This is a genomic window from Pilosibacter sp. NGB245 (assembly GCF_057397225.1).
On record NZ_CM171584.1, the window covers coordinates 1,407,310 to 1,464,980 of the forward strand.

Annotated in this window: 49 protein-coding genes and 1 tRNA gene (2 of these 50 only partly in view); 41 read left to right on the plus strand and 9 right to left on the minus strand. The window is 49.3% G+C overall.

Translation table 11 applies throughout. From position 1 onward, the window contains the following. The 3 genes from ACXMYH_RS06435 to ACXMYH_RS06445 form a co-directional block, all read left to right on the plus strand. A protein-coding gene (locus ACXMYH_RS06435; protein ID WP_486555730.1) for a hemoblobin-interacting domain-containing protein crosses the window boundary here: on the plus strand, nt 1–1,735 show its end. 2,156 nt of this gene lie to the left of the window's left edge; the window shows 1,735 of its 3,891 coding nt (coding positions 2,157–3,891); its start codon lies off the left edge, out of view; the stop codon is at nt 1,733–1,735. Between the two features lie 132 nt (nt 1,736–1,867). Further along, the gene (locus ACXMYH_RS06440) at nt 1,868–2,221 is read left to right on the plus strand and encodes a helix-turn-helix domain-containing protein (protein ID WP_118655571.1); all 354 of its coding nucleotides are present in this window, start codon (nt 1,868–1,870) and stop codon (nt 2,219–2,221) included. Next, nucleotides 2,215–3,060, plus strand: coding sequence for an IS3 family transposase (locus ACXMYH_RS06445; RefSeq protein WP_118655573.1), 846 nt, complete (start codon nt 2,215–2,217; stop codon nt 3,058–3,060). Before ACXMYH_RS06440 ends, ACXMYH_RS06445 begins: the two co-directional genes overlap by 7 nt. Before the next feature lie 247 nt (nt 3,061–3,307). On the opposite strand, the gene ACXMYH_RS06450 is transcribed toward ACXMYH_RS06445, so the two are convergent. Continuing rightward, nucleotides 3,308–3,778 (minus strand): MarR family transcriptional regulator, encoded by a 471-nt coding sequence (locus ACXMYH_RS06450; protein ID WP_118531894.1) that lies wholly within the window; start codon nt 3,776–3,778, stop codon nt 3,308–3,310. A gap of 389 nt (nt 3,779–4,167) precedes the next feature. Here ACXMYH_RS06450 and ACXMYH_RS06455 point away from each other — a divergent pair, with 389 nt between their 5' ends. The 3 genes from ACXMYH_RS06455 to ACXMYH_RS06465 all read left to right on the plus strand — a co-directional run bounded on the left by ACXMYH_RS06455 (nt 4,168) and on the right by ACXMYH_RS06465 (nt 5,651). Continuing rightward, the gene (locus tag ACXMYH_RS06455; RefSeq protein WP_118320803.1) at nt 4,168–4,992 is read left to right on the plus strand and encodes an EFR1 family ferrodoxin; all 825 of its coding nucleotides are present in this window, start codon (nt 4,168–4,170) and stop codon (nt 4,990–4,992) included. Nucleotides 4,993–5,082: 90 nt separating this feature from the next. Beyond that, on the plus strand, nt 5,083–5,412 hold the full coding sequence (locus tag ACXMYH_RS06460) for a nucleotidyltransferase family protein (RefSeq protein ID WP_118531890.1): 330 nt from the start codon (nt 5,083–5,085) through the stop codon (nt 5,410–5,412). Beyond that, nucleotides 5,397–5,651 carry a HEPN domain-containing protein gene (locus tag ACXMYH_RS06465; RefSeq protein ID WP_486555731.1) on the plus strand — a complete coding sequence of 85 codons (255 nt, stop codon included), beginning with the start codon at nt 5,397–5,399 and terminating at the stop codon, nt 5,649–5,651. Before ACXMYH_RS06460 ends, ACXMYH_RS06465 begins: the two co-directional genes overlap by 16 nt. 547 nt (nt 5,652–6,198) lie before the next feature. Here ACXMYH_RS06465 and ACXMYH_RS06470 read toward each other — a convergent pair. Together ACXMYH_RS06470 and ACXMYH_RS06475 are read right to left on the minus strand one after the other, a co-directional pair. Beyond that, nucleotides 6,199–6,726 carry a hypothetical protein gene (locus tag ACXMYH_RS06470; RefSeq protein ID WP_486555732.1) on the minus strand — a complete coding sequence of 176 codons (528 nt, stop codon included), beginning with the start codon at nt 6,724–6,726 and terminating at the stop codon, nt 6,199–6,201. Nucleotides 6,727–6,858: 132 nt separating this feature from the next. Further along, a complete protein-coding gene (locus ACXMYH_RS06475; protein ID WP_118531883.1) occupies nt 6,859–7,608 on the minus strand; it encodes an ATP-binding protein in 750 nt (249 codons plus the stop codon). 368 nt (nt 7,609–7,976) lie between these two features. On the opposite strand from ACXMYH_RS06475, the gene ACXMYH_RS06480 reads away from it, so the two are divergent. From ACXMYH_RS06480 to ACXMYH_RS06540, 13 genes are all read left to right on the plus strand, one after another. Next, nucleotides 7,977–8,630, plus strand: coding sequence for a Crp/Fnr family transcriptional regulator (locus ACXMYH_RS06480; RefSeq protein WP_118531881.1), 654 nt, complete (start codon nt 7,977–7,979; stop codon nt 8,628–8,630). A gap of 162 nt (nt 8,631–8,792) precedes the next feature. Beyond that, nucleotides 8,793–9,509, plus strand: coding sequence for a peptidoglycan recognition protein family protein (locus ACXMYH_RS06485; RefSeq protein WP_405579813.1), 717 nt, complete (start codon nt 8,793–8,795; stop codon nt 9,507–9,509). 205 nt (nt 9,510–9,714) lie between these two features. Beyond that, nucleotides 9,715–11,382: a Na/Pi cotransporter family protein gene (locus ACXMYH_RS06490; protein WP_118531936.1), complete on the plus strand. Its 1,668-nt coding sequence runs from the start codon at nt 9,715–9,717 to the stop codon at nt 11,380–11,382. Between the two features lie 283 nt (nt 11,383–11,665). Then, nucleotides 11,666–12,388, plus strand: a complete 723-nt coding sequence (locus ACXMYH_RS06495; RefSeq protein ID WP_118320813.1) for a FadR/GntR family transcriptional regulator — start codon at nt 11,666–11,668, stop codon at nt 12,386–12,388. A 591-nt stretch (nt 12,389–12,979) separates the two neighbouring features. Next, nucleotides 12,980–14,335 (plus strand): GntP family permease, encoded by a 1,356-nt coding sequence (locus tag ACXMYH_RS06500; RefSeq protein WP_486555733.1) that lies wholly within the window; start codon nt 12,980–12,982, stop codon nt 14,333–14,335. A gap of 77 nt (nt 14,336–14,412) precedes the next feature. Further along, nucleotides 14,413–16,152 carry a dihydroxy-acid dehydratase gene (gene ilvD, locus ACXMYH_RS06505; protein WP_486555852.1) on the plus strand — a complete coding sequence of 580 codons (1,740 nt, stop codon included), beginning with the start codon at nt 14,413–14,415 and terminating at the stop codon, nt 16,150–16,152. 272 nt (nt 16,153–16,424) lie between these two features. Then, nucleotides 16,425–18,785, plus strand: coding sequence for an ATP-dependent helicase (locus ACXMYH_RS06510; RefSeq protein WP_486555734.1), 2,361 nt, complete (start codon nt 16,425–16,427; stop codon nt 18,783–18,785). Between the two features lie 641 nt (nt 18,786–19,426). Continuing rightward, complete coding sequence (locus tag ACXMYH_RS06515; protein WP_142411173.1) at nt 19,427–19,762, plus strand: DUF4366 domain-containing protein; 336 nt, start codon at nt 19,427–19,429, stop codon at nt 19,760–19,762. A 259-nt stretch (nt 19,763–20,021) separates the two neighbouring features. Further along, nucleotides 20,022–21,425 (plus strand): 23S rRNA (uracil(1939)-C(5))-methyltransferase RlmD, encoded by a 1,404-nt coding sequence (gene rlmD / locus ACXMYH_RS06520; protein ID WP_486555735.1) that lies wholly within the window; start codon nt 20,022–20,024, stop codon nt 21,423–21,425. Nucleotides 21,426–21,658: 233 nt separating this feature from the next. Then, nucleotides 21,659–22,915 carry a BMP family ABC transporter substrate-binding protein gene (locus ACXMYH_RS06525; RefSeq protein WP_486555736.1) on the plus strand — a complete coding sequence of 419 codons (1,257 nt, stop codon included), beginning with the start codon at nt 21,659–21,661 and terminating at the stop codon, nt 22,913–22,915. 207 nt (nt 22,916–23,122) lie between these two features. Beyond that, nucleotides 23,123–24,661, plus strand: coding sequence for an ABC transporter ATP-binding protein (locus tag ACXMYH_RS06530; protein ID WP_486555737.1), 1,539 nt, complete (start codon nt 23,123–23,125; stop codon nt 24,659–24,661). Then, nucleotides 24,654–25,742 carry an ABC transporter permease gene (locus ACXMYH_RS06535; protein WP_486555738.1) on the plus strand — a complete coding sequence of 363 codons (1,089 nt, stop codon included), beginning with the start codon at nt 24,654–24,656 and terminating at the stop codon, nt 25,740–25,742. The genes ACXMYH_RS06530 and ACXMYH_RS06535 overlap by 8 nt, the downstream gene beginning before the upstream one ends. After that, the gene (locus ACXMYH_RS06540; RefSeq protein ID WP_486555739.1) at nt 25,739–26,719 is read left to right on the plus strand and encodes an ABC transporter permease; all 981 of its coding nucleotides are present in this window, start codon (nt 25,739–25,741) and stop codon (nt 26,717–26,719) included. Before ACXMYH_RS06535 ends, ACXMYH_RS06540 begins: the two co-directional genes overlap by 4 nt. 193 nt (nt 26,720–26,912) lie before the next feature. Here ACXMYH_RS06540 and ACXMYH_RS06545 read toward each other — a convergent pair whose 3' ends face one another. Then, entirely contained in the window at nt 26,913–27,218 is a 306-nt protein-coding gene (locus tag ACXMYH_RS06545) for an alpha/beta hydrolase family protein (RefSeq protein ID WP_486555853.1), read from the minus strand. Here ACXMYH_RS06545 and ACXMYH_RS06550 point away from each other — a divergent pair. The 3 genes from ACXMYH_RS06550 (at nt 27,217) to ACXMYH_RS06560 (ending at nt 30,488) form a co-directional block, all read left to right on the plus strand. Further along, entirely contained in the window at nt 27,217–28,101 is an 885-nt protein-coding gene (locus ACXMYH_RS06550; protein WP_486555740.1) for a CpsB/CapC family capsule biosynthesis tyrosine phosphatase, read from the plus strand. The two genes, ACXMYH_RS06545 and ACXMYH_RS06550, sit on opposite strands and share 2 nt — an antisense overlap. A gap of 292 nt (nt 28,102–28,393) precedes the next feature. Further along, nucleotides 28,394–29,611 carry an ATP-binding protein gene (locus ACXMYH_RS06555; protein ID WP_486555741.1) on the plus strand — a complete coding sequence of 406 codons (1,218 nt, stop codon included), beginning with the start codon at nt 28,394–28,396 and terminating at the stop codon, nt 29,609–29,611. Nucleotides 29,612–29,693: 82 nt separating this feature from the next. Next, entirely contained in the window at nt 29,694–30,488 is a 795-nt protein-coding gene (locus ACXMYH_RS06560; RefSeq protein ID WP_486555742.1) for an SIR2 family NAD-dependent protein deacylase, read from the plus strand. Between the two features lie 117 nt (nt 30,489–30,605). On the opposite strand, the gene ACXMYH_RS06565 is transcribed toward ACXMYH_RS06560, so the two are convergent. Then, nucleotides 30,606–31,301, minus strand: a complete 696-nt coding sequence (locus ACXMYH_RS06565; RefSeq protein ID WP_486555743.1) for an aspartate/glutamate racemase family protein — start codon at nt 31,299–31,301, stop codon at nt 30,606–30,608. 257 nt (nt 31,302–31,558) lie between these two features. On the opposite strand from ACXMYH_RS06565, the gene ACXMYH_RS06570 reads away from it, so the two are divergent. After that, on the plus strand, nt 31,559–31,885 hold the full coding sequence (locus ACXMYH_RS06570; RefSeq protein WP_486555744.1) for a LysR family transcriptional regulator: 327 nt from the start codon (nt 31,559–31,561) through the stop codon (nt 31,883–31,885). A gap of 57 nt (nt 31,886–31,942) precedes the next feature. Next, nucleotides 31,943–32,713: a TraX family protein gene (locus ACXMYH_RS06575; RefSeq protein ID WP_486555745.1), complete on the plus strand. Its 771-nt coding sequence runs from the start codon at nt 31,943–31,945 to the stop codon at nt 32,711–32,713. A gap of 236 nt (nt 32,714–32,949) precedes the next feature. Here the strand turns inward: ACXMYH_RS06575 and ACXMYH_RS06580 are convergent, their stop codons facing one another. Continuing rightward, nucleotides 32,950–34,878 (minus strand): S9 family peptidase, encoded by a 1,929-nt coding sequence (locus ACXMYH_RS06580; protein WP_486555746.1) that lies wholly within the window; start codon nt 34,876–34,878, stop codon nt 32,950–32,952. A gap of 377 nt (nt 34,879–35,255) precedes the next feature. Between ACXMYH_RS06580 and ACXMYH_RS06585 the strand changes: the two genes are divergently transcribed. Together ACXMYH_RS06585 and ACXMYH_RS06590 are read left to right on the plus strand one after the other, a co-directional pair. Continuing rightward, the gene (locus ACXMYH_RS06585; protein WP_015554900.1) at nt 35,256–35,984 is read left to right on the plus strand and encodes a YebC/PmpR family DNA-binding transcriptional regulator; all 729 of its coding nucleotides are present in this window, start codon (nt 35,256–35,258) and stop codon (nt 35,982–35,984) included. Between the two features lie 126 nt (nt 35,985–36,110). Then, on the plus strand, nt 36,111–37,733 hold the full coding sequence (locus ACXMYH_RS06590) for a Na+/H+ antiporter NhaC family protein (RefSeq protein WP_486555747.1): 1,623 nt from the start codon (nt 36,111–36,113) through the stop codon (nt 37,731–37,733). Nucleotides 37,734–37,921: 188 nt separating this feature from the next. Here ACXMYH_RS06590 and ACXMYH_RS06595 read toward each other — a convergent pair whose 3' ends face one another. Both ACXMYH_RS06595 and ACXMYH_RS06600 read right to left on the minus strand, forming a co-directional pair. Beyond that, a complete protein-coding gene (locus ACXMYH_RS06595; protein ID WP_486554761.1) occupies nt 37,922–39,547 on the minus strand; it encodes an IS1182 family transposase in 1,626 nt (541 codons plus the stop codon). 104 nt (nt 39,548–39,651) lie between these two features. Then, nucleotides 39,652–39,725 (minus strand) — tRNA-Pro (locus ACXMYH_RS06600). Between the two features lie 132 nt (nt 39,726–39,857). Here ACXMYH_RS06600 and ACXMYH_RS06605 point away from each other — a divergent pair. The 14 genes from ACXMYH_RS06605 to ACXMYH_RS06670 all read left to right on the plus strand — a co-directional run bounded on the left by ACXMYH_RS06605 (nt 39,858) and on the right by ACXMYH_RS06670 (nt 54,858). Continuing rightward, the gene (locus ACXMYH_RS06605; RefSeq protein ID WP_118531855.1) at nt 39,858–40,232 is read left to right on the plus strand and encodes a DUF3783 domain-containing protein; all 375 of its coding nucleotides are present in this window, start codon (nt 39,858–39,860) and stop codon (nt 40,230–40,232) included. Between the two features lie 131 nt (nt 40,233–40,363). Beyond that, on the plus strand, nt 40,364–41,845 hold the full coding sequence (gene pap / locus ACXMYH_RS06610) for a polyphosphate:AMP phosphotransferase (protein WP_486555748.1): 1,482 nt from the start codon (nt 40,364–40,366) through the stop codon (nt 41,843–41,845). Next, nucleotides 41,842–43,074 carry a BaiN/RdsA family NAD(P)/FAD-dependent oxidoreductase gene (locus ACXMYH_RS06615; RefSeq protein WP_405580959.1) on the plus strand — a complete coding sequence of 411 codons (1,233 nt, stop codon included), beginning with the start codon at nt 41,842–41,844 and terminating at the stop codon, nt 43,072–43,074. The genes pap and ACXMYH_RS06615 overlap by 4 nt, the downstream gene beginning before the upstream one ends. 54 nt (nt 43,075–43,128) lie before the next feature. Then, nucleotides 43,129–43,800, plus strand: a complete 672-nt coding sequence (cmk, locus tag ACXMYH_RS06620; RefSeq protein WP_118297828.1) for a (d)CMP kinase — start codon at nt 43,129–43,131, stop codon at nt 43,798–43,800. A gap of 1 nt (nt 43,801) precedes the next feature. Continuing rightward, on the plus strand, nt 43,802–44,647 hold the full coding sequence (gene ispH / locus ACXMYH_RS06625) for a 4-hydroxy-3-methylbut-2-enyl diphosphate reductase (protein WP_329752050.1): 846 nt from the start codon (nt 43,802–43,804) through the stop codon (nt 44,645–44,647). Further along, nucleotides 44,635–45,714 (plus strand): 30S ribosomal protein S1, encoded by a 1,080-nt coding sequence (gene rpsA / locus ACXMYH_RS06630; protein ID WP_118297830.1) that lies wholly within the window; start codon nt 44,635–44,637, stop codon nt 45,712–45,714. Before ispH ends, rpsA begins: the two co-directional genes overlap by 13 nt. A 315-nt stretch (nt 45,715–46,029) precedes the next feature. Beyond that, on the plus strand, nt 46,030–46,764 hold the full coding sequence (locus ACXMYH_RS06635) for a hypothetical protein (protein WP_486555749.1): 735 nt from the start codon (nt 46,030–46,032) through the stop codon (nt 46,762–46,764). 55 nt (nt 46,765–46,819) lie between these two features. Next, on the plus strand, nt 46,820–47,026 hold the full coding sequence (locus tag ACXMYH_RS06640) for an alpha/beta-type small acid-soluble spore protein (protein WP_486555750.1): 207 nt from the start codon (nt 46,820–46,822) through the stop codon (nt 47,024–47,026). 152 nt (nt 47,027–47,178) lie between these two features. After that, complete coding sequence (locus tag ACXMYH_RS06645) at nt 47,179–48,273, plus strand: cobalt-precorrin 5A hydrolase (protein ID WP_486555751.1); 1,095 nt, start codon at nt 47,179–47,181, stop codon at nt 48,271–48,273. Between the two features lie 56 nt (nt 48,274–48,329). Continuing rightward, complete coding sequence (locus ACXMYH_RS06650) at nt 48,330–49,406, plus strand: bifunctional adenosylcobinamide kinase/adenosylcobinamide-phosphate guanylyltransferase (RefSeq protein WP_486555752.1); 1,077 nt, start codon at nt 48,330–48,332, stop codon at nt 49,404–49,406. After that, the gene (locus tag ACXMYH_RS06655) at nt 49,406–50,494 is read left to right on the plus strand and encodes a pyridoxal phosphate-dependent aminotransferase (RefSeq protein ID WP_118531843.1); all 1,089 of its coding nucleotides are present in this window, start codon (nt 49,406–49,408) and stop codon (nt 50,492–50,494) included. Before ACXMYH_RS06650 ends, ACXMYH_RS06655 begins: the two co-directional genes overlap by 1 nt. A 217-nt stretch (nt 50,495–50,711) precedes the next feature. Further along, complete coding sequence (gene guaB, locus ACXMYH_RS06660; protein ID WP_118531841.1) at nt 50,712–52,166, plus strand: IMP dehydrogenase; 1,455 nt, start codon at nt 50,712–50,714, stop codon at nt 52,164–52,166. Between the two features lie 102 nt (nt 52,167–52,268). After that, the gene (locus ACXMYH_RS06665; protein ID WP_117469873.1) at nt 52,269–53,180 is read left to right on the plus strand and encodes an AEC family transporter; all 912 of its coding nucleotides are present in this window, start codon (nt 52,269–52,271) and stop codon (nt 53,178–53,180) included. A 124-nt stretch (nt 53,181–53,304) separates the two neighbouring features. Then, nucleotides 53,305–54,858 (plus strand): ABC-F family ATP-binding cassette domain-containing protein, encoded by a 1,554-nt coding sequence (locus ACXMYH_RS06670; RefSeq protein WP_486555753.1) that lies wholly within the window; start codon nt 53,305–53,307, stop codon nt 54,856–54,858. Between the two features lie 120 nt (nt 54,859–54,978). Here ACXMYH_RS06670 and ACXMYH_RS06675 read toward each other — a convergent pair whose 3' ends face one another. Beyond that, nucleotides 54,979–56,397: a spore germination protein gene (locus tag ACXMYH_RS06675; RefSeq protein ID WP_486555754.1), complete on the minus strand. Its 1,419-nt coding sequence runs from the start codon at nt 56,395–56,397 to the stop codon at nt 54,979–54,981. Between the two features lie 797 nt (nt 56,398–57,194). On the opposite strand from ACXMYH_RS06675, the gene ACXMYH_RS06680 reads away from it, so the two are divergent. Next, nucleotides 57,195–57,671, plus strand: the start of a protein-coding gene (locus ACXMYH_RS06680) for an NAD(+) synthase (RefSeq protein ID WP_329752044.1). The gene runs 1,455 nt beyond the window's last position; 477 of the gene's 1,932 nt are visible here — the first part of the coding sequence; it begins with the start codon at nt 57,195–57,197; its stop codon lies beyond the right edge, outside the window.

The window sequence follows — 57,671 nt, forward strand, 5'->3', positions numbered from 1 at the left end:
TGCAAAATACCGTGATGCAGTTGAGAAAGCGAAAAATGAGAACGGGGAATATTTAAGCTTTGCAGACTATATTGCAGATGAGAGCGCAGCAGAAACCCTGAATCGCCCGTATGCGGTAAAATATGTGCTTGAAGATAATCGCCTCGGTGAGACGATGATGAGCGGATCCTATCTTGGAAAGACTGCACCAAAGCTTGTTCTGGTCGATGAGAATGGCGATCAGGTCAATGAAATTTCGGAAGGACAGGATGTCCGGATCATGTCGGATGATACCGCGTACTTAAAGAATGTTGTTGAAAACGGAAAAATCTATCTGAATGGCAATTCCTATCAGGCGGTTGATCAGGGGCTTTACAGACTGGAAGACAATATTCTTGTTCTTGACAGCTCACTCTTTGCAGTCGATAAAGACAATAAAGTGACCATCAAAGTTGACGGGTATGAGGATAAAGTATTCAATATTGCGATTGCAAAGGATCTCAAAGATGTAGCACTGGAAGCTGGCGGTGATTTCAAGACCGGAGCAGAAGTGACGATCACCAACACGGCGGATGAGACCGGTGATATCTGGAAGAATCTCCAGAGCATTGTGCTTACAAGACCGGACGGAACGAAAAAGACACTTTCTCCGGATGGACAGGAGAGCCTTTTCGAAAAGATCGGATATACGATCAATGGAGCAAGCCTGTTACTCGGAAAAGATCTCTTTAAAGAGGCTGGCGAGTACAGTGTGGAGATCTCGGCGCAGTATTATGGCGTGGAGACGGTTGAGTTTGAGATCACAAAGAAAGAGGAAGAAAAAGGAGACGATGATGGTCGGTTAAAAGAGGCTCCGACGGTAAGTGACACAGATTATTTCTTTGGCAGTTATACGATTGCAGTGGGAATGGGAAATGATGATTGGATGAAGGCAATCACAGGTGTCACAGTAAATGGAGAAACATACGAAAAAGGATATTATAGGGATAATACATACTCGTTGTCAACGACAGATGGAAAGATTTCTCTTGATAAAGCCGGATTCACAAAAAACGAGAATGTTGTTGTAATCAGTGCGGAAGGATATGAAGATCTGGAAGTAATTCTCGATCAGAAGGGAAATCTCGTAGAGAAAGCACCGGAGGAGTCAGAGGAAAAGCCTGCTCCACTTGTGGGTGACACAGACTATTTCTTTGGCAGCTATACGATTACAGTGGGAATGGGAAATGATGATTGGATGAAGGCAATCACAGGTGTCACGGTAAACGGAGAAGCATACGAAAAAGGATATTATAGAGATAATACATATTCTTTGGCCACGACAGACGGAAAGATTTCCCTTGATAAAGCTGGATTTATAGAAAATGAGAATGTTGTTGTAATCAGCGCAGAAGGATATGAAGATCTGGAAGTAGTACTGGATAAAAATGGCAAACAGGTCATCGAGAAAGCATCTACTATGGCAATCGAACTTCCGGAAATGATCGTGAATACAGAACCTATTGAGGAAGAGAAGCCGGCTGTTTCGGAAGAGATTTCCGGGAAAGACTCTGAACTTTCTGAAAAGGAAATTTCCGGTGATGAGACTAAGGAGGAAGACAGCGAAGAAAGCACCGAAGACGCAGAAGATATCGAAAACTCCGGAGATGCAGAAGAGGCGGAAACAGAAAACGAAACAGAAACAGCAGCAGAGTCTGAGCCGAACACAGAGGATGCAGCAGAAGAAAATGTACTGGAAGAGGCAGCAGAGCTGTAAAGAAAATACTCAGATACGGGTAGAAAAAAAGCCTGCTGGATGAAAAAAGAAAAGTCCTACGGAAGTAAGATTGAACTGCACCCCATTTGTTAGACAGTATGGTATACTATCTAACAAGTGGGGTGTTTTGTTATGCCAAAAGGAGTACCAAACAAACGATATACGCCGGAATTCAAAAAACTGGTGATTGAAACTATGCAGGAAGAGAAATTAAGTTACAGCGAAACCTGTCGTAGATTTGAGGTAAACAGCAGAGATCGAATCAAATCATGGGAGCGAATCTATCTGGAGGAAGGGCCGGAAGGCTTTGCCGTCGAACGGCGTGGCCGCAGCAGTAAGGGTCGTCCGCCAAAGCAGCTGCCGAAGCAGGTAGAAGAAGATCTGCTGGCCGAAGTGCAGCGACTGCGTGCGGAGAACGATTACCTAAAAAATTTGCAAGCCTTGGTTTTGGAAGACGAGCGACACCAGCACAAAAAACGCTGGTAGTTCAGAAGCTAAGGCAAAAACACGCACTCAGTATTCTGCTCTCAATCGCTCAACTGCCCCGTGCAACTTTCTACTATCATTTGAAGCAGATGCAGAAAGAAGACAAATATGCATCTGTTAAGGAAGAAATCACAACGATTTACCATGAAAACAGGGGTCGATACGGCTATCGCCGGATCACGGCAGAACTTCGCAAGCGTACATTCTCTGTGAACCACAAGACTGTCCAGCGGCTTATGAAAGAGTTGGGCTTAGTTTGCCGTGTCAGGATGAAGAAGTATCGCTCTTATAAGGGAGAAGTGGGCAAAATCGCACCAAATCTGCTAAATCGGGATTTCCATGCCGAAAAGCCGAATCAGAAATGGGTCACGGATGTGACGGAGTTCAGCCTGTTTGGAGAGAAGCTCTACCTGTCCCCGATTCTCGATCTGCACAGCAGCGATCTGGTCAGTTACACCATATCGGATCATCCTGTACTCAGCATGGTAACCACCATGCTGGACGAGGCGTTTGCAAAGATCCCGGCCGGAACACGCCTGATTCTCCACTCTGATCAGGGTTGGCAATATCAACACAAGCAGTACCAGCGGATGCTTCGCGAGAAGGGGATCCGACAGAGCATGAGCCGCAAGGGAAACTGTCTGGACAATGCTGTGATAGAAAATTTCTTCGGACTGCTCAAAAGTGAACTGTTATATCTGCAAGAATTTCAATCCATGGAACACTTCAAACAGGAACTGATCGAATATCTGGATTACTACAACAACCGCAGGATCAAGGCAAAGCTAAAGGGCTTGCCGCCTGCAATTCACAGACAGCAAGCCCTTTCGGCTGCTTGAACAATTTTTACTTCAAAATATTGTCTAACTTTTGGGGGTCACTTCAGATCCGGAGGACTTTTCTTTTTTATAACAAATGCCGGAGCATGTCATGATCCAAACAGATAAGACTTTTGATCTTTAACTGAGTCAGGGACATCCTTTGCTTCTGCTGCGTAAAGGAATAAGCAAATACTGAAGGCTGACTGCGAATATTCTTTGACAACAGGGACACAGATTTTCGCTTTACCAGAACAGGAGTGCAAATTTACTTCGCCTGATAATGCTTCCGTCTCCGCGCCTTCGTATACTCCTTCAGTACATGAAAACATGTCTCGATCTCCTCATCGGAACAGGTTTCGCGGAGATAGTCGAGCGTCTGTCCAAAGACATTCATATCGTATTCGGTGTGGGCGCTGTGAAGCTGGATCCCCTGTTCGGTGGCATGGTAGAGCTGCTTTTTGTTATTACCGGGTTCGGTCGTCCAGGAGATCAGACCTTTCTGTTCCATGCGTTTTAACATCTGGGAGATCGCCGGCTTGGTGCGGTCCCATTCGCGGGAGAGCTCGGTGACTGTTTTTCCCGGATGATCGATGATATATTTTAACATATGGACTTCCACGGAGGTGTATTTTGTCCCGGTCCCATAGTCGATCGGGAGATTGGAGGCCATGTAGAGCATGGAGGCCTGGTGGAGGATATCTGCCATCTCGGCAGTCCGGTTCGGTTTTTCGGTCATATTGTGTGTCTGTCCTTCATCTTAATTTGCGCATTACATCAATCTATGCTATCATTACTATATCAAAAAAGAATGCAAAATTCTATATGAAGTTTTACGACAGCTGTTGCTTTCGTTACTTTTTGCGGGTGGGAATTTTCAGAACTGAAAATTCCGTATAATACCGTTGTGGTCGCGAATTTTGCCGATTCGGAATGCGAAGCATTGGCAAAATCCCGTTGAAACGTATGGACAGCCAGAAGAACGTGGCTTCATTGGGATTGACAAATCATGCCATATGGATTAAGATACAAAAAGAAGTTAATAAGCTTAACAAAAATAGCAAACATATAAATTCCGGTCGGAGATACATTTGACCATACAACTTATGGATTGGAGGAACAGGGAATATGAAGATCACAAAAGTATGGGCGGTTTATTTCAGCCCGACAGGAAACGCGAAAAAGGTCGTCACAACGATGGCGAAGCGGGCGGCAGAGTGCCTGGGTGTGCCGATGGGAACGGTTGACTTTACACTTCCGGAAAACAGGGAAGGTGTTGTAAGTTTTGATAAGGAAGACCTTGCATTCTTCAGCACTCCGGTCTATGCGGGCCGTATCCCGAACAAGATGCTCCCGTATGTGCAGACTGCGTTTGAGGGAAACGGGGCGCTTGCGGTAGCGGTTTCTGTGTTCGGAAACAGAAATTTTGACAATGGTCTGATCGAGCTCCGGAATGAGCTTGAGGCACACGGCTTCCATACAGTTGCGGGAGCAGGAATTCCGACGGAACATGTTTTCAGCAGCAAGCTTGCAACGGGACGTCCGGATGCGGATGATCTTGTGAAGATCGCAGAGTTTGGTGAGAAGGTGGCAGAAAAGGTTTCTGGATTGACTGAGATCCCGGAAAAGATCGCGGTCCGCGGAGATGATCCGGTCGGGGCATATTATACACCACTTGGAACTGATGGAAAACCGGCGGTATTCTTAAAGGCAAAACCGAAGACGGACCCGGAGAAGTGCACGAAATGCGGAATCTGCGCGACTGTCTGTCCGATGGGATCGATCCCGAAGGACGCGCCGGATACCTGTACCGGAATCTGCATCAAGTGCCAGGCCTGCATCAAGGCATGTCCGACCGGAGCAAAATATTTTGATGATGCAGCATTCTTATCCCATGTGGAGATGTTGAAACAGAATTATACGAGACGCGCGGAGGCAGAGTGGTTTATCTGAGAAAAAAGGTGAAAATACATTCAAATTTTTATGAAGAGTATTTGCACTGCATATCAATATCGGATATACTATAAAAAAGGAGATGATTCGATGTTGACGGATAGGATGAAAGATGAACTGATTCAGGGATTACGTGATATTTTTGCGAATAACATTGAAGCAATTATCCTATATGGATCTGTTGCAAGGAATGAAAGCACGCCGGAAAGTGATATTGATATAGCGGTTATCGTGAAAAAAGGTATGGATATTGAAACGAAAGATCGGTTTATTTGCTGGGCTGCAGATATGGATCTGCGTTATGATCGCGTTTTTTCTATTGTTGATATTGAAAAAGAAAATCTGCAGAAATGGGGGAAAATCCTTCCGTTCTATCAAAATGTCCAGAAGGAGGGAATTGTTCTTTGGAAGGCAGCCTGAAGGAATTAGCCGGATACCGGATGGATCGTGCAAAGGAAATGCTGGTTGCAGCAAGAGAAAATCTTGAGATTGGACAGTACAAAACATCGTTGAACCGATCCTATTATGCGATTTTCCATGCGATGCGTGCGATGAATATTTTAAAAGGTTTTGATTCATCAAAGCATTCGGGAGTTATTGCTTTTTTAATAAGGAGTATCTTAAAGAAAATATTCTCGATAGGAATTTATCTATCGTAATAAAGAACAGTGCATTTTTAAGAGAAAAATCGGACTATGATGACTTTTATATTGCAAGTAAACAAGAAGCGGAGAAGCAATTGGAAGAAGCAGAACGATTTCTTGATGCAGTGGAAATAGCAATGAATAAAATGAAATAATTTCTGTATCATCTGCAGGGAGTGGACAAGTCACTCCCTGCTTTTTTCGTTTAACAGGAAATTTCGATGGAACTTCCTGTTAAACAAAAAGAAAACCTCTGCATATGAGAATGTTTCCCATCTATGCGGAATGATTGACAGAAAAACTGGAACTCGCGAAGCGTGTTTTCACTTGTTGAGATCGTGTCGAAAATCAAGATGAAGTCCGCCAGCCGGAGCGTGTTCCCGGGATTATCAGTGTGAGACCGGACACCTCCGATACAGCTGTTATGCCGCACTCCTTCCCGGAACTGGCAGCTTCATAAAAAGATTATAGGACGCATAGAGCAAAAATGCAAGATTATCGATGCATTGGACAGGAAATACTAAAAAATAAGATTCTCCAGCGTTACTGCGGCAAAATCCCGCTACAGTGCGCGGGAATGGAGTGACCGTGTACTGTAACTCTCCAGTTTTTCAAAGTACGGCGCAAACAGTTCCTTTTCGTACGCGTATCCTGCCATGAACACGCAGTCCATAAAGAGTCTTGTGATTTCCGGATCTTCCTGATCGGCAAGGATCCGTGTCCATTCCGTCCTGGCCTGTTTGCTGAGCTTTTTGAGGAGCCTGTTCCGCTCCTCAAAGAGACCGTCGTCGGTCCTGTTTAAGTCCTCCGGCAGGAAGTCCGCAGTCCGTCCGCAGGGAGACGGGCAGGCGGCACAGTCGGGGGCGATGATGGCTTTCTGCTCGTGTATCTGCGAGATGAGATCGTTCGCAGCGGAAGCGGAGAGTGTGTTTCCTGGCATTGCAGCGGCCAGGGAGGCGAAGAGGACCGGGGCAGTTCCTGCCGGGATCTCCTTTGCTTCTGTGGCGCGGGCAAGACCGATGAGGGCGCAGATGACTGCATCCTGTTCCGGGGTACGGCCGGGCGGAGTCTGTGAAGTTGATATTGACATAAGATGTTTCCTTTATAATGATTGTAATGTTACTGTACACGAGTAGGAATTTTCTGGACTGAAAATTCTGTACGCTACAGTTGCGGCAGCCGATTTTGCTGATTCAGGATGTGAAACATCGGCAAAATCCAGTTACTTCAGGATCCGTCCATCCGTCCCGATCGTGTAGACCTGCCACGGAATGAACTTTCCGCTCGCCATCAGGGCATTCTTTACAGCAGCTTCGATCCCGCCGCAGCACGGAACTTCCATGCGGACAACGGTCACACTCTGGATCTCGTTGTTTTTGATGATCTCGGTGAGCTTTTCTGAGTAGTCTACGGAATCAAGTTTCGGACATCCGATGAGTGTTACATGACCGTCGATGAAATCGTTGTGGAAATTTCCGTATGCGTAAGCAGTGCAGTCTGCGGCAACGAGGAGCTTCGCACCGTCAAAATACGGGGCGCGGACCGGGGCAAGCTTAATCTGGACCGGCCACTGGGAGAGTCTGCTCTCCATGGAGACCGGTGTGGAGTGCCCCGGGATCGCTGCACTGTGGGATGCCGCAGCGTGGGAGATCGTGCGGCTCATGGAACCCGGACATCCGGTAAATTCCGGCTTTGGGGCCGGGGCATCAGAAGGCGCCAGGGAAGCAGCCTTTCTCGCGGCCATATGTGCTAAGACAGCCTCATGGTCGTAAGCGGCAGCCTCACGTTCCTCAAAGCTGATCGCATCCGCCGGACAGGCCGGAAGACAGTTTCCAAGTCCATCACAGTAATCGTCGCGGATCAGCTTTGCTTTTCCGTCGATCATTGCGATCGCACCTTCCTGGCAGGCAGCCGCACATGCGCCGCAGCCGTTGCATTTCTTTTCATCAATTTTTACGATGGTTCTTTTCATAATGGTTTCCCCTTTCAGATTTTCGTATCATGCCGGAATGCGGACAAACATTCAGCCGCATTTCCGGTTATTATTCGTGGTATCGATTTGTGGTAACTTTGTGTCATGGATTGACTTTCGTGGGGTAAGTATACTACAATAACATAAAAATGTATGTTGTATTTCCAACGAAAACGTTTGAAGTGCGGAGATTTATGACGGAAAAATTTTGTTGCAAGTTCACTTGCATAAGAAATTTTTCCGCCATAAATCTCCATAGGGCGGACGCCCGAAGCTTCTTGTTTTCATGAAATGAAAACAAGAAGACCGCACGTGGCAAGAGAACCACACCTGACCAAAAGCTTGCCTCCACAAAAAAGGAGCTTCCCATGTTCACAAACGAAACAATCCCGGATTCCCCGCTCTTTGCAGGAATCCAGCCCGAAGAAAAGGAGAGCATCTTAAAGTGTCTCTCCGCAGTAGAAAAAAAATATGAAAAAGGCGACGCTGTCTTTCTCGCAGGGACCGAGATCCATTCGATGGGCTTTGTACTCTCGGGCAGTGTCGAGATCTCCAGAGATGATTTCTGGGGAAACCGTCAGGTCCTTGGACATGCGGGGAGCGGGGAACTCTTCGGTGAGGCCTATGCCTGCATGCCGGGGGAAGCTCTGATGGTGAACGTGGAGGCGGCGGAGAAAAGCCGGATCCTGTTCCTGAATGTCAGGAAGATCTTGAATGTCTGCACACCGGCCTGTTCCCACCACAATCGCCTGATCCACAATCTTCTATATATTATGGCGAAGAAAAATCTCATGCTGACGAGAAAGATCGATCACATGGGACAGCGGTCCATCCGGGAAAAGGTGATGGCGTATCTCTCCTTCGAATCGGAGAGACAGAAAAAGCAGACGTTTACGATCCCCTACAACCGTCAGCAGCTCGCCGATTACCTTGCGGTGGACCGAAGTGCCTTGTCTGCGGAACTTTCCAGGATGAAAAAGGACGGGCTGATCCGGTTTGAGAAGAACTGTTTTCAGTTATAGTATGATATCAGGGTCAAAAGGTCAGAAATCCGATGCAGACCGATCGGCAGGAGAAAAAGTCTGCCCGGCATTAGAAGAATAGACGAAAGGAAAAACTGTCCGGCCGGACAATGCCAGATCATGCGGGCATGAGAGTACCGACCGGTGACAGCCGCAAAAAACATGATGACAAACAGAGATGAGATCGAGGAGCGCAGACTCCGGCGGGAACAGAACCGGAGAAGACGAAGAAAACAGGAGCGGATCCGCCGTATGATCTTAGGGGGTCTGGCGGCCGTGGTCGTGATCGCCGTGATCACGACAGCGGTGCTCGTGACGAAGAAACTTACCGGGAGAAAACAGGTGAACCCGGCAGATGTAAAGGTGCCGGAGTATGTAAAAGTGGATCTTCTGACTCCGAATAAGTATTCCAGACCGCAGACTCCTCTGGAGAAAGTAAACGGGATCGTGGTCCATTACGTTGCGAATCCCTGCAGCACCGCGCTGGAGAACCGGAACTATTTTGAAGGTCTGAAAGATCAGACGGGTTCGAAGACGACATCAGCCAGCAGCCATTTTGTGATCGGACTTGAGGGAGAAGTGGTACAGTGTATTCCGCTCGATGAGGTCGCCTACGCCTCCAACAACAGGAACAGCGACACGATCTCCATCGAGTGCTGTCATCCGGACGAGACCGGAAAATTTTATGACAGTACATATCAGACGCTGGTGAATCTGTGCGCGTACCTCTGTGTTGAGTTTGATCTGAAGCCGGACGATATCATCCGTCATTATGATGTGACGGGCAAGATCTGTCCGAAGTATTTTGTGGACCATCCGGAAGAATGGGAAACATTTCACAAAGATGTAAAAAATGCGATCAGAATCCTGAAAAAATAATGGGACAATCACTAAAAATCCGAAATTCATTTTGAATTCTTTACCTAAAATTTACAAATATTATATTTAGAATTGAAAAAATACTGTGCTCTATGATATGATGGAGCACAGGGAGAAAATCCGTCGGAAGAAGTCGAAAACGGCGGCATTTTGCCCGCTGCTCGCGAAACTCCGGGCGGCGACAAAAGAGAATGGAGAAGACATTATGAATATCGGATATCTGGAAAGTATCTTCAGTTTCCTGGGCGGTCTCGGTATGTTCCTGTACGGCATGAGCATTATGGGCGACGGCATGCAGAAATCGGCCGGAAGTAAGCTGAACAAGTTCCTGAGAATGGTGACGGACAACCGGCTCCTTGCGGTCGGACTTGGCGCCCTGATCACCGCGATCCTGCACAGCAGCGGAGCGACAACTGTCATGGTCGTCGGCTTTGTAAATGCCGGGATCCTGAATCTGACCCAGGCGGTCGGCGTCATCATGGGCGCGAACATCGGTACGACGATCACCGCATGGATGGTTTCCTTAAACTCTCTCGGTGATGCGATGAAAGTGTTGCAGCCGTCCTTCTTTGCACCGCTTGTTGTTGCAATCGGTTCTTTCTGTCTGATGTTTTCAAAGAAGAAGAAAGAAAGTCTGGTCGGTGAGGTCTGTATCGGTGTCGGACTCCTGTTTGTGGGACTGACGTTTATGTCAAGTTCCGTCGCTCCGTACACGGATGCTCCGATCTTTGCGAAGGCATTTGCGGTTCTCGGAAGAAATCCGATCCTGGGAATCATGGTCGGAGCGCTTGTAACTGCGATCATCCAGAGCTCCACCGCCTCTGTCGGAATTCTTCAGACGCTGGCGGCAAGCGGAGTCGTGACAACGAACGCTGCGATCTATATCACACTCGGACAGAATATCGGTTCCTGTCTGACTGCGATCTTATCGAGTGCAGGCGCAAGCCGGAATGCGAAGCGCGCTTCGGTGATCCACCTGACGTTCAACAGTTTCGGTGCGATCGTCTTCGGGATCGGAATGTATGTGATCTCCATGATGCGCCCGGATATTGCTCAGGGAAGTATCAATGCGTTGCAGATCTCGATCTTCCACACGTTTTTCAACCTGACGAACACCCTGCTGCTATTCCCGTTTGCAAAACAGCTCGTTGCGTTCTCCGGTCTGATCGTGCGTGAGACAGAGGAGGACGAGAAGAAAGAGGAGAAAAAGGAAGACGAGCTTCCGGTTCTCGACGAACGTATCTTCAAGTCTCCGACATTTGCACTGGAAGTCGGCGTGATGGAAGTTGTTCATATGGGTAAGATGGCGCTTGCAAATTTAAAACTTGCAACGAGTGTTCTTGTCGAGGGAAAGTATGAACATCTGGATGAGGTCTTTAAGAATGAGACAGAGATCGATATTTTAAATAAGAAGCTGACCGAATATCTCATCAAGGTCAACAATCTCTCTTTAAACGAGAAGCAGAAGGTGCAGGTCAGCAATCTGTTTTACAGCATCAGCGACTTAGAGCGCGTTGGCGACCATGCGGAAAACCTCGCAGAGGCAGCTCAGTATCTGAAGGAACATCAGCTTGCTTTTTCTGAGACGGGTATCGAGGACCTTAAAGAAATCTCCGTAGCGGCCATCGGTGCGGTGGATCATGCAGTCGCAGCCAGAAATGATGGCAATATGGAAGATATCCGACAGGTCAGCAAGCTCGAGGACCGCGTGGATACTCTGGAAGAAGAGATGCGCGACAAGCATATCGAACGCCTCTCCAAGAACGAGTGCAACCCGTCCGCAGGCGTTGTATTCCTGGATATCTTAAGCAACCTGGAACGTATCTCTGACCATGCTTACAATGTGGCCGGATATGTGAAAGATGAGCTGTAAGAGTGGAATAACTTTGATAAGATCAGGATCCTGTATACAGATCCCGGTGAACGTACCGGTTGTATACGGGATCTTTTTTATTTAACAGAACTTCCTGTTAAATAAAAAGGCACTGCGTGCCTAAGATGCGCACTCGCGCGAAGATGAAGATTGTCGCAAGCGACCGCGCGAGACGCCGAATGTGCCGAAGCACATTCTTTTTATGATTTTTACCTTGCCAGTTTTTCTTAACTCCCGTATAATAAAGACATCAGACAACTTGAAATAAATGTGGGGAAAATATATGGAAACAAAGAAAAAAGAAGACCGGAAACTCCTGGGAAGCCAGATCGAAGACCGGATCCTGGAGTATATAGAAAAGAAACCGCTGGCGGTGGGGGACCGTCTGCCAAACGAGTTTGAACTTGCGGAAATGTTCGAGGTGGGGCGAAGTACGATCCGTGAGGCGGTGAAGGGCCTGGTGACAAAAGGGGTCCTTCAGGTGAGAAGAGGCGCCGGAACTTATGTGCAAAGCCTGACACCGGTCGAGGATGATCCGCTGGGACTTACCGCAAAACTTCACGATAAATTTAAGCTGGCGCTTGATCTCTTCGATGTCCGCCTGATCCTGGAGCCGGAGATCGCGGCGAAGGCTGCTGTCTATGCGACGGATGAGGATATCGAGACTCTAAAAAGGCTGTGTAAGGAGACGGAGGAACTCTATCTCGCGGACAAGGACCATATGCCGAAGGACATCGAGTTCCATACCTGGATCGCCCGCTGCAGCAAAAACCAGGTCATGGAATCCCTGATCCCGATCATCAATTCGGGGATCAATACGTTCGTGAACCTGACAAGACGTGCGCTGCGGACGGAGACGATCGTGACTCACCGCGCGATCACGGAGGCGATCGCTTCCCACGATTCCACGGGGGCGCGATGCGCGATGGTGATGCACCTGACGTATAACCGACAGGAGCTTTTAAGACGGCGGACGGCCTACGAGCAGATGGGAGACGAGGCGTGACTTTTCACGGGTAGGAATTTTCAGAACTGAAAATTCCGTATGATACTGTTGTGGTCGCGGATTTTGCCGATTCGGAATGCGAAGCATCAGCAAAATCCCGTTACAGTGCGCGGGCATGGAGTGCCCGTGTACTGTAACGATGAGGCGGCAAAATCGGGACAGAATGCAGCAGATTGTTTAGGAAAATAAAAAATCAGGGACAGGTACATCTACACCGGAATCATCAGTCTGATGATTCCGTCAGGGAAATGACCGGATCATGGTGATAATGGAATAAACAGCAGGATTGCAGGGGAAAATAATGCACAATTTTCCCCTGCTTTTTTTGTGCGAAAAAGAGAAAAACCAAAATACATCAGACATGTATTGCAAAAAGTACAGAAAAATGTTAGATTATGCACATAGACATAAGACATCAGACGAATACAAAAAATAAGCGCCGGAATCCCCGGAGATGTCTGATGAAAATGCCGGAAAGCTCCAGTACTCATCTGGTTTTCACGGTATGCATCACAAGCGCGGTCCCGTCCTGGGGTATCATGCGGATGCCGCGCGTCAAAAAACACAAATATATTGGGAGGTAAATCCACTATGTCTGAAGGAGTTGTACTCAACCCGACCCGCCTTGTCCTGGCAGCCCTGATCGGTCTGGTGATCCTGCTTGTCCTGATCATCAAGTTTAATGTTCAGGCGATGATCGCGATCCTGATCGGTGCGATCTGTATCGGACTTCTCGCGGGAATGCCGACACAGGACATTATTTCGGCAGTAAATGATGGAATTGGAAACACGTTAAAAGGAATTGCCCTGCTTGTAGGTATGGGATCCATGTTCGGTGCGATCTTAGAGGTATCGGGCGGCGCGCAGACCATCGCTGTCACGATGGTAAAGAAGTTCGGTGATGAGAAGGCCGCCTGGGCGCTCGGTATCACAGGTCTCGTGATCGCGATGCCGGTATTCTTCGATGCAGGACTGATCATTCTGATCCCGCTTGCGTTCTCACTCGCGAAGAAGACAAAGCGTTCCTCCCTTCATTATGTTATTCCGCTTCTCGCAGGACTTGCGGTCGGACATGCGTTCATTCCGCCGACACCGGGTCCGGTCCTTGTAGCGACAATGCTGAATGTAGACCTCGGCTGGGTCATCTTAGTCGGAATCTTCTGCGGAATCTTCGCGATGATCGTTGCCGGTCCGGTATGGGGATCCATCTGCGGAAAGAAATATTTTGTTCCGGTTCCGGAGAGCGTAGCGAACCAGGAAGAGATCGACGAATCCAAACTTCCGAGCTTCGGACTGATCGTTGGAATTATCCTGATCCCGTTAGTGCTGATCATCCTGGACTCCATCTGCGGTGTTGTACCGGCTCTTGCAGGTGTTGCTCCGATCTTCGAGTTCCTCGGTGAGCCGTTTGTAGCGCTTCTGATCGCGACACTTGCCGCAATGTTCGGTCTTGGATTAAGACATGGATACACGATGAAAGAGCTTGAGAAGGTCATGACAAAGTCCCTGGAGCCGACCGGTCTGATCCTTCTTGTGACAGCGTGCGGCGGCGTGCTCAGATATGTACTTCAGTATTCCGGACTCGGAGATGTGATCGGAAACGCAGTTGCGTCCATGAATCTCCCAATCGTTGTACTGGCATTCATCATTGCGGCCCTTGTCCGCATCAGCGTTGGTTCTGCAACCGTTGCGATGACCATGGCGGCCGGTATCGTTGCAGCACTTCCGGGAATCAGCGAGCTTTCCCCGTTATACCTCGCATGTACCGTAGCAGCGGTAGCAGGCGGTGCGACTGTCTGCTCCCACTTTAATGACTCCGGTTTCTGGCTGGTAAGATCCCTTGTCGGAATCGATGAGAAGACGACTTTAAAGACATGGACCATCATGGAGACATTAGTCGGCGGAACAGGATTTATCGTAGCGCTGATCATCTCATTCTTCGCGTAAGATTTTACGTTGACAGCCCGGATGAGATACACAATAATACCCACCACACAAAGAAAGAAGGAATCATCATGAAATGTCTGAAAAGCCAGGAAATGAGAAAACTTGCACCGGAGCTTGATCCGTTAAGGATCGGTACCGGCTGGAAACCGGAAGAGCTTGCAATGCCGCAGGTCATCATCGAGAGCACCGCGGGCGACAGCCATCCGGGAAGTGGACATCTCCATATTTTAGTAGATGAAGTAAAGAAAGGGATCGCAGAGGCAGGCGGCCGCGGCGCAAAGTATTTCTGCACCGATATCTGTGACGGCGAGAGCCAGGGAACAGACGGCATCAACTACAGCCTTGCAAGCCGTGAGATGATCGCAAACATGATCGAGATCCACGCGAACGCGACTCCGTTTGATGCGGGCGTTTATCTCGCAAGCTGCGATAAGGGAATGCCGGCAAACCTGATGGGATTATTCCGCGTGAATATCCCGGCAGTCGTTGTTCCGGGCGGAACCATGAACGCAGGTCCGGAGATGCTGACACTTGAGCAGCTTGGAATGTACAGCGCACAGTTCGAGCGCGGAGAGATCGATGAGAACCGTTTAAACTGGGCAAAACACAATGCATGTCCGAGCTGCGGTGCATGTTCCTTCATCGGAACTGCATCCACGATGCAGATCATGGCAGAGGCTCTCGGTCTTGCACTTCCGGGAAGTGCCCTGATGCCGGCGACAAGCCCGGATCTCTTAAACTATGCGAGAGAGGCCGGAAAACAGGCCGTAAAGCTCGCAAAGATGGACAATATGCGTCCGAGCGATATCGTGACCATGGAAAGCTTTGAGAACGCGATCCTGGTACATGCGGCAATCTCCGGAAGTACGAACTGCCTGCTCCATCTTCCGGCGATCGCCCATGAACTCGGGATCGAGATCACAGGCGACACCTTCGACAGACTCCACCGCGGTGCGAAATATCTCCTCGATATCCGCCCGGCAGGAAAGTGGCCGGCAGAGTGCTTCTACTATGCGGGCGGTGTTCCGGCGATCATGGAGGAGATCAAGGATCAGCTTCACCTGGATGTCATGACCGTGACCGGAAAGACACTCGGTGAGAACTTAAAGGAATTAAGAGAGAACGGATTTTATGAGCGCTGTGAGAAGTGGCTTCAGAAGTTCAACGAGCGCTATGGAACATCCGTGACACGCCAGGACATCATCCGTCCGGCTGACAAGGCGATCGGAACAGATGGAAGTATCGCGGTTCTCCGCGGAAACCTTGCTCCGGAAGGCGCTGTCATCAAGCATACCGCGTGCCCGAAGGAAATGTTCAAAGCAGTCCTCAAGGCGAGACCGTTCGACAGCGAGGAAGAGTGTCTCGATGCAGTCCTGAAACATAAAGTACAGAAAGGCGATGCAGTATTCATCCGCTATGAGGGCCCGAAGGGAAGCGGCATGCCGGAGATGTTCTACACATCCGAGGCGATCAGCAGCGACAAGGAACTCGGACGTTCCATCGCCCTCATCACAGACGGAAGATTCTCCGGTGCGTCCACAGGTCCGGTTATCGGACACTGCAGCCCGGAGGCGGCAGACGGCGGCCCGATCGCTCTCGTTGAGGAAGGCGATCTCATCGAGATCGATGTGATGGAGAGAAAGTTAAACATCATCGGTATCAAGGGCGAGAGAAAGACTCCGGAGGAGATCGACGCAGTCCTTGCTGAGAGAAAGAAAAACTGGAAGCCGAGAGAGCTCCGCTACAAGAGCGGTGTGCTCCGCATGTTCAGTGAGCATGCGGCAAGCCCGATGAAAGGTGCTTATCTGGAGTTTTAAAAAATATTTTCTGGAAGAGAAGATCATAAATCCTCTGCAGTGACCGAAAACTGTGTCTGCAGGGAAAAAAGGAAAGTCCGGGAACGCGGCTGCATGGAGACATGCAAAACGCGGTTCCCGGATTTTTGCTTCAGGTTTTGGAATAGGGGATTGCACGAACGAGTGTTCCTGTGGTAATATATTCATATATATGCTTCCGGTTGCGGGAGAGGTCGGGAAGGAAAGATTACGTCCGGATCTGACCGGATCCGGGAACATGAAAGGGGAACAGGATGAACAATTATGATACATTAAATCCGATGCAGAGGGAAGCTGTCTTTACCACGGAAGGTCCGCTCTTAGTGCTGGCGGGAGCCGGATCCGGAAAGACGAGAGCCCTGACGCACCGGGTTGCTTATTTAATAGAAGAAAAAGGAGTAAAACCGTGGAATATCCTCGCGATCACCTTCACGAACAAGGCGGCGGGCGAGATGCGGGAACGCGTGAACCAACTCGTGGATTTCGGTGCGGACAGCGTATGGGTCAGCACGTTCCACTCCCTCTGTGTGCGGATCTTAAGAAGATTTATCGAAAATCTCGGATATACGACAGATTTCTCGATCTACGATTCCGATGACACAAAGACGCTCATGAAGCAGATCTTCAAGGATCTGGAAGTGAACCAGAAGGTTCTAAAGGAGCGGGGCGTTCTCGGTGTGATCTCCTCCGCAAAGAATGAGATGATCTCACCGGAAGAGTTTTTGCTAAGCGCAAAGGCGGACGGCGATTCGAGACTCCAGCGGATCGGGGAACTCTACATGGAATACCAGAAACGCCTGAAAAAGAACAATGCCCTGGATTTCGATGATCTCCTCGTAAAGACGGTCGAGTTGTTCCAGGCAAAGCAGGAGGTCCTGGAGTATTATCAGGACCGCTTCCGCTATATCATGGTGGACGAGTACCAGGATACAAATACGGTGCAGTTTAAGCTGGTCAGCCTGCTTGCGGCGAAATACCGCAACATCTGTGTCGTGGGAGATGATGACCAGTCGATCTACCGATTCCGCGGCGCCAATATCAAAAATATCCTGAGTTTTGAGGAGACATTCCCGGGCGCAAAGGTGATCAAGCTGGAGCAGAATTACCGTTCCACGAAGATGATCCTGGATTCCGCGAACGAGGTGATCAAGAACAACGCCGGGCGTAAAGATAAGACACTCTGGACGGAGAACGAGGTGGGCGAGAGACCGGTATTCCGGGAGTTTGGCTCCTCCTTTGATGAGGCGGAATGGGTGGTACGGGATATTGTAAAAAAAGGCGGTCCGTGGAAGGACTACGCGATCCTCTACCGTACAAATGTCCAGTCCCGTCTGTTTGAGGAGAAATGTATCGCATATAACCTGCCGTACCGTCTTGTGGGCGGCGTGAACTTCTATCAGAGAAAAGAGATCAAGGATATCCTCTGCTACTTAAAGACGATCGCAAACGGCCGGGATGATCTGGCTGTCCAGAGGATCATCAATGTCCCGAAACGCGGGATCGGTGCGATGAGCGTTGCCCGCGTGAACATGTTCGCGATGGAGAACGACATGAGCTTCTACGAGGCGCTGGAGCGGGTTCAGGCGGTTCCGGGGATCGGAAAAGCGGCGTTAAAGATCGGCGTGTTTACGGATCAGATCGGTGAATTCCGAAAGATGCTGCGGGAAGAGAAAACGATCAAAGATGTGATCGAGGCGGTTCTTGAAAAGACCGGATACCGGGAAGAGCTGAAGGAAGAGGGCGAGGTGGAAGCCGAGTCCAGACTGGAAAATATCGAGGAATTGATCAATAAGGCTGTCTCCTACTGGGAGAGCGCGGATGAGCCGAATCTCTCTGAGTTCCTGGAAGAGGTTGCCCTGGTTGCGGATATCGACAGTATGGATGAGTCGGAGGACCGGATCATCCTTATGACGCTTCATTCTGCGAAAGGCCTGGAGTTTCCGTATGTATACCTTGTCGGAATGGAAGACGGACTTTTCCCGAGCATGATGTCGCTCATGGAGGGACCGGAGGCGTTAGAGGAAGAGCGCCGTCTCTGCTATGTCGGTATCACGAGAGCGGAGAAGCGGCTGACCCTGACGGCGGCAAAGAGCCGGATGGTGAAGGGCGAAATGCAGTATGCGAGAACGAGCCGGTTTATCAATGAGATCCCGGATGTCTGCCTGGAGCGGCCGGATCAGGACGATTCAAAGAGCGGGTGGAGGAAGACCGCGGACGCATATAAGGACCTGGCAGAGGAAGCGGGACTTCCGTGGGCGAAGAGCGCTGATGCGTCGGGAAAGGCGGAAGGCGGACATTCCGGAAGATTTAAGGACCGTCCGTCCGGTGTGAGCCTGTTCGGACAGAAGTCAGATGCATACAAGAGTCCGTATGCGTCAAAAACATCGGGAACACCGTCATCAACGCCGGCCTTCGGAAAGGCGTTTACGGTGGAAAAACCAAAGAATCTTGACTATTCCGAAGGCGACCGGGTTCATCACATGCGGTTCGGAGATGGAACCGTAAAAGCGATCACGGACGGCGGAAAAGACTTCGAGGTGACGGTCGAATTTGACCGGGAGACAGTCGGAACGAGAAAGATGTTTGCGTCGTTTGCGAAGCTGAAAAAATTTTGAGTTAGCGATTGATTTTTTCGGAGAAATCGCATATACTAGATAACAGTTAAGGAATCCAGTTATATTTCCACAACTACCCGAAAACCCCCGGAGGTGCTAGCTCCGGGGGTTTTCTCGCTCTTTACAGCGAGCTGAACTGTTCAGGCTGTCACTGTCTGTTGTTTCTGTCCAGCCATTTGCAAACATAGTAGCCAACTACACTTGCCATGACAGAAACAAGGAATCTAGTTATGTATTCCATACTACCACCTCCGTTCTGCTGGAGGTCGACAGCAACTCAATTTTACCATATTTTTGGGAAGGGCTCCATGCGTAGGATGTAGAAAAGAACAGGTGATTTTTGGTTACTTTTTGCGGATAGGAATTTTCTGAACTGAAAATTCCGCATAATGCAGTTGCGGTCGCAGATTTTGCCGATTTGGAATGCGAAGCATCGGCAAAATCCTGTTACAGGTAACAGTTTTTTCAGTTATCCTGTGGCTGGAATGAAGAGATCAAAAATTTAGGATAGTAAAAATCAGAAAAGCATGGTATACTATTAAAAAACATCGCTTTGAATGGAAATGTTCGACCAGGAGAGCGGCAGCCGTGAAAGCTCCGGGAGAGCGAAACAGCTGCAAAAACAGAAAGGATGTGCGAGAATGAACAAATTCGATATGATGAGTAAAGACGCACTCAGCAAAATGGAAGAACTTATGAACGCGTCCAAACTGAACGAACTGCTTCATAAAAAAGAAGAAGAAGATAAGAAAAAGACCTGTATTCTCTGGATTCTTGCGATCATCGGTGCAGTGGCTGCAGTAGCAGCGATCGCGTATGCGGTTTATCGTTTCTTCACTCCGGATTATCTGGAAGACTTTGAGGACGATTTCGACGATGATTTCGATGACGACTTCTTCGAGGATGAGGAGGAAGCTCCGAAGAAAGTGGAAAAAGCAGCAGAGAAAAAAGATGAGGACGAGGAGACAGAGGCTTAAAAGTTCGCGGACTGCCGGGATGGCAGTGCGAAAAGTCTTGTGCTCATGACAGAAAAGAGGCTGTGGCAGGGAGTACGCTTGCCCGGCCTCTTTTGTTTAACAGGAACTTCCTGTTAAACAAAAAGGCACTACGTGCCTAAGATGCACACTCGCGCGAAGATGAAGGTTGTCGCAAGTGACCGCGCTCGGCGCGAGAATATGCCGAGGCACATTCTTTTTTAACAGAAAATTCTTTTTTATATAGACAGAAGGAGAAGAGATGAAAAAAGGTGAGATTTACACCGGAGTGGTGGAAAAGATGGATTTCCCGAACAAGGGAGTTCTCCACATCGGTGAGGAGAAAGTGGTTGTAAAGAACGCGCTTCCGGGTCAGACTGTGGAGATCGCGATCTCGAAGCAGAGAAAGGGAAAATGTGAGGGACGGCTTCTTAAAGTGGTAACACCGGCAGATTACGAAAAGGCCGAGGGCGCATGTCCGCATCGCGCAGACTGCGGCGGATGTACATACCAGACCGTGCCGTATGAAGAGCAGTTAAAGATCAAGGAGAGACAGGTCCGTGCACTCCTGGATCCGGTCCTTCCGGAAGGTTACAATTTTGAGGGGATCAAGGGAAGTCCGCTGACAAGAGCGTATCGGAACAAGATGGAGTTTTCCTTCGGAGATGAATTCAAGGATGGTCCGATGACACTCGGTATGCATAAACGGGGCAGCTTTTATGATATCGTGACGGTAGATCAGTGTGTTCTGGTGCATACGGACTGCTGTAAGATCTTAAAGGCAACTCTGGACTATTTTACGGAGCAGGGTGCGACATTTTATAAAAAAATGGCGCATGTGGGATATCTGAGACATCTCCTGGTCCGCCGCGGCGTGAAGACAGGGGAGATCCTTGTGGACCTTGTGACTTCCACACAGACGGAAGGAACCTGGAAGAGTGAAGCGAACGAGGAAGAATTACTTGAAGGCTGGAAAGAGAAACTCCTTGCGCTTGATCTGGAAGGAACCTTTGCCGGAATTCTCCATACGGAGAATGACAGTCTTGCGGATGTGGTACAGAGTGACCGCACGGTGATCCTTTACGGACAGGATTTCTTTATGGAAGAGCTTCTTGGGCTGAAATTCAAGATCACACCGTTTTCCTTCTTCCAGACGAATTCCCTGGGTGCGGAAGTTCTCTACGAGACAGCCCGCGAGTATATCGGTGACACGAAAGGAAGAAAGGTATTCGACCTTTACAGCGGTACTGGTACGATCGCACAGATCCTGGCCCCGGCGGCAGAACATGTGACGGGCGTGGAGATCGTTGAGGAGGCAGTTGAGGCTGCAAAGATCAATGCACAGAGGAACGGACTTACAAACTGCGACTTTATCGCCGGAGATGTCCTGAAGGTGCTGGATACGCTGGAAGAGCGCCCGGACCTCATCGTCCTGGATCCACCGAGAGACGGGATCCATCCGAAGGCGCTGCCGAAGATTATCAAATACGGCGTTGATCACATGGTCTACATTTCCTGCAAACCGACGAGTCTTGCGAGAGATCTTGTTGTTCTCCAGGCAGGCGGATACACGGCAAAACGGATCTGCTGTGTGGACATGTTCCCTGCAACAACCGGGATCGAGACCGTGTGCTTATTGAAAAAGCAGAAAAGTGCGGACGAATAGAGTGTTCGAAGAATAAGATAAAAAAGTTGAAGGGTCGGGATGTAAGTTCCGGCTCTTTTCAGTTGTTGTTCAGTTCACATGTCAGCTGCTGAAAAAGTCTTCTTTGTCATACTCAGGGATCATCAAAAAGATAATCTAAAAATTTTGTCAAAAACAGTTGAAAAAAACATTATAAGGTGCGATAATGTTTCTGTGCTTATTTATTAAACAACCTTATAACGAGGAGGATCATTATGAAGAAACAGTTAAGTGTCATTCTTGCAGCATCCATGGTTCTTTCCATGACAGCCTGCGGAGGCAGCAGCCAGACAGCAGAGACAACAGCAGCAGCGGCAGATACGACCGCAGCGGCAGCAGCGGATCAGACAGCGGCGGCAGCCGAGACGACCGGCGAGGGCGTGGATCCGGCGGATCTGAAAGTCGGCTTCATCTTTATCGGCGATGAGAACGAAGGCTACACCGCAGCTCATTACGCAGGTGCCAAGAAGATGCAGGAAGCATTAGGTCTCAAGGATGACCAGTTAATTGTAAAGTGGAACACACCGGAGGACGAGACTGCTTATGACGCAGCTGTCGATCTTGCGGATCAGGGATGCCAGCTTGTATTTGCAAACAGCTTCGGTCAGGAAGACTATGTAAAACAGGCAGCAGAGGAATTCCCGGATGTCCAGTTCTGCCATGCGACCGGTTTTCAGGCGGCATCCAGCGGACTTGACAACTTCCACAACTTCTTTACAAATATTTACGAGTCCCGTTATGTTTCTGGCGTAGTTGCTGGAATGAAATTAAACGAGATGAAAGAGAAAGATCCGTCCATGGATCTTAAGATCGGTTATGTCGGCGCTTACCCGTATGCAGAGGTTATCAGCGGATTCACATCCTTCTTCCTCGGCGCGCGTTCCGTTTGCCCGGAGGCTCATATGGAAGTTACATACACAAACAGCTGGGCAAGCTTCGATCTTGAGAAAGAGGCAGCTGAGGCTCTGATCGCGGACGGCTGTGTTCTGATCTCCCAGCACGCAGATACAACAGGTGCTCCGACCGCATGTGAGGCAGCAGGCGTTCCGTGTGTCGGCTACAACATCTCCATGATCGCAACCGCTCCGACCCAGGCTCTTACATCCGCATCCATGGACTGGGGCATCTACTACACATTCGCAGCACAGAGCGTAGTTGACGGAACAGAGATCCCGGCTGACTGGTGCCGTGGATTCGCAGACGGTGCAGACAAGCTCACAGAGTTAAATGAGAACGCAGTTGCAGCAGGAACAGCAGAGAAGGTCAAAGAGGTTGAGGACTCCATCGCAAGCGGCGACCTCAAGGTATTCGCTACTGACACCTGGACTGTAAACGGCAAGAAAGCCGAGGATGACGCAGAGCTCATGGACAAGTACAAAGATTACATCTATGACGGTTACTTCCACGAGTCCGAGAAAGCTTCCGCTCCGTCCTTCGATATCATCATCGACGGCATCGAGAGCCAGGCGTAATATGAATGAAACGGCAGGAAGTTGATAGAAATTCCTGTCTGTATGAGAGGAGCGGCATCCGGAGGACTGTAAAATACAGAACCCGGGTGCCGGTTCCAATCTCAAAAAGAGATACAGGCGAAACTGCTGGAATACGACAGTTTCGCTATTTTTCGCCTAATGGTCCGGGCGGAAAGGACCAGAAAAAATTACGTGGGAGGTCTGTTCGTGGCAGCACAGGATAACGCAATTGAATTAAAAAACATCACGAAGCGGTTTGGCAGCGTCGTGGCGAACGACAAGGTATGTCTGACCGTCAAAAAAGGAGAGATCCTTTCCATTCTCGGTGAGAACGGAAGCGGAAAGACGACACTGATGAATATGCTGTCCGGAATCTATTTTCCGGATGAAGGGGAGATCTATGTTGATGGAAAAGAAGTGACGATCGCATCTCCGAAAGACTCGTTTGCCCTGGGAATTGGCATGATCCATCAGCATTTCAAGCTGGTTGACGTTCTCACAGCAGCGGAGAATATCATCCTCGGACTTCCGGGAAAAGAAGTCTTAAAGATGGATGAGGTGCGGAAAAGGATCAAAGGTCTTGTGGACAAGTACGGATTTGACCTGGATCCGGATCAGAAGATCTACGAGATGTCCGTTTCCCAGAAACAGACGGTCGAGATCATCAAAGTCTTATACCGCGGAGCAAACATCCTGATCCTTGATGAGCCGACAGCCGTTCTGACTCCGCAAGAGACAGAGAAACTCTTTGCAGTCCTCAGAAATATGAGATTGGATGGACGTTCCATCATCATTATCACGCACAAACTTCATGAAGTGTTGTCCTTATCCGACCGCGTGGCGATCCTGCGAAAAGGAAAATATATCGGAACCGTCGAGACAAAGGATGCGACTTCCGAATCTCTTACCGAAATGATGGTAGGCCAGAAAGTGGACCTTGACATCAAACGCTCCGCACCGAAAGATCTCACAAGACGTCTTCTCGTGCAGGATCTGACATGCATAAATCCGGAGAACGTCACGACCTTAAATCATGCGACCTTCAGTGCATACGGCGGCGAGATCCTTGGAATCGCCGGTGTTGCGGGAAGCGGACAGAAGGAACTTTTAGAGGCGATCGCGGGACTTGAAAAGACATCTGAAGGTTCCGTCATGTACTACCCGCCGGACGGCATCGGGATCGACCTTGCGACAAAGGATGCGACAGAGATCCGGAATCTCGGGATCCACCTGTCCTTCGTTCCGGAGGACCGTCTCGGAATGGGACTTGTCGGCTCCATGGACATCACTGACAACATGATGCTCCGCGGATACAACAACGGACATAACTTCTTTGTTGACCGGAATACACCGAAAAAGCTGGCGGAAGATCTGATCCGCCGTCTGGAGATCGTGACGCCGGGAACGACGACACCGGTAAGACGACTTTCCGGAGGAAATGTCCAGAAAGTCCTTGTCGGACGTGAAATCTCCTCAAATCCGACTGTCCTCATGGTTGCATATCCGGTCCGCGGACTTGATATCAACTCCTCCTACACGATCTACAACCTGCTCAATGAACAGAAGGAGAAAGGCGTTGCAGTCATCTGTGTCGGAGAGGACCTGGACGTTCTCCTGGAACTCTGTGACCGGATCCTCGTTCTCTGCGGCGGTTCCATCTCGGGAATCGTGGATGCGAGAACTACAACGAAAGAGGAGATCGGACTTCTTATGACAAAGACCGGAAAGGAGAAGAAAGATGAGTAGTATCCATATTTCCAAAAGGGACGGAATGCCTTTCGCGAAAGCGCTCATGATCCGGCTGATCGGCGTCCTGTTATCCCTGGTCGTGTGCGCGGTGGTGATCGTTGCACTCACAAAATTAAATCCGGTGGAAGTCTATAAGGCGATCTTTTCCGGAGCTGTCGGAACATCGAGACGTGCCTGGGTGACGATCCGTGACGCGCTGATCCTGCTCTGCGTGGCGATCGGTCTGACACCGGCGTTCAAGATGCGGTTCTGGAACATCGGTGCGGAGGGACAGGTCCTCATGGGCGGCTGCGTCTCCGCGGCGATCATGATCTACGGGGCTGACCATTTCGGAACGGCGCAGCTGATCCCGATGATGGTGGTCGGCAGTATCGTTGCAGGAATGATCTGGGGACTGATCCCGGCATTCTTTAAAGCGCACTGGAACACGAACGAAACGCTGTTTACCCTGATGATGAACTACGTTGCGATGCAGATCATCACGTTCTGTATCGTTTTCTGGGAGAATCCGGCAGGTTCCAACACCGTCGGCATCATCAACTCCAAGACAAAGCTCGGCTGGCTCCCGGCATTCTCCGGACTGGCTTACGGATGGATCGTCGTGATCGTCCTCGTGCTTACTGTTGCCATGTTCGGTTACTTAAAGTACAGCAAACAGGGCTACGAGATCTCGGTTGTCGGCGAGAGTGAGAATACGGCGAAGTACGTCGGCATCAACGTAAAGAAGGTCATCATGCGCACGATGGCGATCTCCGGTGCGATCTGTGGTCTCGCAGGCTTTATCATCGTCAGCGGTTCCAGCCATACGATCTCCACGAGCACGGCGGGCGGACGCGGATTTACTGCGATCATCGTCGCATGGCTCTCAAAATTCAACACGTTTACAATGGTCGTGATCTCCTTCTTCCTGGTTTTCATGGAGCAGGGCGCAGGTCAGATCGCCTCCCAGTTCAACTTAAATGAGAACGCCTCCGAGGTCATCACGGGGATCATCCTGTTCTTCATCCTCGGCAGCGAATTCTTTGTAAACTATAAGATCCAGTTCAAGAAGAAAGAGGAAGGAGGACATACAAAATGAGCGTGATCATCATTTTCCTTCAGAAAGCGATCGCACAGGGTATTGGAATGCTCTATGGTGCACTCGGCGAGATCGTGACGGAGAAATCCGGTAACTTAAACCTCGGTGTTCCGGGTGTCATGTACATGGGCGGCATTGCAGGCCTCATGGGCGCGTTCTTCTATGAGAACGGAAATCCGGCTCCGAACGGACTTGTGGGACTTATCATTTCCTTCCTCTGTGCGTTTCTTGCGGGCATCATCGGCGGACTGATCTACAGTATCCTGACGATCACTCTGCGCGCAAACCAGAACGTGACGGGGCTTGCACTGACCACCTTCGGAACAGGCTTCGGAAACTTCTTCGGCGGTTCCCTTTCCGCTCTTGCGGGCGGTGTCGGTCAGATCTCCGTTACCTCAACTGGTGCAGCTTATACAAAGTCGATCCCGGTGCTGAGCCAGATCCCGGTGATCGGACCGGTGCTGTTTTCCTACGGATTTATGACATACCTCTGCATTATCCTGGCATGTGTGCTCGCGTTTTTCCTCGCAAAGACGAGAAAAGGCCTGAATCTCCGCGCAGTCGGTGAGAATCCGGCGACTGCGGATGCGGCGGGCATCAATGTTACATTGTATAAGTATCTCGCGACATGCATCGGCTGCGGGATCAGCGGTCTCGGCGGACTGTACTTTGTCATGGAGTATTCCGGCGGAACCTGGACCAACAATGGGTTCGGTGACCGTGGATGGCTTGCGGTTGCCCTTGTCATATTCTCCTTATGGAAACCGTTAAATGCGATCTGGGGATCCATCCTCTTTGGAGGACTCTACATCCTGTATCTCTATCTTCCGGGTGTTGGAAGAAGTGCACAGGAGATCTTCAAGATGCTTCCGTACCTGGTAACGATCATTGTCCTGATCTTTACAAGCTTCCGGAGAAAGAGAGAGAACCAGCCGCCGGCAGGACTCGGACAGCCGTACTTCAGGGAAGAGAGATAGGCAGGATAGAAAAAAAATTGATATGATGAAAGAAATGCGCACCATATTCCCGCCGCTTGAGCGGCGAGTCAGGTGCGCATTTTTTGTGAAGAGTTCACTGCTGCGATTGCACAAAAAGCAAAAACAGCAAAAACAGCAATGAAAATTCCAGGCTTTTTATGTCCCAGGGGATGTTGGTAATCCGGTTAAATAATTATCTCAGATATGTATCCATCCACTCAATAATCTCCCTCATCCGGTCGAGCCTGTTTTCCGGCTTTCCGCTCCTTGAGAGTTCATGATTTTCCCCGTGGAACAGGCAGAGCTTTGCAGGGCAGCCGTTCCGCTTGATGGCGCTGAACATGGCGAGCCCTTCGGCCATATAGCAGCGGTAGTCTTCATCGGAGTGGATAAAGAGCGTCGGCGTCTTGCAGTTCGGTGCAAACTGAAGCGGGGACTGCTTCCCAGGCGTGGATGATGGATCCCCAAATCTGAAAGAAACAGAAAAACTTCTGAAAATGTCATGGAATCAGGGAGCGACCGATCTGATCGTGACCCCGCATTTTTCCCGTAATCTTGATCCGGAAAGACTGGCGGACTGCTTTGAAACGGTGCGAAACACAGCAGAAAAGGTCACACCCGGGCTTCATCTTTTCCTTGGACAGGAGATCCTCTATTTCGAAGAAATGGTGGACTGTCTTCTGCAGGGAAAAGCCCTGACGCTGGCGGAAAGCAGATACGTCTATGCTTTCCAGGATTTCAACGATATTCCGGGAACTCTGCCTGAAGGTCGGACGAAGCCGTGGGGAACCGGTCAGGCCGTGCTTGCAGCGAAGGACGTAATTAAAACTCCGTTCATCGTCATTAACGCAGACGATTACTACGGCAAGGAAGGCTTCAAGGCCGTCCATGAGTATCTGGTGAATGGCGGCAAGTCCTGCATGGCTGGTTTCATTCTGAAGAATACGCTGTCTGATAACGGTGGCGTGACTCGTGGTATCTGCAAGATGGATGAACAGAACAACCTGACTGAGGTTGTTGAGACAAAGAATATTGTGAAGACCGCAACCGGAGCAGAAGCAGACGGTGTGGATATCGACACGAACTCGCTGGTTTCCATGAATATGTGGGGATTAACTCCTGAGTTCCTGGATGTTCTGGAGGAAGGCTTCAAAGAGTTCTTTGAGAAGGAAGTACCAGATAATCCTCTGAAAGCAGAGTATCTGATTCCAATCTTCATCGGTGAATTGCTGGAGCAGGGTAAAATGTCCGTGAAGGTTCTGAAAACTAACGATATCTGGTACGGCATGACCTATCACGAGGATGTCGCAGCAGTAAAGGACAGCTTCAAGAAGATGCTGGTGGATGGCATGTACAAGGCTGATCTGTTCAGTAATCTGTAAACGATGATGAAGGAAACGATTGACAGTGCAGTGGAGGGGACGCAGTCCGGACTGAAGGATGTCAACAAACTCCTGAAGCTGGACCATGGCATAAGACTCTCTAAGGAAGCCAACCCCAACGCATAACAACACCCAAAAGGTACACGCCCTGAAAAGGGGCTGTGCCTCGCATCCAATATGTTTCTGAATTTGGAAAAAATTACATTGAATAAAATAAAAGTTTCTGAAACGGGAAAATAATTTGATGTTTTGCGTATAATATGCTATATTGAGAAAAAGGAGGAATGCAGATATGGTTGAACGAAAAGAATATCTTGACCAGCTTTGGGCATGGAAGGACGAGCAGCAGATCAAAGTCGTGACCGGAATCCGTCGCTGTGGAAAATCTGTACTTCTGGAACAGTATCAGCAGAGACTCTTAGCGAATGGAGTCACACCGGAACAGATTATCTCTATCAATTTTGAAAATCTGGATTACGAACCTTTAAAAGATTATATGAAGCTGTACAACTACCTCAAAGAACGTTTGTGTGCTGATAAGATGACGTACATCTTTTTGGATGAGGTTCAGGAAGTTCCATCATTCGAGAAAGTGGTTGACAGCCTTTATATCAGAGACCATGTGGATGTTTATATCACAGGCTCCAATGCATATATGCTGTCAAGTGAGCTTGCAACGCTTTTGTCAGGGAGGTACACAGAGATCAAGATGCTGCCGCTTTCTTTCCGTGAGTATATGGCGGTGACAGGTATGGCAAAAGAGGAAGCTTTTGCAGAGTTTATGAAAACTGGTGGAATTCCGTATGTGGCAGTAATGAACCGCACGGATGAAAAAATAGATCAGTATTTAGAGGGAATCTACAATACCGTTATTGTAAAAGATATTGAGCAACGTCAGGCGAGAAGGGAAAAAGAGAGCGGAAAACGAAAAATCACAGATATTGCGTTACTAAAGACAATTGCCAGGTATCTGGCAAGCGTTATCGGCAGCCCGGTATCAATGAAAAGTATAACCGACTATCTGACCTCAACGGGCAGAAAAGTATCCCAAAACACAGTCAGCGATTATGTTGAAGCCCTGACAGAGTCTTTCATTTTTTATCCTGTGGAGCGATTTGACATTGTGGGAAAGCAGCTTTTAAAGGTCAACAATAAGTTTTACATGGTAGATATGGGAATCAGAAACCACATTCTTCCGAGAAAGCGATATGATCTTGGATTTACCATTGAGAACATTGTGTATCTTGAACTTTCACGAAGGGGCGGCAAAGTCAATATCGGAAAATATGGTTCTACTGAGGTTGACTTTGTGACGCAGAAGGAAGGCGTGCTTACCTATTATCAGGTAACTGCTGATATGACGGCGGAAGAGACCTTTGAGAGAGAGATGAGACCGTTGCGGAGTATTCAGGATAATTATGAAAAAATTGTCCTGACATTGGATCGATTTTCACTCGGAAATTACGATGGTATAAAAGTTGTGAATGTCATCGACTGGCTTTTGGGATGAGGAATCTGCATATGAGTGATGTGAAAATTAGCCCAAAAAAGCAGACTGATAGTAATAATCAGAAACCGGATGGAAAGCTGTATTGCAGGACTGTGACGCCGTGGTGATCGGTGCCGGAGCCGGTCTTTCCACCTCAGCCGGATTTGTTTACACCGGCGAACGGTTTGAAAAATACTTTTCCGACTTTGCGGCAAAGTACGGCATCAAGGATATGTATTCTGGCGGCTTTTATCCCTTTGCCACGCCGGAGGAGCATTGGGCGTATTGGAGCCGATACATCAACATCAACCGCTATATGGATGCCCCCAAACCGGTCTACGATGACCTTTTGAAGCTGGTGCAGGACAAGGACTATTTCGTTATCACCACAAACGTTGACCACTGCTTTCAGAAGGCTGGATTCGACAAGAAGTGGCTGTTTTACACGCAGGGCGATTATGGCCTGTTCCAGTGCAGTGAGCCGTGCTGCCAGAAAACATACGACAATGAGCAAGTCGTCTGTCAGATGGTGGAGCAGCAGAAGGATATGCGAATCCCGACCGAACTTGTGCCGCACTGTCCGGTCTGCGGCAGACCGATGACGATGAATTTGCGCTGCGATGATACCTTTGTCGAGGACGAGGGGTGGCATCGGGCGGCAGAGCGGTATTCGGAGTTTCTGCGGCGGCATCGTGAGCTGAAAATGCTATTTCTGGATTTAGGCACTGGCATGAATACGCCGACAATCGTAAAATTTTCTTTCTGGCGCATGGCAAATGAGTGGTCAGATGCTACTTATGCCTGTATCAATCTGGGCGAAGCCTATGCTCCGCGAGAAATCGAAGCAAAATCAATTTGCATTAACGCAGATATTGGAAGCGTTTTGAAACAGTTATAGCCGTATCGAGAAGCGGCACAGGTGAAACAGCCGGATACGCAAATGAAAAAATCAATTTATGAGCAGCGCCAGCATGCCCGGTATATCCTGTAAAGTCGCCTGTGTGATGGTCATGCTTTATTCTTCCATAATCGTATCAATCAATGCGTTGATGTGTATTTGCATGGTGTCCAGCAGCGGAACGGGCGTTGTGCGCCCCTCAAACAGCAGCGGCAGCTCGGTACAGCCCAGCACGACCGCCTCAATCTGCTGCTCTTTTGCCATGCGCTCCATAATTTTCAGAATGTGAGCGGCGGTCTGCTCACTGACAATGTTCATTTCCAGTTCGTTCAAGATGCGGTTGGCAATATAGGCACGTTCCTCTGCATCAGGTATGATCACTTCGATTCCGGCTTTGCAAAACGGCGCTTTGAAAAAGTCTGCTTCCATGGTGGCGGATGTTCCCATCAATCCGACCTTTTTGTATCCTCGCAGTACCGCCTCGGCGCAGGTAGCCTCCACAATGCTGACAAGTGGAATGGGAGATGCTTTTTGCAGCTCGTCAAACACCAGATGCCCCGTATTGCAGGCCAGCGCACCCACCTCTGTCCCCGCCGCAGCCAGATTGCGGATGCCCGCCAGCAGATAGGCAGTCAGCCCCTCTGTATCGCCCTCACTGCTCATGCGGATGACCTCGAAGCAACTCAGGCTTTCAATTGTCAGCGGCGGCAGGTAGGGTCTTCCCACCCTGTCTTTCACGCCGTTTACGATGCTTCTGTAATAGGGAATGGTGGATTCCGGTCCTACGCCGCCGATTAAACCTAATTTTTTCATACTGTTTCGACCTCCCGTTCAAAAAATATCTGCTGTTGGATAGATGCTCTCCGCCCAATTTGTAGTGCTACCGTGTTCTGCTTCATAAGCAAACAGCTCCTGATAGCTTGCGGATACCGTTGCAATATCTTCTTTTTTGCTTTTCGTATCAATTCATAATCCTCCTCGACGCATTTCTTGACTCCATTATACAGTCTCTGATACAATAAAGGAAATTGATGTTTGTGATAGAAGTATGCAGAAAGGTTATTCTGAGTATGAACCGTTACATTGCTTTGCAAAAGGTAGTAGAAGTTGGGAGCTTTACCAAAGCGGCGGAGCTGCTGGGATATACGCAGCCTGCCCTCGGTCAGATGATCGCCTCGCTGGAACGAGAACTGAATATAAAACTGCTCTACCGTACCAGCCACCAGGTTTGCCTGACGCTGGAGGGAGAGCGTATTTTCCCAGCCATTCAAAAATCGGTATCGCAATATCTTGTGATGCAGGAGATTGCCAAATCTTCCCAGCTGATGGATTCGATTTTGACAGGCGTGAACGTGAGATGGCAGGCAGAAGAAACGTTGTCACTGATAAGGATTTGACCAGAGATGGTAAATGGAAGTATAATTGGATTGAGAGAAAACAACAGGAGTGACAATATGGTAAATAATCAAGTACATTCATCTCAGCCAGGAACCTTTAACATCAGTGCAGCAATGCTCCATATCATTGCTATGACATTTATGCTGATGGATCATCTCTGGGCTACGCTTCTTCCGGCGCAGGACTGGCTGACCTGCGTAGGAAGGCTCGCGTTTCCCATCTTTGCATTTATGGCAGTGGAAGGATATTTTCACACGCACAGCTTTAAAAAGTACATTCTCCGGCTGCTGCTGTTTGCGGTGCTGTCGGAGATCCCCTTTGATCTGATGTATGGCGGAACCTGGTTTTATCCGTTTCATCAGAATGTGATCTGGACGCTGTTGATAGGACTCTCTGGAATCCATTTGATGGAAAAAGTTCGAAAAAAACGGAAGCTGTGGATCTTTTTGCCGACAGCGGTTCTGGTCGTGCTGGTTGGAAGTGCGCTTGGGACGATAGGAATGGCAGATTACTACGGTGCCGGTGTATTGACACTGTTTATTTTTTACTTTTTCCGGGGAAGAAAATGGTGGTGTTTTTCCGGACAGCTTCTGGCGCTTTATTGGGTCAACGTAGAGCTTCTGGGAGGTCTGATGTACCCCATCCGGCTTTTTGGGATGGACTTTGAACTCTGCCAGCAGGGACTTGCATTGCTTTCATTGCTTCCGATCTGGCTGTATCGTGGACGGCAGGGCTGCCATACGAAAGTCTTCCAGTATAGCTGTTATGCGTTTTATCCGGTCCATATGCTGCTTCTTGCATTGGTGTTGAATTATGTGAATCGATAATGATAAGATCTGTGGCTGCAGGGGATACGACCCTGCAGCCATTTTTTATGTAACAGGAAATTTCGAGGAATTCCCAGTTACATAAAAAAGCACTGACGTGCCAAAGATGCGCACTCGCGCGAAGATGTAAATTGTCGCAAGCGACCGCGCGAGGCGCGAGAATGTGCCAAGGCACATTCTTTTTCATTAACAGAAATCTTATGGCATGTATAAAAAGAGCGGTAGGATTGTTTCCTTTATTTTAAATATTCATCCATCCACTTAATGATCTCCGTCATCCGGTCGATCCTGTTCTCCGGCTTTCCGCCTCTGGACAGCTCATGATTTTCTCCATGGAACAGGCAAAGCTTCGACGGGCAGCCGTTCCGCTTGATGGCGCTGAACATGGCGAGTCCTTCCGCCATATAGCATCGGTAGTCCTCATCGGAGTGGATAAAGAGTGTCGGTGTCTTGCAGTTCGGCGCAAACTGGAGCGGGGACTGCTTCCAGAGAAGCTCCACATCGGTCCTCGTGTTGGCTCCCTGGTTGTTTAAGATGAAGGTGTGTCCGATATCGGAGTTGTGCTCAAAGGATACCCAGTTGGAGATGGAACGCTGGGAAGCCGCCGCGTGGAACCGGTCTGTATGTCCGATGATCCAGTTTGTCATGAAGCCGCCGTAGGAGCCGCCTGCGACACCGAGATGTTCCGGATCGATCATCGGGTACCGTTTCAGGACTTCATCCGTGAAATCCATCAGGTTCTGATAGTCCACAGTTCCGTAGATTCCGTTGATATTTCCAAAGTCCGTGCCCCGTCCGTCAGATCCTCTCGGGTTGCAGAAGAACACAAAATATCCGCGGTTTGCCCACATCTGCATCTCATGATAGTAGACATCTGAATAAACGGTTCTCGGACCGCCGTGGATATTTAAGATACCGGGATAGGACTTTCCGTTCTCGAAACCTGCCGGTTTTAATACCCATCCGTGGATCTCGTACCCATCGCTGGCAGTAAATGTGAAGGCTTCCGGAGTCTGGACATCGTACTCGTCGGTGAGCCAGTCATTCATGTGGGTCACCTGCTCGCCGTCTACAAAAAGTTCCGCAATGTGGAGGCCGTGGAATTCCATGGAGGCGATGTGTCCGCCCGCAAGATCGAAGCTGTCGCAGGAGCTTCCTGCCGTCAGCGGCCCGGAGACAGTGCCGCCCCGAGAGATCTTATAGAGATGGGAAAAATCTTCCACGGTGGAAATATAGTAAAATTCCCCGTCCACAGCCCTAAATGTCTGTCCTGCGCCGAATCTGGAATCGGAGCCCACGGAGGAGCCGCCGATGGAAGATTCATAAGGATGGATCAGCTTCATGGATCCGTCCGCGAGATCCATATGGTAGAAGTCACAGTATTTCGTCGTATCCTTATAGGAGTCATCCGTTGCCGCAATGAGTGCAGTCTTTTCGTCTAAGAGGGAGACAACTCCGGTGCGCATGGAATCCGGCGCGATCAAGGTTTTTGTCTCTCCGGTGGAGAGGTTATAGAGATAAACGCCCGGACGGATTCCCATGACACTCTGTTTCCACGGATATGCCTTGTAGAGCAGGAGGTTTCCAAGGACAGAATACTGGGAGCAGTCAGTCCATTCGTCCGCCACGTAAGTGAGCTTATCGGATCCCATATCGTAGACAGCGTAACGGTTTCTTTTCGCGTTCGTGTATCCCTGGCCATTGCCCCAGAACGGAAGCTCGTCGAAGACCTCGTAAGATTTCTTCCTTGTATCCTTGTAATTATCATGGCGGATCGTCAGGAGGTAACGCCCGTCCGGGAGAAGACGGATCCCTGTGACGGAAGCCGGAACCGATGCGCGGCATGAGGCTTCGCCGCCGGACGGAGAGATTTCATAAAAGAAAGAAGTGCCGTTTTCTTTTTCCTTTTTAAGGGCCGCAGTCCGGGCCGCAGTAAAGATCAGCGTATTTTCTGCTGTCCAGGACCAGATCTTCGCGTCACCGGCGCAGGTGACACGGGAGACAGTCTTCTTCCCGAGATCATACAAGTACAGGTCAGACAGATAGCCATTGGTCTCCCGGTCCGGTACGGATACCGTGAAGGCGATCTTCGTTCCATCGGGTGAGAAATGTGGGTTGCTCAGAAAACGGAACTTTAGGAATGTGTCGATCTCAATCTTCTTCATCGTCATGTCCTCCATAATTAATATTTTGTAATAGGAAATCCGAGGAATTCCCTATTATACAAACAGGCACTAATGTGCCAATGATGCGCACTTGCGCAAAAATGCAGGTCAGATGCATCCATCCACAGAATCTGCCGGGCTGACCCCGGAAGATCATAGGCCGGAAGGCACTGGATCGCTATGAAATGAGTATAAATACTCAGAGTGGAATGTGTCAAGGAAAAGTGGAGCAGGGGTATCCGGAAAAAGCGCTTGCCATATCAGAAAAATGATGTTAAAATATTTTAGACTATGTATAATGCGCACGAAAAGATCTCTGGGACTGGTGCACGAGAGATAAAAAAGAGCGAGATGCGAAGAGAAAGGAAGCTAAAACGATGTCAGGACATAATAAATTTTCCAACATCAAACATAAGAAAGAGAAGAACGACGCAGCAAAGGGTAAGATCTTTACCGTAATCGGAAGAGAGATCGCTGTCGCAGTTAAAGAGGGCGGCGCTGATCCGGCTAACAACAGCAAGCTGCGTGATGTGATTGCAAAAGCGAAAGCAAACAACATGCCGAACGATACCATCGACCGCGGTATCAAGAAAGCAGCCGGTGACTTAAACTCCGTAAACTACGAAAACTTAACATACGAGGGATACGGTCCGAGCGGTGTTGCGATCATCGTTGACACACTTACAGACAACAAGAACCGTACCGCAGCAAACGTAAGAAGCGCCTTCACAAAGGGCGGCGGAAACGTAGGCGCACAGGGAAGCGTTTCCTTCATGTTCGACCGCAAGGGCCAGATCGTGATCGACAAAGAAGAGTGTGATATGGATGCCGACGAACTCATGATGGCTGCACTCGATGCAGGCGCTGAGGATTTCTCCGAGGAGGAGGACAGCTACGAGGTTATCACAGATCCGGACAACTTCAGTGCAGTCCGCGAGGCTCTCGAGAAAGCCGGAATCCCGATGGTAGAGGCTGATATTACTATGATTCCGCAGAACTGGGTAGAACTTACTGATGAGGAAGCGATCAAGAAGATGCAGAGAATCCTTGATCTCCTTGACGAGGATGATGACGTACAGGCTGTATACCACAACTGGGATGAATAAAGAATCGTAATTGTGTATGTTGTGATCCCCTTTCACCAGAATTGTACTGATGAGAGGGGATTTCTTCATGTAACAGGAAAATCGGAGAGCGTGGAACTCTCCGGAGGCAGGAGGGAGGAATCCGTTATGACGGATATGAAGAAAAATATAAAAAGGACAGCAGTGCTTTCCATGGTGCTGGTCCTGATGTTCGCGACAACCGTATTTGGCGCGGAGCAGACGGAAGAGTATGTGCCGGCGGTCTACGCGACGTTCTGGGCGCTCGTTCCGCCGGTCGTGGCGATCGGGCTGGCACTTGTCACAAAAGAGGTGTACAGTTCTCTGTTCGTTGGTGTTCTCATGGGTGGAATCCTGTATTCCGGTTTCAGCTTTGAGGGAACGATCACCCATATTTTTGAGGACGGAATGATAAACGTTCTCTCTGACAGCTACAATGTGGGAATCCTGATCTTCCTCGTGATCCTCGGAGCGATGGTGTGCCTGATGAACCGCGCGGGCGGCTCGGCGGCATTTGGCCAGTTTGCGGCGGATCATATTAAGGGACGCGTGGGCGCGGAGCTTGCGACGATCCTGTTGGGCTGTCTGATCTTTATCGATGATTATTTTAACTGCCTGACTGTGGGAAGCGTGATGCGCCCTGTGACAGACAAATTTAAAGTCTCAAGAGCAAAACTCGCGTACCTGATCGATGCGACGGCAGCTCCGATCTGCATTATCGCGCCGATCTCTTCCTGGGCGGCCGCGGTTACCGGATTTGTTGAGGGCGAGGACGGATTTTCTATCTTCGTGCGGGCGATCCCATACAACTTTTACGCGATCCTGACGATCGTGATGATGATCGGAATGGTACTCTTACGGACAGAATTCGGCTCTATGAAATTTCATGAGAAGAATGCGCTCAAGGGGGACCTTTATACCACGCCGGGACGTCCGTATGACACGGAGAAACAGCCGGAGGTCTCTGTCAGGGGAACTGTTCTGGATCTTCTGATCCCGATCATATCCCTGATCATCTGCTGCATGATCGGCATGCTCTATACGGGTGGATTTTTCTCGGGAGAGGATTTTGTGACAGCCTTCTCCCAGAGTGACGCGTCCCTGGGACTTACGATGGGAAGCTTTTTTGGACTTTTGATCACCATCGGTCTCTATCAGGTGCGCCGGGTCCTGAAATTCTCCGAGTGCATGGCATGTATCCCGGAAGGCTTTAAGTCCATGGTCCCGGCGATCATGATCCTGTCATTTGCCTGGACATTAAAGGCGATGACGGACAGCCTCGGCGCAGATGTCTATGTGGCGACTGTGGTTGCGTCCAGCGCCCGTTCCTTCTTAAATTTCCTTCCGGCGATCATCTTCGTTGTGGGCTGTTTCCTGGCATTTGCGACGGGAACATCCTGGGGAACTTTCGGAATCCTGATCCCGATCGTTGTTGCGGTATTTGAGAACAGCAATCCGGATCTCATGATCATCTCCATCTCCGCCTGCATGGCAGGAGCTGTCTGCGGGGATCACTGTTCCCCGATCTCTGACACGACGATCATGGCGTCTGCCGGTGCCCAGTGTGAGCATGTAAACCATGTGACGACCCAGCTTCCGTATGCGATCGTGGCTGCGGTGGTATCCTTTATCTCCTACATCATCGCAGGCTTCGTCCAGTCCGCCTGGATCGCACTTCCGATCGCGATCGCGCTGATGGTGATCACGATGCTTGTGATCCGCGGGATAAACGGGGTGCTGAAAGAAGAATAGAGAAGAAAAACAAAAAGGGGGCTGTCGCATTAGCAAATATTTTTTGCTGGGCGGCAGCCCTGCTTTATGCCCAAATGGCATCGAAATCGGTCACGTTTTCGATGCCATTCTTTATAAACGCAGTTCATTCCCAGGCATCCCTTTCGGCATGCCTTATTTCAGGCTGTTTTGTTTTCAACTATCAAAATCTATGCCCTTTTTAATGGAAAAAGATAACTTCCCGTTCTTCCGGTCTGAATCTTGCAATGAAGCTTATTGATATTTCGTCCCATCGCCAGAAGGATGCTCTCTGCCAGTGCATTTGCCTTTCCACGATACAGATATCTTCGAAAATTCATGTCCTCTTTTACGTCAGCAAAAGAACCTTCTGCCTGAATACTGCGATTCATACGGAGCATCGTTCCATACTCACTTGTGATCCGTTCCAGATCTTCTGCGCGTTTCTGGCTCATTGTTTTTGAAACCATCAGCACTTTATTGCGCTTTTCCATAGGTGTTTTGCAGTTGTTTCCCTTGATACATTCCGTTTTATAAGGACAACCAGTGCAGTCTGGGCTTCTGTAATAAGTTTTTACACTGACATATCCGCTAGTTGTTTTACTTCTGCGTTCATTTGTGACAGTTAGTTCCCTTCCGTTGAGGCAGATGTAGCTGTCTCTGTCTGCATGGTACTCCATGTTTTCCCTTCTACTGATGTCTTTTTTGTATTTTCGGGTCTTCGAAATCTCATAGTTCTGCGGCTTTATATAGGCGGTCTGTCCGTTTTCCTCAATGAAAAGATAGTTCTCTTCACTTTCGTACCCGGCATCTGCAACGACTTCTGAATACTTAAATCCCAGGTGATTCTCCATGTCTTTCAAAAACGGGATCAGGGTACGTGTATCGGTAGGGTGCGGGCTGATATCGATCCATGTGATGTATTCGGAATCCACTCCATGCTGAATGTTATAAGCAGGCTTTAACTGTCCATTCAGCATCGCGTCCTCTTTCATTCTCATGAAGGTTGCGTCAGGGTCTGTTTTGGAATAGCTGTTTCTATCCCCAAGCGTATACAGCTTTTTTGTATATTCCTTTAGTTTCTCCAGATATTGATCCAGCTGTTCCAGAGATTTCTGTAATTGTGTTTTTCTACGCCCGATTCCATGTACAAACACAATTCCCTCCTGCACTTTTATGCGGCACAACTGCTTCTTTAACCGTTTTAATGTGTGGATGGATATCCGGTCATGGTATACGGTCCTGATTCCATAGAGTTCTTCGCATTCAGCCACAAAAGAAGATAGTTTTGTGTATAACCGGGCCTGATTTTTCGTAATAGCCCGTTTCCATACAAAGGTATATTTATTGGCTGCAGACTCGATCTTGGTGCCATCAATAAAAATGGTCTTTCCTGAGATCTCACCAAGAAGATAGAGCAGATCTGACATTTGGGCAAGCAGTACCTTTGCACAAGCCGAAAAATGCAGGGAGATAAAACGCGCGATCGTTGCATGGTCAGGAGCCGGCATTCCTTCCAGGAGGTACATAAAGTTGATATCCCGTTTGCATGCCTTTTGGATATCCCTGCTTGAGTAGATTCGATTCATTGCTGCATAGATGACGAGTTTCAGCATCTGACGCGGCGTTGCCTGATTTTTTCTGATCCTGCTGTAAGTTTTATACAGTTCAGAAAGGTCCATTTCCTCCACAAAGGCACTTACCAGACGAACCGGATCATCAGATGGAATAGAAATCTCTAAATCCAGCGGAAGTTTGATTTGATAATACAGAGAAAAAGAGGTATAATCTCTCTGTATTATTTTGTTTAGTCGCATAAACTGATTATACCACGAACGCCGGGCTTTTCGAAGCTCGGCGTTTTGTGTTGGAAATATGAAATGAGCTGCCGCACGTTAGTGCGACAGCCCCCTTATAAAAATCGGGGCAACAGGATTTGAACCTGCGACCTCTCGGCCCCCAGCCGAGCGCGCTACCAAGCTACGCCATACCCCGGAAGTAAATTCATTATATCAGAATCCAGGGAAAAATCAACAAAAAAATCATGGATCTTTCTGTGCCGTTGCAAAGCTGCACGGGAATTGATATAATGAAATACATGAAAACAGGAAGGAATCAGAAAAATATATGAAACCTACGATCCTTTTATACCATCTGCCGGAGGGCGAGAGACTGTTAAAGATCAAAAAAGCGCTGTTTCCACTTGGAATGAAGCTTCGCGCAGTGAAGAAGGAAGAGTATCTGGAACCGGTGGGATATCTCGCAGGAGTGAAGGAGATCACTTCCTGCGGCGAGATCTACGACGGAGAGGACTTTGAAAAAGAGATGATGGTGATGGCAGGTCTTACGTCCGGACAGGTGGACCGGGTGATCTTGGCGCTCAGAAAGGCAGGAGCCGGACGGATCGACTACAAAGCAGTGCTCACACCGACGAACCAGAACTGGAATGCGCTGAAATTGTATGAAGAGCTTGCGGGAGAGCACGCGCGGATGAATCAGTAAAAAGCATACCCGGACGGGAATTGGAAGAAACTGATGACAGATCGTGCTAGGGCGGAAAAACTGCAAATAGGCATGGGAAACAAAAATGGTTAAGAATGTCTGATCGGACCATAGAGTGGAGGAATCAGCCGATGAAAGATGAAAAAAAGCAGAAAAAAGAAGTCCTGAAAAAAGAGATGGAAAGACTTGGAAGCCTGCAGCGGGAATGTAAGGAGAAAAAGATCCCGGTCTATATCCTGTTTGACGGGTATGATGGCGCCGGAAAGGGCGTTCAGATCGGGCGTCTCATGCAGGCGCTTGATCCGAGAGGATTTGACGTTTACACCGGAGACAAGGATACCGAGGAGGAGGCACTCCGCCCGTTCCTCTGGAGGTTTGCGGTCCATGCCCCGGCAGCGGGGCGTATCGCGATCTATGACACGAGCTGGTACCGGGGAGTCCAGGCGGACCGCTTTGAGGGGATCCTGAAGGAGAAACAGGTGGATGCAGCGTTTGAGGATATTCTTGCATTTGAACGCTGTCTCGTGGACGGCGGAACAGTCATCGTGAAGCTGTTCCTCGAAATATCGGAAAAAGAACAGGCAAAACGGTTTGAAAAACTCCTGGGATCAAAGGATACCGCATGGCGCGTGACAGAAAAAGAGCGTGAGAGGAACGCCCACTACGGAAAATACAAAAAGATCAGCGACGAGATGATCCGCCGGACCGATATGCCTTACGCACCCTGGTATGTGATCGATGCGAAGGATAAGACGGAAACGGCCCTTACAGTGATAAAGACGGTGGCGGATGTTCTGGAAAAGGCGCTTGAGAAAAAACGGGCAGGAAAAGAGCCGGAACTTTTTGAAGCTCCGCTCCCGCCGGACCGGTATGAAAAAGGGATTCTTGCAAAAGCGGATCTTACGAAGAGCCTCAAGGAGGCAGAGTACCGGAAAAAACTGGCAAAGCTCCAGAAACGCCTGGAGACGCTCCACGGGGAACTCTATCGTCTGCGGATCCCGGTGATACTGGGATTCGAGGGATGGGATGCGGCTGGAAAAGGCGGCGCGATCAAGCGTCTGACAAGCCACCTCGACCCGAGAGGTTACAAGGTCTGCCCGACGGCATCCCCGAATGACCTGGAAAAATCCCACCACTATCTCTGGAGATTCTGGAACAATGTGCCGAAGGCCGGACATATCGCGATCTTCGACCGGACCTGGTACGGAAGAGTCATGGTGGAGAGGATCGAGGGATTCTGCTCCGAGGCAGACTGGCATCATGCCTACCGGGAGATCAACGAGATGGAAACGCATTTCGTCAATTCCGGAGCACTTGTCCTGAAATTCTGGATCCAGATCGACAAAGATGAGCAGGAACGGCGCTTCAATGACAGGATGAAAAATCCGGAGAAACAGTGGAAGATCACGGACGAGGACTGGAGAAACCGGGAGAAGTGGGATTCCTATGTCCTTGCAGTGAATGAAATGCTGGAAAAGACCTCCACGAAGGACGCACCCTGGATTGTCGTGGAAGGAAATTCCAAATGGTATGCGAGGATCAAGGTCCTCGAGACTGTGGCGGACGCCATGGAGAAAAAGATAAAAGAAGTGGAAAAAGATAAGAAGAAATGAGTAAAGTTGTGATTATCGGCGGCGGGGCAGCGGGAATGGCTGCTGCCATCGGCGCCGCGGAGTGCGGACATGACGTCTCCGTCTATGAAAAAAATGAAAAGCTTGGAAAAAAGATCTATATTACAGGAAAAGGAAGATGCAACCTGACAAACGGCTGCGATACGGAGGACCTGTTCAGACACATGGTCTCCAACGGAAAATTCCTCTACAGTGCGATCTACGGGTTCACGAATTTCGATATCGTGGATCTCGTGGAGGCAAATGGCTGTCCGGTAAAGGAAGAGCGCGGCGCAAGGATGTTCCCGGTATCGGATCATGCATCCGATGTGACAGGGGCTCTGGAGCGGAAGATGAGATCCCTCGGCGTAAAGATCTTTCTGAATGAGCCGGTAAAGGATATCGTGATCCGCGAGGAAAAGGCAGCCGGGATCATCCTAGAAAAATCAGGAAAGACCGTAGAGGCCGACGCGGTGGTGATCGCCACAGGCGGACTTTCCTACCCGTCTACAGGGTCTACCGGGGACGGATACCGGTTTGCAAAGGAGGCAGGCCATACGGTGACACCGCTGTCACCGGCGCTTGTCCCGTTCGTGTGCGCGGAGGACGATGTGAAAGAACTTCAGGGACTTTCCCTGAGAAACATCGAGGTGACGGTCTGGAACGGAAAGAAGCTTCTCTGGAAAGAATTCGGGGAAATGCTGTTTACCCATTTCGGCGTCAGCGGACCGGTCGTTTTAAGCGCCAGCAGCTATGCTGCGAAGATCATCAGAAAAACGCCTCTTAAGATGGAGATCGACCTGAAACCGGCGCTCTCGAGAGAGCAGCTGGATGCCAGGATCCTGCGGGATTTCGATGAGGCGAAGAATAAGCAGTTCAAGAACGCGCTGAACCATCTCTTCCCGGCAAAACTGATCCCTGTGATGATCAAAAGAAGCGGGATCGATCCGGAAAAACAGGTCAATGAGGTGACGGCTGAGGAGCGGAAGCGCCTGGTTGACCTCACGAAGGCATTCACGGTAACGCTCACAGGACTTCGCGGATATAATGAGGCGATCGTGACCCAGGGCGGCGTGAATGTGAAGGAAGTAAATCCGTCCACGATGGAGTCGAAGAAGTTAAAAGGTCTCTACTTCGCCGGAGAGGTCCTTGACCTGGACGGCGTCACCGGCGGATTCAACCTGCAGATCGCCTGGTCGACGGGAATGCTGGCCGGAAGAAGTGCGGAATAAATGAACAGTCACGAATAAATAAAAAAACTTGAAATAAACTAAGGGGAGAATGACATGTCTTTTAATGTAGCGATCGACGGCCCGGCAGGGGCCGGAAAGAGTACCGTGGCAAAATCTGTCGCGGCACTGAAAAACTTTATCTATGTGGACACCGGAGCGATGTACCGGGCCATGGCACTCTATTTTCTTCGAAAAGGCATCGACAAAACGGACGAGAGTGCGATCAACGCCGCGTTGGGTCAGGTGGAGATCACGATCCGCTATGAGAACGGTGCGCAGCAGGTGATCTTAAACGGTGAGAATGTGTCCGGTCTGATCCGCACCGAGGAGGTCGGAAATATGGCATCTGCGACTTCTGTCTATAAAAAGGTCCGGGAGAAGCTTGTAGAACTCCAGAAGGAGCTGGCGAGACAGGCGGACGTCATCATGGACGGCCGCGATATCGGAACCTGCGTCCTTCCGGATGCCGACGTGAAGGTGTATCTGACTGCAAGCTCCGCAGTCCGTGCAAAACGCCGCTACAATGAGCTCAAAGAGAAAGGCACTGACTGTGATCTCGACGAGATCGAGAAGGACATCATCGACCGGGACTACCGGGATATGCACCGGGAGAATTCTCCGTTAAAGCAGGCGGAGGATGCGGTGCTTCTTGACAGCTCCGACATGACTCTGAAGGAAGTTGTGGACGCGATCGTTGCGATGATCGAGAAAAAGCAGGGTGCGTGACATGGAAGTAACAGTGGCAAAGACAGCGGGCTTCTGCTTTGGCGTGAAGCGTGCTGTGGAAAAAGTATATGAGCAGATCGGAAAGACGGAAAAACCGATCTACACCTACGGTCCGATCATCCACAATGAACAGGTCGTGGGGGATCTTCAGGAAAAAGGAGTGGAGGTCATCGACACTCTGGAAGAGCTGAGGACGATCCGCGATGCCGTTGTTGTGATCCGTTCCCACGGCGTCGGAAAAGATGTCTATGACATTTTGAAAGAAAACGGAGTGGAGATCGTTGATGCCACATGTCCGTATGTAAAAAAGATCCACCGGATCGTGGAAAAACAGACCGCAGAGGGAAGAAGAGTCCTGATCGTCGGCAGTGAGGACCATCCGGAAGTGCAGGGCATCAAGGGCTGGGGTGATGAGAGGACAAAAGTCATCGAAAACATGGATGATTTCCGCAGACTGGAATTACCGGAGGACGAAAAGCTTTGTATCGTATCCCAGACGACATTTAATTACAAGAAATTTCAAGATCTAGTTGAAAAAATTTCTAAAACGCGGTATGATATAACTGTTTTAAATACGATTTGCAATGCAACACAGGAAAGACAAGTGGAAGCGATGAGGATAGCCTCGCAGGTGGACGTGATGCTGGTTATCGGCGGGAAACACAGCTCGAATACCCAGAAGCTATACGATATCTGCCGGAAGGAATGTAAAAACACCTATTACATCCAGACTCTGGGCGACTTTAATCCTGAATGTATTAGTTCTGTGCGCAGTGTAGGTATTACGGCCGGGGCGTCAACCCCAAACAATATTATCGAGGAGGTTCATACTAAATGTCAGAATTAAGTTTTGAACAAATGTTAGAAGAATCATTAAAAACAATACGTACAGGAGAGGTTGTCACCGGTAAGGTCATTGACGTAAAAGAAGACGAAATCGTTTTAAATATTGGTTACAAGTCTGATGGCATCATTACCCGCAGTGAATACACAAACGAGTCCAATGTAGACTTAAGAAATCTTGTACATGTTGGTGACGAGATGGAAGCCAAAGTCGTAAAGGTGAACGACGGTGAAGGTCAGGTTGCTCTTTCTTACAAGAGACTGGCTGCAGACAGAGGAAATAAGAGACTTGAGGAAGCATTCGAGAACCATGAAGTTCTTACTGCAAAGGTTTCCCAGGTTCTTGACGGCGGTTTAAGCGTGATCGTGGACGAAGCAAGAATCTTCATCCCGGCAAGCCTTGTATCCGACGTATATGAGAAAGATTTATCCAAATATGCTGATAAAGAGATCGAATTCGTGATCACAGAATTCAATCCGAGAAGAAGAAGAGTCATCGGTGACCGCAAGCAGCTTATCGTTGCTAAGAAGGCTGAGATGCAGAAAGCTCTCTTCGAGAAGATCGCTGTAGGCGACAAGGTAGAAGGAACTGTTAAGAACGTAACTGATTTCGGTGCATTCATCGATCTCGGCGGTGCTGACGGTTTACTCCACATCTCCGAGATGTCCTGGGGCAGAATCGAGAACCCGAAGAAAGTATTTAAGGTTGGCGATAAGGTAACAGCTCTCATCAAAGACATCAACGGTGAGAAGATTGCCCTTTCCATGAAGTTCCCGGAGACAAATCCGTGGGCAAACGCTGCTGAGAAGTACGCAGTAGGCAACGTAGTTACTGGTAAAGTAGCTCGTATGACTGACTTTGGTGCATTTGTTGAGCTTGAGCCGGGCGTAGACGCTCTGCTTCACGTATCCCAGATCTCCAGAGAGCACGTTGCAAAACCGGCTGATGTACTTTCCATCGGTCAGGAGATCACTGCAAAGATCGTTGACTTCAACGAGGCAGACAGAAAGATCAGCTTAAGCATGAAGGCTCTTGAGGCTGACAACGCACAGGAGCAGACAGAGGAGTAATCCGGAAGTCTTTGATCTGAAATGAATTTTTTGGGACATCACAGTTGTGATGTCCCTTTTTTGGCTTAACGGGAAATTTCAACGGAACTCCCTGTTAAGCAAAAGGGCATTGCCTGCCCGGGGTGCGCACTCCAAAGTGCCCGGATTGCCGCAGAAATGCCGCAATCCGGATCCTTTCTACAAAAATGCGTAAGGGATTTGTAAATGAAATCCTAGTGTATTTTCAAGAATTATATGCTAAGATATGCCTACAAAAAAGAAAACAGCTGCGACAACTTTTTTGAAATCTGGAAAATTTGAGGAGGAACTGATATTATGAAGAATATGAAAAAAATGACTGCGCTGGCATGTGCAGCGATGATGATGGCATCTATGGGAATTACCGGATGTGCAAAGGCGGACGGACAGACAAAGGAAGAGACAAAAGCTGTTGTCGTTGAGACTCCGGCAGGAACGGAAACTTCCGCAACGACAGAAAATGAGGCGACAATGCTTCCAGGCGGCGAAACCCCGGAGGGCACAGGAGCGGAGGCAGAGAGTGAATACGCTCCGTTTGTCGGCACCGTTGTTTCCATGGAAAACGGTGAGCTTACGATGAACCGCCAGGTCGGGGATTCTACCGAGGAAGTGATCATCACGATCTCTGATGATACAAAGATCCTCGACGGCGTCAACGGTTACCCGGTTGAAGCAGATACTCTGACGGAAGGAAAAGCAGTGAACGTTTATGTGGGACCGGCGATGACAATGAGTCTGCCGCCGATCGCGAACGGGATCATGATCATCACGGATGTTCCGGAGGACGCGGCGTTCCCGAAATATACCCAGGTAGAGAGCCTTGATCAGGGAAGTGCAGACGGAGAGTTCGTTTTAACAACCGTGGATGGCAGCGAATACACGATCACGGCTGAGACAAGACTTCTTCCGTATCTGACTAAAAATATCGTTTCCGAGGAAGATCTCACAGAGGGAACCGATATCCTCGTCTGGACATCTGCAGATGATGCCGCAAAGACAGAGAAGATCGTGATCTTCCAGAACGGAAACTAAGGGAATAAAAAGACAGGATCCGGGCATACTTCCTTTACGGAAGGAGTGTGGACCATTGTCTAAAAAGAAAAGGGAACCGATCGATCCGGAGCATATAAAGCCGGAGGATCGGATGAAATTTGAGATCGCGAAGGAACTGGGACTTGCCGACAAGGTTGTAGCCGGCGGGTGGAGGTCACTCACTGCAAAGGAGAGCGGACGGATCGGCGGTCTTATGACAAAAAAGAAAAGAGAGCTGTCTGCGGGGGAAGAACGCATCTGATAAGGAGAAAAAGGAAAATTTTCGGACCGAAAATTCCTACCCGCAAAAAGTAACAGGAAAACTGCCGTTGAACAACCGGCAGTTTTCTTTTATAATGAGGAAGAAAGAGTTTGGCTGAATGCAAGTGAGACTTGATCCGGAGAGGATGGAAGATGATGAAGGTATCGCTCGTCTGCTTTACGAGAATGGGATTTGAAACGATGAAAAAGATCGCCGGGACGGGGAGTGCCGGCGGAAATGAGGAAAAATGGGACACGTCGCTGTGGGTCGCAGGGCGTTACGCGCTCCGGCTTGCCAGGGAAGATGCCGGTCTTCCTTATCAGGCGATCGTGGAGGGCGGACTTTCCGCGTGGACTGGGGCGGAGTTTCAGCGCTCGGATGCGCTTATTTTTGTCGGCGCCTGCGGGATCACTGTCCGCGCCATCGCCCCGTTCGTGCAGGATAAATTCCATGATCCGGCTGTTCTCTGCGTGGATGAGGCGGGAACGTTCGTGATCCCGCTCCTTTCCGGTCATGTCGGAGGAGCAAACCGCCTGGCGGAGTTTGTGGCCGGTGGGATCGGGGCGGTCCCTGTCGTCACGACGGCGACGGATGTGGAACGGAAATTCGCAGTGGATGTCTTTGCAAAGGATCACGGGCTTGTGATCACAGACCGGGTACTTGCAAAAAGGATCTCGGCGGATATTCTTGCGGAGGAACCGGTTGGCGTGTTCTCAGATTTCGGCTTTTCAGGATGGAAAAAAATACCGGAAGGACTGTTTCGCGACCGGCTCTGTAAACGGAATATCCGGATCACGGTGTCGGACCGGGAGAAGGACGGGATCCCGTCAGACCGTGTCCTGCGCCTCGTACCGAGGTGTGTGGCACTGGGGATCGGATGTAAACGGGGAACTCCGGCGGAGAAGATCCGAGAGACGGTGGAGGATGCTATGAGGCGGAACGGGATCGACCTCAGAAGTGTCTTTGCGGTCGCGAGTATCGATATCAAAAAGCAGGAACAGGGGATCATCGATTTTGCAAATACGCTGCAGGTCCCGTTTCTCACCTTTTCCAGTGAGGAGCTGAACAGCCAGCCGGGAACGTTTACAGAGTCGGAATTTGTCAAAAAGACGACGGGAACCGGAAATGTCTGCGAGAGATCTGCGGTGGCAGCCTGCCGGATGGGAGTCAGAGACTGCCGGATCTTATTTAAAAAGGAAGCGGGAGATGGCGTGACGGTGGCGGCGGCGTATGATCCCAGGCTGTAAAAAGATGCTATGCGGCAGCGCTTGTGATGTACACGGATAATAGGAGAGAAGAGACTATGATGATTCTTGTAAACGGAGGCAGTTCGAGCGGAAAATCGGCATTTGCGGAATCGCTGATCCTTGAACAGGATAAAAGAGAACGGGCGGAAGAAAATAAGACCTGCCCATCCTGGTATCTGGCGACGATGATCGCCTGGGATGAGGAGTGCAGGGAGCGGATCCGGAAACACCGGAATATACGGGCGGAGAAGAATTTCAGGACGATCGAATGTCCGGTGGATCTTGAAACGGCGGAGATCCCGGCTGGGAGCCGCTGTCTTCTGGAATGCGTTTCAAACCTTGCGGCGAATGAGATGTACCGGGGAGATATGAAGAATCCGGAGGAACATGCAAAAGAGAGGATCCTTGCCGGAATCGAAAAGGTCAGGAGGAAGTCCGGCTTTTTCGTGATCGTGACAAATGATGTCTCCGGAGATCAGGGGGCATACTCGGAGGAGACGGAAGAGTACCGGAACCTTCTGGGAGAGATCAATATTGCGCTGGCCGGGGAGGCCGATGAAGTGTATGAGGTCCTCTGCGGAATTCCGGTAAAGATAAAAACTGCGGAGAAGAACACGGCTCAGAGAGAGGACAAGGAGAAAATGGAGCATATGACAGACGGGATCACGCTGATCACAGGGGGAGCGCATCAGGGGAAAGCGGAATTTGCCATGAAAAGGGCGGTGGAGAACAGAGAAGACCGCTTTATCTGTGCGGCGGACGGAGAAAAAACGCGATTTGCCGATGCGTTCAACGCGGAGGTGATCTTAAATCTTCATATATATATAAGAAGAATGATCAAGGATCCGGACGAGTCGGGACTGCGGACGGAATATCCGGCTGGAAATGAGGAAAATTGCGGGGACAGGGCGGAAGCGTGCATGTACCGCTTTCTGGATGAAATTCTGGAAAAAAATCCGGCAGCAGTCATCACCTGTGATGAGATCGGCTGCGGGATCGTCCCGGTGGACGCGGATGACCGCCTCTGGCGTGAGATGACCGGGGACGCGTGCCAGTATCTGGCAGCACGCGCGGGAACGGTCTTTCGCGTTGTCTGCGGGATCCCGGTGCTGTTAAAAGGCGGTGAGCAGTGATGGAATACGGACACGGCGGTGATGTTTACCGGAACCGGAACGTGGAGCTTGACTTTTCGATCAATGTAAATCCACTGGGGATGCCGAATTTTGTGTGGGAGGCGGCGATGAAGAGCATCGCACTCAGCACCAGATACCCGGACAGTACCTGCGGAGCACTCCGCGCGAGAATGTCGGAACTTACCGGGATCCCGGGGGAGATGATGATCTTCGGGAACGGCGCTGCGGAGCTGATCTTCCGGCTGGTGCAGACGTTATGCCCGAAGAAAGCCGCGATCCCCGCCCCGTCTTTTATGGAATATGAGACCGCACTGAAAGCATGTGGGACGGAAGTTTCCTTTTTTTACTTAAAAGAATCGGAATCCTTTTTTCTAAACATTTCCGAATATCTGGAATTTCTGAAAAAAGAACGCCCCGATATGATCTTTTTGTGTACACCGGCAAATCCGACCGGTGCGATGATGAGAAAAGCGGATCTCTTAAAGATCCTCGACTACTGCAAAAGAGCGGGGATCGTTGCCGTGATCGATGAATGCTTTATCGAATTCTTAAATGAAGAAAAGGCGGATGGCTGTATCCGGGAATTTCTGGCGTGGAAGGAAGGAATGCCGGAAAATGGGGGAACGTTATTTCTCCTCAGGGCATTTACGAAGACATACGCGATGGCGGGACTGCGGATCGGCTATGGATTCTGCACGGATCCGGGACTTATCGAGCGGATGGAAGAAAACTGGCAGCCGTGGAGCGTATCGATCCCGGCCCAGGAAGCTGGGCTGGCGGCTCTTTCGGATGAGCGGATCCCGTTCCTGAAAAAAATGCGGGAGCTGGTGGAAAAGGAGAGAAAGGTTCTCTCGGACGGACTCACAAAGGCGGGATTTACAGTGTTCCATTCGGAGGCGAATTTCCTTCTGTTTAAGGATTTTAAGACGGAGCAGGAATCGTGGCTGTACGAGTTTTTTCTGGAACACGGGATCCTGATCCGGTCCTGCAAAAACTACAGGGAACTCGATTCGAGATTTTACAGGATCTGCGTCCGGACGCACGAGGAAAATCTTGAGTTTCTGGAGATCCTGAAAGAGTACCGGTAATTCCGTATGGCGAGGCTGGAACTGCCGGGCTGAAAAATTTTCGGAAATTTATAAGCAAAAATAATAAAAAAGTGAAAAAAATTATATGAATTGACGGTTGCTAAAATTCGACAAAGCTGTTATACTCTAGGATAATAACTGGAACTGACGCAACGACAGTTTTTAGTTATATTTTTTTTAAAAATAATAAAACAGAAGAAAGAGAGGGAACCATAAAATGGGTAAGATCATTGGTGAAGGTATTACATTTGATGATGTGCTCCTCGTACCTGCATATTCTGAAGTAATCCCAAATCAGGTTAATGTTTCAACACACCTGACAAAGAAAGTCAAACTCAATATTCCATTTATGAGTGCCGGCATGGATACCGTTACTGAGCACCGCATGGCGATCGCTATGGCGCGACAGGGCGGAATCGGTATCATTCACAAAAACATGTCGATCGAGGCGCAGGCTGAAGAGGTAGATAAGGTAAAACGTTCTGAAAACGGAGTAATCACAGACCCATTTTATTTGTCCCCGGAACATACATTAAAAGATGCAGATGAGCTGATGGCAAAATTCCGCATTTCCGGTGTTCCGATCACTGAGGGTAAAAAGCTTGTCGGAATCATCACAAACCGTGATCTGAAATTTGAGGAAGATTATTCCAAGAAGATCAAAGAGTGCATGACTTCCGAGCATCTGGTTACAGCTAAAGAAGGCGTAACTATGGAAGAAGCAAAGCGCATTCTTGCAAAGGCAAGAGTCGAGAAGCTTCCGATCGTCGATGAAAACTTTAACTTAAAAGGACTCATTACGATCAAAGATATCGAGAAACAGATCAAGTATCCGAACTCCGCAAAGGATGACCACGGAAGACTTCTCTGCGGTGCTGCAATCGGAATCACAGCAAATGTTCTTGAGAGAACGGAAGCCCTTGTAAATGCAAAGGTCGATGTTGTTGTTCTCGACTCTGCGCACGGACACTCTGCGAACGTTATCAACTGCGTAAAGATGATCAAGGAGAAATATCCGGATCTTCAGGTAATCGCCGGTAACGTTGCAACGGGTGAGGCTACAAGAGCCCTGATCGAGGCCGGCGTTGACGCTGTCAAGGTTGGTATCGGACCGGGATCGATCTGTACGACACGTGTCGTTGCAGGTATCGGTGTTCCGCAGATCACTGCTGTTATGGACTGCTATGCAGTTGCGAAGGAGTACGGTATTCCGATCATCGCCGACGGCGGTATCAAGTATTCCGGAGATGTTACAAAGGCTCTCGCAGCCGGCGGTAATGTCTGCATGATGGGATCCATGTTCGCGGGCTGCGATGAGAGCCCGGGAGACTTCGAACTTTATCAGGGAAGAAAATATAAAGTTTACCGTGGAATGGGATCTATTTCTGCTATGGAGAACGGCAGTAAGGACCGTTACTTCCAGTCGAACGCGAAGAAGCTTGTTCCGGAAGGCGTTGAAGGACGTGTTGCTTACAAGGGATTCGTTGAGGATACCGTATTCCAGATGCTGGGCGGTCTTCGTGCCGGTATGGGATATTGTGGTGCTCATGATATCAAAGAGCTTCAGGAGAACAGTCGTTTTGTTAAGATCTCCGCAGCCGCACTCCGCGAGAGCCATCCGCATGATATCCACATCACAAAAGAGGCTCCGAACTACAGCGTAGACGAATAATTTTAATCCCGAGAGGGCAGCAAAAGGCTGTGCAGGCGGCGGAAACGCTGTTCCCTGCACAGCCTTTTTTCGGACTGTGTGTATTAAGAAAAAAGGGACCAGATGGAAAATTTTATGAAGATGCTTTCGACCCAGGCGATCCTGCTCGTGTACATGGCGGTGGGATTTTACTGCAGAAAGCGTGGAATTATTGAAAAAAAGATGCAGGGAAAGCTCACGGATTTTGTTCTCAGGATCACGCTGCCCTGTATGATCTTTAACTCCTTCAGCATGCATATCACATTGGACATGTTAAAACAGGCGGCCCTGTGTCTCGGAGTGGCGTTTTTTATCTGCTTCGCGGCATGGCTCGGTGGAAAAGTTGTCTACAACATGTATCCGAAGGAGAAAAAATCCGTCTTACAGTATGCCACACTCGTCAATAACGCGGCGTTTTTGGGGCTGCCGATCGTGAAGGCGGTGCTCGGCGAGGCGGGAATGTTCTTGGCGTCGATCTTTATTATCCCAAACCGTATCTTTATGTGGACGGCGGGAGTATCGATTTTCACGGCGGAGGCGGATAAAAAGGCTGCGTTTAAGAAGGTCATGCTGAATCCGTGCGTGATCGTGATCTTTATCGGACTTTTCAGAAGCTTCACAGATTTTACTCTGCCGGAATTTCTGGCAAAGTCTATCACGGGACTTGGAAACTGTACAACTCCGCTCTCCATGGTCCTGATCGGGACGATGATGACGGAACTGACACTGGCGTCCTTTAAGGACTGGAGTACTGTGTACCTGGCGTTTATGCGCCTTGTGGCACTGCCATTTCTGGCGCTCTTTATCATGCGCCTGTTAAATGCAGATCCGATCATGACAGGATGCGCGGTGATTCTTACAGCGATGCCTGCGGGAAGCACGACGGCGCTTTTGGCGGAGAAATATGGATCGGATCCGGTGTATGCGTCGAAATGTCTGCTTACCAATACACTGTTCTCTCTGATCACAATTCCGATCATGACATTATTTATATGATATCAGGTTCAAAAGGTCTGAAGTTCGACGCAAGCCTGCTTGCAGTTATATAGGTTTACCTGGGATCCCAGGAGAAAGGGAAAACGGCTGAATTTTAAGGAAAAGCCGGAATAAAAGAAGTTTTATGAGTATTTTAAATGTAGAACACTTAAGCCATGGTTTCGGAGACCGGGCTATCTTTACGGACGTTTCTTTCCGCCTGTTAAAGGGGGAACATATCGGTCTCATCGGAGCAAACGGTGAGGGAAAATCCACATTTATGAATATCATCACCGGGAAGATGATGCCGGATGAAGGAAAGGTCGAGTGGTCAAAGAACGTCCGCGTCGGTTATCTGGACCAGCACACGGTGCTGGAAAAGGGGATGACGATCCGCGACGTATTAAAGAGCGCATTCTCCTTCCTTTTTGAGATGGAAGAGAAGATGAATGACATCTGTGCGAAGATGGGGGATGCTTCTGAGGACGAGATGAACGCCATGATGGAGGAACTCGGAACGATCCAGGACCTTCTGATGGCGCATGATTTCTATATTATCGACTCCAAAGTGGAGGAGATCGGACGCGCCTTCGGTCTCGACGAGATCGGACTTGACAAGGATGTCGACGAGCTCTCCGGAGGACAGAGAACAAAGGTCCTCCTCGGAAAACTTCTTCTTGAAAAGCCGGATATCCTGCTCCTCGACGAGCCGACAAACTATCTGGATGTGCAGCATATCGAGTGGCTGAAACGGTATCTCCAGGACTATGAAAATGCCTTTATCCTGATCTCCCATGATATCCCGTTCTTAAACAGCGTGGTAAACCTGATCTATCATATGGAGAACCAGAAACTTGACCGTTATGTGGGTGACTATGACCGGTTCATGGAAGTCTACGAGATGAAAAAGAGCCAGTTAGAGGCGGCTTACAACCGGCAGCAGGCGGAGATCGCAAAGCTCCAGGACTTTGTTGCGAGAAATAAGGCCCGCGTGGCGACGAGAAACATGGCAATGTCGAGACAGAAGAAACTTGATAAGATGGAAGTCATCGAGCTTGCGAAGGAAAAACCGAAGCCGGAGTTCCATTTCCTGAATGCAAGGGCAACCGGAAAACTGATCTTTGAGACGAAGGATCTTGTGATCGGTTATGATGAACCACTTTCAAAACCGCTTAATTTCCTCATGGAGCGCGGCGAGAAGATCGCGGTCATTGGCGCCAACGGTATCGGAAAGACCACCTTCTTAAAGAGCATTCAGGGCCTGATCCCGGCAATCTCCGGAAGTGTTGAGGTCGGTGATTACCAGTTTCCTGGCTACTTTGAGCAGGAGATGGCACCGGGAAATACCACAACCTGTATCGAGGAGATCTGGAAGGAATTTCCGTCCTACACCCAGTACGAAGTCCGCTCTGCCCTTGCAAAGTGCGGCCTGACTACAAAGAATATCGAGAGTCAGGTTCGTGTTCTCTCCGGTGGTGAGCAGGCGAAGGTCCGCCTCTGTAAGCTTATGAACCGTGAGACGAATGTTCTTCTTCTCGACGAGCCGACGAACCATCTGGATGTGGATGCGAAGGATGAGCTTAAGAGAGCACTTCAGGAGTACAAAGGAGCAGTTCTCCTCATCTGCCATGAACCGGAGTTCTATGACGGACTGGTGTCGAAGGTTTGGGATCTCAGTAAGTGGTCGTTGAAGATTTGATATATTTACAATTGAAGAAATCCGTGTCCTGCACAACGAAATCTGCAGGACACGGATTTTTTGTGCAATGGGAAATTCCGGTAAATGAAATGCATCAATACGGAATTTACCGGAAAATGGTCAGCGTTTATTTTTCTCTGTATGCGGCAGCCGTCCTCGGAGGAATCTCTTTTTGATCTCCGGCCACGAAAACGGGATCAGTGGATAGATATAGCTCTTTCCGGCGATGGTGCGGTTGAATACGATGGAGCAGACGGCGATGGCGGTGCCGAGGATGAATCCCCAGACGTTTAAGAGGGAGGTCAGGATCAGCAGGATCACACGCATGAATTTTAGCGCGTAACCCATCTCGAAGCTTGCCTGAGAGTAATTGGCTATGGTGACAAACGCCATGTAGAGCATGGTTTCGGAATTGAACCAGCCGGATTTTACAGAATATTCGCCGAGAACAATACCGGCGATAACACTTAACGGTGTGGTCAGCATGCTCGGCGTATTGACTGCGGCGAGACGCAGGCCGTCAATGGCAAATTCCAGGATCAGGAGCTGGAAGATCAGCGGCACATACATATCGTCCGCAAGTTTGATAAACTCCAGCCAGCCCGGGATCCACTCCTGATTCTGCATAAAGAGGAGCCATACCGGGGTGAGAAACAGGGTGAGGAAGGAGACGGTCATTCTGGAGAGCCGCAGGTAGGTCCCGGTCACCGGCGGGAAATAGTAGTCATCCGCCTCCTCGATAATGTCAAAGACTGAGGATGGCAGGATCATGCAGGCGGGGGAATTGTCAACAAGGATGACGATGTTTCCCTCCAGAATAGACGCTGCAGCCGTGTCCGGACGTTCAGAAAAACGAAATTTTGGGAACGGGTTGAACCATTTGTGGGGAAAGATACATTCTGCCAGACTTTCCTGATTCATAGTCAGAGCATCTACATGCAGATTTTCGATGCGGTCCTTGATCTTATTTAGCAGGTCCTCGTCCACACGACGTTTCATGTAGCAGATCGCGATGTCTGTGTGGGAGCTTTCTCCGGTCTGCATGATCTCCACCGTGAGATTCACGTCCCGGATCCGGCGGCGGATCAGGGCGGTATTGAAGATCATGGTCTCCACGAAGCCATCCCGGGATCCACGGAGGACCTTGTCCTTCTCCGGCTCCGAGACCCCGCGGGCTGGGTAAGTACGGCAGTCGATAAGGATTGCCCGGTCATACCCGTCGATTAAAAGACAGGAGAGGCCGGAGAGAAGCTGAGTGAAGATGATGGTATCATCGGTCTCGATGGTGGTTTCGCCGTAGTGGACATGCTGCTTTGCAAAGTCATGGGCGGATGCCGGGAAAGCATCCGGCTTTATGGAGGCGAAGTCCTGCATCAGCCGCAAAAGGATCTCATCCTTTGTGAAGCCGTCCACAAAGTACAGGCAGGCATTTTTGCCGGCGATGGTCAGCGTGCGGTAGACAATGTCAAAGTTCTTTGAAATGTCCAGAATTTCGTGAAAGTGTGAGATGTTCTGGTCGAAGTTGGTTGAAATATTCATGGCTCATTGGTCCTTTCGAGGATAATTACAGTGTAAAGGCAACGCTTCAGCAAAGCTGCGGATTTACTGTGATGGCTGCAGTACAGTATAGGATTTCTTAAAAACTATGAAATTATGCGGGGGATACATGGCATCTGTATGCCACCAGCAAATGTGTGCAGTATACAAAATTCTGACCATATCGGACAGGACGGCCATAGAATAGATTGTTTTTTTGTAAAAACAACGAATCTGCTTTTCCTCAGCGGACATTTGTGCGGAAGATAGTAAATATATACAATAAAATTGTGCAAATTTAACTATATTTACCATAGCATTTCCGGTAATATTTTGTTATACTGCATAAGCATTGAAATTGAAGGGGTATCAATTTCGAGGAACTGTATAATGCAAGGAAATTGTACGTGAATGAAAGGCTGTGCTCAGTGGGGGAGCACAGCCTTTCGCCATTCCAGCGTTGCCCATATGCAGTTCAGCGAATGCGAGTGTCTGTGCAGGCAGGCTTGCAGCGCACACGTACTTGCTGAACTGACACATGGTCGAACGATTCATGAAATATATATAAAACAATCGAAAAGCCATAGCTCTTTTCAGAAAAAAAGTGTATAATAAAAGTAATCATTCAGCCATGCGGAAATTTTCAAAACAATAGAAAGCACCGTTTATGACTGAATTGTTGTATAACGGGTAGCTGCGAAGATACGGAACAGTTGCTGTAACGGAATACACTCCAGGATTGACTGAACATCTGCGCGCAGCGCGGCCATCAAAGTCAGAATAGATTAAGGAGAATAGACATGAAAGATGGATTTATCCGGGTGGCGGCAGCCACCCCAGATTTAAAGGTTGCGGATCCGGTGTTTAACCGGGAGCAGACCTGGAAGATGATGCAGGAGGCGGCGGATCAGGACGTAAAGATTCTGGTGTTCCCGGAACTGGGGCTTACCGGATATACCTGCGGTGATCTGTTTTTACAGGATACGCTGGTCGATCAGGCAAAGGAAGAACTCTTATGGCTCTTAAATGCATCAAAAGCGATGGATATGCTGACCTTCATCGGACTCCCGTGGATGAAGGACGGAAAACTTTATAACGTGGCGGCTGTTATCAAGAGCGGAGAATTATTGGGACTCGTTCCGAAGAGACATCTCCCGAACTATTCTGAGTTCTACGAGCTCCGCCACTTCAATCCGGGTCCGGTAAAGCCTGATGTGGTAGAGTGGGGAGAACGCCTGGTCCCGTTTGGAAGCAAGGTTTTATTCCGCTGTACAAAT

What these genes read in the sequence shown, in the direction of transcription:
- ACXMYH_RS06570 (WP_486555744.1), top strand. Translation starts at nt 31,559, where the DNA reads ATGAACCGTTACATTGCTTTGCAAAAGGTAGTAGAAGTTGGGAGCTTT.
- ACXMYH_RS06490 (WP_118531936.1), top strand. Translation starts at nt 9,715, where the DNA reads ATGAATATCGGATATCTGGAAAGTATCTTCAGTTTCCTGGGCGGTCTC.
- ACXMYH_RS06495 (WP_118320813.1), top strand. Translation starts at nt 11,666, where the DNA reads ATGGAAACAAAGAAAAAAGAAGACCGGAAACTCCTGGGAAGCCAGATC.
- ispH (WP_329752050.1), top strand. Translation starts at nt 43,802, where the DNA reads ATGGAAGTAACAGTGGCAAAGACAGCGGGCTTCTGCTTTGGCGTGAAG.
- ACXMYH_RS06580 (WP_486555746.1), bottom strand. Translation starts at nt 34,878, where the DNA reads ATGAAGAAGATTGAGATCGACACATTCCTAAAGTTCCGTTTTCTGAGC.
- ACXMYH_RS06470 (WP_486555732.1), bottom strand. Translation starts at nt 6,726, where the DNA reads ATGTCAATATCAACTTCACAGACTCCGCCCGGCCGTACCCCGGAACAG.
- ACXMYH_RS06590 (WP_486555747.1), top strand. Translation starts at nt 36,111, where the DNA reads ATGACGGATATGAAGAAAAATATAAAAAGGACAGCAGTGCTTTCCATG.
- ACXMYH_RS06525 (WP_486555736.1), top strand. Translation starts at nt 21,659, where the DNA reads ATGAAGAAACAGTTAAGTGTCATTCTTGCAGCATCCATGGTTCTTTCC.
- ACXMYH_RS06670 (WP_486555753.1), top strand. Translation starts at nt 53,305, where the DNA reads ATGAGTATTTTAAATGTAGAACACTTAAGCCATGGTTTCGGAGACCGG.
- ACXMYH_RS06480 (WP_118531881.1), top strand. Translation starts at nt 7,977, where the DNA reads ATGTTCACAAACGAAACAATCCCGGATTCCCCGCTCTTTGCAGGAATC.
- ACXMYH_RS06665 (WP_117469873.1), top strand. Translation starts at nt 52,269, where the DNA reads ATGGAAAATTTTATGAAGATGCTTTCGACCCAGGCGATCCTGCTCGTG.
- ACXMYH_RS06515 (WP_142411173.1), top strand. Translation starts at nt 19,427, where the DNA reads ATGAACAAATTCGATATGATGAGTAAAGACGCACTCAGCAAAATGGAA.
- ACXMYH_RS06615 (WP_405580959.1), top strand. Translation starts at nt 41,842, where the DNA reads ATGAGTAAAGTTGTGATTATCGGCGGCGGGGCAGCGGGAATGGCTGCT.
- ACXMYH_RS06510 (WP_486555734.1), top strand. Translation starts at nt 16,425, where the DNA reads ATGAACAATTATGATACATTAAATCCGATGCAGAGGGAAGCTGTCTTT.
- rpsA (WP_118297830.1), top strand. Translation starts at nt 44,635, where the DNA reads ATGTCAGAATTAAGTTTTGAACAAATGTTAGAAGAATCATTAAAAACA.
- ACXMYH_RS06440 (WP_118655571.1), top strand. Translation starts at nt 1,868, where the DNA reads ATGCCAAAAGGAGTACCAAACAAACGATATACGCCGGAATTCAAAAAA.
- ACXMYH_RS06455 (WP_118320803.1), top strand. Translation starts at nt 4,168, where the DNA reads ATGAAGATCACAAAAGTATGGGCGGTTTATTTCAGCCCGACAGGAAAC.
- guaB (WP_118531841.1), top strand. Translation starts at nt 50,712, where the DNA reads ATGGGTAAGATCATTGGTGAAGGTATTACATTTGATGATGTGCTCCTC.
- ACXMYH_RS06635 (WP_486555749.1), top strand. Translation starts at nt 46,030, where the DNA reads ATGAAGAATATGAAAAAAATGACTGCGCTGGCATGTGCAGCGATGATG.
- ACXMYH_RS06575 (WP_486555745.1), top strand. Translation starts at nt 31,943, where the DNA reads ATGGTAAATAATCAAGTACATTCATCTCAGCCAGGAACCTTTAACATC.
- ACXMYH_RS06675 (WP_486555754.1), bottom strand. Translation starts at nt 56,397, where the DNA reads ATGAATATTTCAACCAACTTCGACCAGAACATCTCACACTTTCACGAA.
- ACXMYH_RS06550 (WP_486555740.1), top strand. Translation starts at nt 27,217, where the DNA reads ATGTCATGGAATCAGGGAGCGACCGATCTGATCGTGACCCCGCATTTT.
- ACXMYH_RS06595 (WP_486554761.1), bottom strand. Translation starts at nt 39,547, where the DNA reads ATGCGACTAAACAAAATAATACAGAGAGATTATACCTCTTTTTCTCTG.
- cmk (WP_118297828.1), top strand. Translation starts at nt 43,129, where the DNA reads ATGTCTTTTAATGTAGCGATCGACGGCCCGGCAGGGGCCGGAAAGAGT.
- ACXMYH_RS06460 (WP_118531890.1), top strand. Translation starts at nt 5,083, where the DNA reads ATGTTGACGGATAGGATGAAAGATGAACTGATTCAGGGATTACGTGAT.
- ACXMYH_RS06565 (WP_486555743.1), bottom strand. Translation starts at nt 31,301, where the DNA reads ATGAAAAAATTAGGTTTAATCGGCGGCGTAGGACCGGAATCCACCATT.
- ACXMYH_RS06500 (WP_486555733.1), top strand. Translation starts at nt 12,980, where the DNA reads ATGTCTGAAGGAGTTGTACTCAACCCGACCCGCCTTGTCCTGGCAGCC.
- pap (WP_486555748.1), top strand. Translation starts at nt 40,364, where the DNA reads ATGAAAGATGAAAAAAAGCAGAAAAAAGAAGTCCTGAAAAAAGAGATG.
- ACXMYH_RS06655 (WP_118531843.1), top strand. Translation starts at nt 49,406, where the DNA reads ATGGAATACGGACACGGCGGTGATGTTTACCGGAACCGGAACGTGGAG.
- ACXMYH_RS06650 (WP_486555752.1), top strand. Translation starts at nt 48,330, where the DNA reads ATGATGATTCTTGTAAACGGAGGCAGTTCGAGCGGAAAATCGGCATTT.
- ACXMYH_RS06585 (WP_015554900.1), top strand. Translation starts at nt 35,256, where the DNA reads ATGTCAGGACATAATAAATTTTCCAACATCAAACATAAGAAAGAGAAG.
- rlmD (WP_486555735.1), top strand. Translation starts at nt 20,022, where the DNA reads ATGAAAAAAGGTGAGATTTACACCGGAGTGGTGGAAAAGATGGATTTC.
- ACXMYH_RS06535 (WP_486555738.1), top strand. Translation starts at nt 24,654, where the DNA reads ATGAGTAGTATCCATATTTCCAAAAGGGACGGAATGCCTTTCGCGAAA.
- ACXMYH_RS06485 (WP_405579813.1), top strand. Translation starts at nt 8,793, where the DNA reads ATGATGACAAACAGAGATGAGATCGAGGAGCGCAGACTCCGGCGGGAA.
- ACXMYH_RS06555 (WP_486555741.1), top strand. Translation starts at nt 28,394, where the DNA reads ATGGTTGAACGAAAAGAATATCTTGACCAGCTTTGGGCATGGAAGGAC.
- ACXMYH_RS06605 (WP_118531855.1), top strand. Translation starts at nt 39,858, where the DNA reads ATGAAACCTACGATCCTTTTATACCATCTGCCGGAGGGCGAGAGACTG.
- ACXMYH_RS06450 (WP_118531894.1), bottom strand. Translation starts at nt 3,778, where the DNA reads ATGACCGAAAAACCGAACCGGACTGCCGAGATGGCAGATATCCTCCAC.
- ACXMYH_RS06645 (WP_486555751.1), top strand. Translation starts at nt 47,179, where the DNA reads ATGATGAAGGTATCGCTCGTCTGCTTTACGAGAATGGGATTTGAAACG.
- ACXMYH_RS06475 (WP_118531883.1), bottom strand. Translation starts at nt 7,608, where the DNA reads ATGAAAAGAACCATCGTAAAAATTGATGAAAAGAAATGCAACGGCTGC.
- ACXMYH_RS06540 (WP_486555739.1), top strand. Translation starts at nt 25,739, where the DNA reads ATGAGCGTGATCATCATTTTCCTTCAGAAAGCGATCGCACAGGGTATT.